The organism is Nocardia sp. CA-145437 (genome assembly GCF_050956485.1).
Taxonomy (GTDB): Bacteria; Actinomycetota; Actinomycetes; order Mycobacteriales; family Mycobacteriaceae; genus Nocardia.
The window spans coordinates 4,654,596-4,711,525 of the sequence record NZ_CP191204.1; the positions used below are offsets into that span (position 1 = coordinate 4,654,596).

The 56,930-nt window shown below is 66.7% G+C and carries 57 protein-coding genes and 1 tRNA gene (2 of these 58 cut by a window edge); 39 read left to right on the top strand and 19 right to left on the bottom strand.

Features of this window, described 5'->3' with window-relative positions; genetic code table 11:
* Positions 1–163, bottom strand: partial view of a lipase family protein gene (locus ACQPYY_RS21665; protein ID WP_433590772.1) — the beginning only. The gene continues 1,166 nt to the left of window position 1, outside the view; only the first 163 of its 1,329 coding nucleotides appear in the window; its start codon is at positions 161–163; its stop codon lies beyond the left edge, outside the window.
* Between the two features lie 71 nt (positions 164–234).
* On the opposite strand from ACQPYY_RS21665, the gene ACQPYY_RS21670 reads away from it, so the two are divergent.
* Positions 235–912, top strand: coding sequence for a TetR family transcriptional regulator (locus ACQPYY_RS21670; RefSeq protein WP_379104617.1), 678 nt, complete (start codon positions 235–237; stop codon positions 910–912).
* A gap of 123 nt (positions 913–1,035) precedes the next feature.
* Positions 1,036–1,109 (top strand) — tRNA-Pro (locus tag ACQPYY_RS21675).
* Positions 1,110–1,152: 43 nt separating this feature from the next.
* Here ACQPYY_RS21675 and ACQPYY_RS21680 read toward each other — a convergent pair.
* Entirely contained in the window at positions 1,153–1,548 is a 396-nt protein-coding gene (locus ACQPYY_RS21680) for a tyrosine-type recombinase/integrase (protein WP_433590773.1), read from the bottom strand.
* On the opposite strand from ACQPYY_RS21680, the gene ACQPYY_RS21685 reads away from it, so the two are divergent.
* Positions 1,466–1,636: a hypothetical protein gene (locus ACQPYY_RS21685; RefSeq protein ID WP_433594808.1), complete on the top strand. Its 171-nt coding sequence runs from the start codon at positions 1,466–1,468 to the stop codon at positions 1,634–1,636. The two genes, ACQPYY_RS21680 and ACQPYY_RS21685, sit on opposite strands and share 83 nt — an antisense overlap.
* Before the next feature lie 412 nt (positions 1,637–2,048).
* Here ACQPYY_RS21685 and ACQPYY_RS21690 read toward each other — a convergent pair whose 3' ends face one another.
* On the bottom strand, positions 2,049–2,432 hold the full coding sequence (locus ACQPYY_RS21690) for a hypothetical protein (protein ID WP_433590774.1): 384 nt from the start codon (positions 2,430–2,432) through the stop codon (positions 2,049–2,051).
* Positions 2,433–3,504: 1,072 nt separating this feature from the next.
* Here ACQPYY_RS21690 and ACQPYY_RS21695 point away from each other — a divergent pair.
* Positions 3,505–4,635, top strand: coding sequence for a Fic family protein (locus tag ACQPYY_RS21695; RefSeq protein ID WP_433590775.1), 1,131 nt, complete (start codon positions 3,505–3,507; stop codon positions 4,633–4,635).
* A gap of 615 nt (positions 4,636–5,250) precedes the next feature.
* Here ACQPYY_RS21695 and ACQPYY_RS21700 read toward each other — a convergent pair.
* Positions 5,251–5,973, bottom strand: a complete 723-nt coding sequence (locus ACQPYY_RS21700) for a restriction endonuclease (RefSeq protein ID WP_433590776.1) — start codon at positions 5,971–5,973, stop codon at positions 5,251–5,253.
* A 423-nt stretch (positions 5,974–6,396) separates the two neighbouring features.
* Between ACQPYY_RS21700 and ACQPYY_RS21705 the strand changes: the two genes are divergently transcribed.
* Positions 6,397–7,571 (top strand): IS3 family transposase gene (locus ACQPYY_RS21705; RefSeq protein ID WP_433590723.1). Its coding sequence is split into 2 segments (ribosomal slippage): positions 6,397–6,661 and positions 6,661–7,571, totalling 1,176 coding nucleotides; the frame shifts between segments, so codons are not numbered across the junction.
* 439 nt (positions 7,572–8,010) lie between these two features.
* On the opposite strand, the gene ACQPYY_RS21710 is transcribed toward ACQPYY_RS21705, so the two are convergent.
* Together ACQPYY_RS21710 and ACQPYY_RS21715 are read right to left on the bottom strand one after the other, a co-directional pair.
* Positions 8,011–8,154, bottom strand: a complete 144-nt coding sequence (locus ACQPYY_RS21710; protein ID WP_433590777.1) for a DUF4253 domain-containing protein — start codon at positions 8,152–8,154, stop codon at positions 8,011–8,013.
* Between the two features lie 57 nt (positions 8,155–8,211).
* On the bottom strand, positions 8,212–8,856 hold the full coding sequence (locus ACQPYY_RS21715) for an MspA family porin (RefSeq protein WP_433590778.1): 645 nt from the start codon (positions 8,854–8,856) through the stop codon (positions 8,212–8,214).
* Between the two features lie 898 nt (positions 8,857–9,754).
* On the opposite strand from ACQPYY_RS21715, the gene ACQPYY_RS21720 reads away from it, so the two are divergent.
* Complete coding sequence (locus ACQPYY_RS21720) at positions 9,755–9,925, top strand: hypothetical protein (protein ID WP_433590779.1); 171 nt, start codon at positions 9,755–9,757, stop codon at positions 9,923–9,925.
* A gap of 101 nt (positions 9,926–10,026) precedes the next feature.
* Here ACQPYY_RS21720 and ACQPYY_RS21725 read toward each other — a convergent pair whose 3' ends face one another.
* Positions 10,027–10,881, bottom strand: a complete 855-nt coding sequence (locus ACQPYY_RS21725; RefSeq protein ID WP_433590780.1) for a hypothetical protein — start codon at positions 10,879–10,881, stop codon at positions 10,027–10,029.
* A gap of 414 nt (positions 10,882–11,295) precedes the next feature.
* Between ACQPYY_RS21725 and ACQPYY_RS21730 the strand changes: the two genes are divergently transcribed.
* The 10 genes from ACQPYY_RS21730 (at position 11,296) to ACQPYY_RS21775 (ending at position 22,031) form a co-directional block, all read left to right on the top strand.
* Positions 11,296–12,453, top strand: a complete 1,158-nt coding sequence (locus ACQPYY_RS21730) for a serine hydrolase domain-containing protein (RefSeq protein WP_433590781.1) — start codon at positions 11,296–11,298, stop codon at positions 12,451–12,453.
* 469 nt (positions 12,454–12,922) lie between these two features.
* Positions 12,923–13,561, top strand: a complete 639-nt coding sequence (locus ACQPYY_RS21735; protein WP_433590782.1) for a hypothetical protein — start codon at positions 12,923–12,925, stop codon at positions 13,559–13,561.
* Positions 13,562–13,947: 386 nt separating this feature from the next.
* Positions 13,948–14,961, top strand: a complete 1,014-nt coding sequence (locus tag ACQPYY_RS21740; RefSeq protein WP_433590783.1) for a hypothetical protein — start codon at positions 13,948–13,950, stop codon at positions 14,959–14,961.
* Positions 14,954–16,414, top strand: coding sequence for a hypothetical protein (locus tag ACQPYY_RS21745; protein ID WP_433590784.1), 1,461 nt, complete (start codon positions 14,954–14,956; stop codon positions 16,412–16,414). The genes ACQPYY_RS21740 and ACQPYY_RS21745 overlap by 8 nt, the downstream gene beginning before the upstream one ends.
* 260 nt (positions 16,415–16,674) lie before the next feature.
* The gene (locus ACQPYY_RS21750) at positions 16,675–17,358 is read left to right on the top strand and encodes a hypothetical protein (RefSeq protein ID WP_433590785.1); all 684 of its coding nucleotides are present in this window, start codon (positions 16,675–16,677) and stop codon (positions 17,356–17,358) included.
* A 42-nt stretch (positions 17,359–17,400) separates the two neighbouring features.
* Entirely contained in the window at positions 17,401–17,928 is a 528-nt protein-coding gene (locus tag ACQPYY_RS21755; RefSeq protein ID WP_433590786.1) for an AAA family ATPase, read from the top strand.
* Between the two features lie 34 nt (positions 17,929–17,962).
* Positions 17,963–18,538, top strand: coding sequence for an NUDIX domain-containing protein (locus ACQPYY_RS21760; RefSeq protein WP_433590787.1), 576 nt, complete (start codon positions 17,963–17,965; stop codon positions 18,536–18,538).
* A gap of 354 nt (positions 18,539–18,892) precedes the next feature.
* Entirely contained in the window at positions 18,893–20,209 is a 1,317-nt protein-coding gene (locus ACQPYY_RS21765; RefSeq protein ID WP_433590788.1) for a GH25 family lysozyme, read from the top strand.
* Positions 20,210–20,275: 66 nt separating this feature from the next.
* A complete protein-coding gene (locus ACQPYY_RS21770; RefSeq protein ID WP_379104690.1) occupies positions 20,276–20,668 on the top strand; it encodes a nitroreductase/quinone reductase family protein in 393 nt (130 codons plus the stop codon).
* 103 nt (positions 20,669–20,771) lie between these two features.
* Positions 20,772–22,031 carry a lipase family protein gene (locus ACQPYY_RS21775; RefSeq protein WP_433590789.1) on the top strand — a complete coding sequence of 420 codons (1,260 nt, stop codon included), beginning with the start codon at positions 20,772–20,774 and terminating at the stop codon, positions 22,029–22,031.
* Between the two features lie 23 nt (positions 22,032–22,054).
* Here the strand turns inward: ACQPYY_RS21775 and ACQPYY_RS21780 are convergent, their stop codons facing one another.
* Positions 22,055–22,519, bottom strand: a complete 465-nt coding sequence (locus tag ACQPYY_RS21780) for a hypothetical protein (protein WP_433590790.1) — start codon at positions 22,517–22,519, stop codon at positions 22,055–22,057.
* A 139-nt stretch (positions 22,520–22,658) separates the two neighbouring features.
* On the opposite strand from ACQPYY_RS21780, the gene ACQPYY_RS21785 reads away from it, so the two are divergent.
* Complete coding sequence (locus ACQPYY_RS21785) at positions 22,659–23,819, top strand: hypothetical protein (RefSeq protein ID WP_433590791.1); 1,161 nt, start codon at positions 22,659–22,661, stop codon at positions 23,817–23,819.
* Between the two features lies 1 nt (position 23,820).
* Here the strand turns inward: ACQPYY_RS21785 and ACQPYY_RS21790 are convergent, their stop codons facing one another.
* The 3 genes from ACQPYY_RS21790 to ACQPYY_RS21800 form a co-directional block, all read right to left on the bottom strand.
* Positions 23,821–24,750, bottom strand: a complete 930-nt coding sequence (locus ACQPYY_RS21790) for a LysR family transcriptional regulator (protein WP_433590792.1) — start codon at positions 24,748–24,750, stop codon at positions 23,821–23,823.
* Positions 24,751–24,779: 29 nt separating this feature from the next.
* Positions 24,780–25,475 (bottom strand): TetR/AcrR family transcriptional regulator, encoded by a 696-nt coding sequence (locus ACQPYY_RS21795; RefSeq protein ID WP_433590793.1) that lies wholly within the window; start codon positions 25,473–25,475, stop codon positions 24,780–24,782.
* A 125-nt stretch (positions 25,476–25,600) separates the two neighbouring features.
* Positions 25,601–26,824 (bottom strand): oxygenase MpaB family protein, encoded by a 1,224-nt coding sequence (locus ACQPYY_RS21800; protein WP_433590794.1) that lies wholly within the window; start codon positions 26,822–26,824, stop codon positions 25,601–25,603.
* Between the two features lie 420 nt (positions 26,825–27,244).
* Here ACQPYY_RS21800 and ACQPYY_RS21805 point away from each other — a divergent pair, with 420 nt between their 5' ends.
* The 4 genes from ACQPYY_RS21805 to ACQPYY_RS21820 all read left to right on the top strand — a co-directional run bounded on the left by ACQPYY_RS21805 (position 27,245) and on the right by ACQPYY_RS21820 (position 29,484).
* On the top strand, positions 27,245–27,631 hold the full coding sequence (locus ACQPYY_RS21805) for a hypothetical protein (RefSeq protein ID WP_433590795.1): 387 nt from the start codon (positions 27,245–27,247) through the stop codon (positions 27,629–27,631).
* Between the two features lie 137 nt (positions 27,632–27,768).
* The gene (locus tag ACQPYY_RS21810; protein ID WP_433594698.1) at positions 27,769–28,359 is read left to right on the top strand and encodes an Rv1733c family protein; all 591 of its coding nucleotides are present in this window, start codon (positions 27,769–27,771) and stop codon (positions 28,357–28,359) included.
* Positions 28,360–28,655: 296 nt separating this feature from the next.
* Positions 28,656–28,910, top strand: a complete 255-nt coding sequence (locus tag ACQPYY_RS21815) for a three-helix bundle dimerization domain-containing protein (RefSeq protein WP_433590796.1) — start codon at positions 28,656–28,658, stop codon at positions 28,908–28,910.
* A gap of 61 nt (positions 28,911–28,971) precedes the next feature.
* Entirely contained in the window at positions 28,972–29,484 is a 513-nt protein-coding gene (locus ACQPYY_RS21820) for a hypothetical protein (RefSeq protein ID WP_357287231.1), read from the top strand.
* On the opposite strand, the gene ACQPYY_RS21825 is transcribed toward ACQPYY_RS21820, so the two are convergent.
* Entirely contained in the window at positions 29,465–30,769 is a 1,305-nt protein-coding gene (locus ACQPYY_RS21825; protein WP_433590797.1) for a family 1 glycosylhydrolase, read from the bottom strand. The two genes, ACQPYY_RS21820 and ACQPYY_RS21825, sit on opposite strands and share 20 nt — an antisense overlap.
* Before the next feature lie 114 nt (positions 30,770–30,883).
* On the opposite strand from ACQPYY_RS21825, the gene ACQPYY_RS21830 reads away from it, so the two are divergent.
* The 6 genes from ACQPYY_RS21830 to ACQPYY_RS21855 all read left to right on the top strand — a co-directional run bounded on the left by ACQPYY_RS21830 (position 30,884) and on the right by ACQPYY_RS21855 (position 37,368).
* The gene (locus tag ACQPYY_RS21830) at positions 30,884–31,249 is read left to right on the top strand and encodes a BlaI/MecI/CopY family transcriptional regulator (protein WP_433590798.1); all 366 of its coding nucleotides are present in this window, start codon (positions 30,884–30,886) and stop codon (positions 31,247–31,249) included.
* Entirely contained in the window at positions 31,246–32,184 is a 939-nt protein-coding gene (locus ACQPYY_RS21835; protein ID WP_433590799.1) for a M56 family metallopeptidase, read from the top strand. The genes ACQPYY_RS21830 and ACQPYY_RS21835 overlap by 4 nt, the downstream gene beginning before the upstream one ends.
* 43 nt (positions 32,185–32,227) lie before the next feature.
* On the top strand, positions 32,228–34,159 hold the full coding sequence (locus tag ACQPYY_RS21840; RefSeq protein ID WP_433590800.1) for a peptidase: 1,932 nt from the start codon (positions 32,228–32,230) through the stop codon (positions 34,157–34,159).
* Between the two features lie 130 nt (positions 34,160–34,289).
* Entirely contained in the window at positions 34,290–35,156 is an 867-nt protein-coding gene (locus ACQPYY_RS21845) for an alpha/beta fold hydrolase (RefSeq protein ID WP_433590801.1), read from the top strand.
* An 85-nt stretch (positions 35,157–35,241) separates the two neighbouring features.
* Positions 35,242–36,435, top strand: coding sequence for an AI-2E family transporter (locus tag ACQPYY_RS21850; RefSeq protein WP_433590802.1), 1,194 nt, complete (start codon positions 35,242–35,244; stop codon positions 36,433–36,435).
* A gap of 93 nt (positions 36,436–36,528) precedes the next feature.
* Positions 36,529–37,368, top strand: coding sequence for an IclR family transcriptional regulator (locus ACQPYY_RS21855; RefSeq protein ID WP_433590803.1), 840 nt, complete (start codon positions 36,529–36,531; stop codon positions 37,366–37,368).
* Positions 37,369–37,374: 6 nt separating this feature from the next.
* Here ACQPYY_RS21855 and ygiD read toward each other — a convergent pair whose 3' ends face one another.
* Positions 37,375–38,220, bottom strand: coding sequence for a 4,5-DOPA dioxygenase extradiol (gene ygiD / locus ACQPYY_RS21860; protein WP_433594699.1), 846 nt, complete (start codon positions 38,218–38,220; stop codon positions 37,375–37,377).
* A gap of 23 nt (positions 38,221–38,243) precedes the next feature.
* Complete coding sequence (locus ACQPYY_RS21865; protein ID WP_433590804.1) at positions 38,244–38,486, bottom strand: hypothetical protein; 243 nt, start codon at positions 38,484–38,486, stop codon at positions 38,244–38,246.
* A 554-nt stretch (positions 38,487–39,040) separates the two neighbouring features.
* Between ACQPYY_RS21865 and ACQPYY_RS21870 the strand changes: the two genes are divergently transcribed.
* Together ACQPYY_RS21870 and ACQPYY_RS21875 are read left to right on the top strand one after the other, a co-directional pair.
* The gene (locus ACQPYY_RS21870) at positions 39,041–40,213 is read left to right on the top strand and encodes a cytochrome P450 family protein (protein ID WP_433590805.1); all 1,173 of its coding nucleotides are present in this window, start codon (positions 39,041–39,043) and stop codon (positions 40,211–40,213) included.
* A 64-nt stretch (positions 40,214–40,277) separates the two neighbouring features.
* Positions 40,278–40,856: a TetR/AcrR family transcriptional regulator gene (locus tag ACQPYY_RS21875; RefSeq protein ID WP_379104732.1), complete on the top strand. Its 579-nt coding sequence runs from the start codon at positions 40,278–40,280 to the stop codon at positions 40,854–40,856.
* Positions 40,857–40,868: 12 nt separating this feature from the next.
* Here the strand turns inward: ACQPYY_RS21875 and ACQPYY_RS21880 are convergent, their stop codons facing one another.
* A complete protein-coding gene (locus tag ACQPYY_RS21880; protein ID WP_433590806.1) occupies positions 40,869–41,657 on the bottom strand; it encodes an SDR family NAD(P)-dependent oxidoreductase in 789 nt (262 codons plus the stop codon).
* Between the two features lie 161 nt (positions 41,658–41,818).
* Here ACQPYY_RS21880 and ACQPYY_RS21885 point away from each other — a divergent pair, with 161 nt between their 5' ends.
* The 5 genes from ACQPYY_RS21885 (at position 41,819) to ACQPYY_RS21905 (ending at position 48,473) form a co-directional block, all read left to right on the top strand.
* Complete coding sequence (locus ACQPYY_RS21885; RefSeq protein ID WP_433590807.1) at positions 41,819–43,021, top strand: cytochrome P450; 1,203 nt, start codon at positions 41,819–41,821, stop codon at positions 43,019–43,021.
* 329 nt (positions 43,022–43,350) lie between these two features.
* A complete protein-coding gene (gene menD / locus ACQPYY_RS21890) occupies positions 43,351–45,039 on the top strand; it encodes a 2-succinyl-5-enolpyruvyl-6-hydroxy-3-cyclohexene-1-carboxylic-acid synthase (RefSeq protein ID WP_433590808.1) in 1,689 nt (562 codons plus the stop codon).
* Entirely contained in the window at positions 45,039–46,211 is a 1,173-nt protein-coding gene (locus tag ACQPYY_RS21895; protein ID WP_433590809.1) for an AMP-binding protein, read from the top strand. Before menD ends, ACQPYY_RS21895 begins: the two co-directional genes overlap by 1 nt.
* Positions 46,204–47,301: a chorismate-binding protein gene (locus ACQPYY_RS21900; protein WP_433590810.1), complete on the top strand. Its 1,098-nt coding sequence runs from the start codon at positions 46,204–46,206 to the stop codon at positions 47,299–47,301. The genes ACQPYY_RS21895 and ACQPYY_RS21900 overlap by 8 nt, the downstream gene beginning before the upstream one ends.
* Positions 47,301–48,473 (top strand): thiolase family protein, encoded by a 1,173-nt coding sequence (locus ACQPYY_RS21905; protein ID WP_379104745.1) that lies wholly within the window; start codon positions 47,301–47,303, stop codon positions 48,471–48,473. Before ACQPYY_RS21900 ends, ACQPYY_RS21905 begins: the two co-directional genes overlap by 1 nt.
* A gap of 31 nt (positions 48,474–48,504) precedes the next feature.
* Here the strand turns inward: ACQPYY_RS21905 and ACQPYY_RS21910 are convergent, their stop codons facing one another.
* Complete coding sequence (locus ACQPYY_RS21910) at positions 48,505–48,954, bottom strand: MarR family winged helix-turn-helix transcriptional regulator (RefSeq protein WP_379104748.1); 450 nt, start codon at positions 48,952–48,954, stop codon at positions 48,505–48,507.
* A 140-nt stretch (positions 48,955–49,094) separates the two neighbouring features.
* Here ACQPYY_RS21910 and ACQPYY_RS21915 point away from each other — a divergent pair, with 140 nt between their 5' ends.
* Positions 49,095–49,430 carry a DMT family transporter gene (locus ACQPYY_RS21915; RefSeq protein ID WP_433590811.1) on the top strand — a complete coding sequence of 112 codons (336 nt, stop codon included), beginning with the start codon at positions 49,095–49,097 and terminating at the stop codon, positions 49,428–49,430.
* Between the two features lie 47 nt (positions 49,431–49,477).
* Positions 49,478–49,792 (top strand): DMT family transporter, encoded by a 315-nt coding sequence (locus tag ACQPYY_RS21920; RefSeq protein ID WP_379104754.1) that lies wholly within the window; start codon positions 49,478–49,480, stop codon positions 49,790–49,792.
* Position 49,793: 1 nt separating this feature from the next.
* Here ACQPYY_RS21920 and ACQPYY_RS21925 read toward each other — a convergent pair whose 3' ends face one another.
* The 3 genes from ACQPYY_RS21925 to ACQPYY_RS21935 form a co-directional block, all read right to left on the bottom strand.
* The gene (locus ACQPYY_RS21925) at positions 49,794–51,479 is read right to left on the bottom strand and encodes an enoyl-CoA hydratase-related protein (RefSeq protein WP_433590812.1); all 1,686 of its coding nucleotides are present in this window, start codon (positions 51,477–51,479) and stop codon (positions 49,794–49,796) included.
* Positions 51,480–51,671: 192 nt separating this feature from the next.
* Complete coding sequence (locus ACQPYY_RS21930; protein WP_433594700.1) at positions 51,672–52,835, bottom strand: lipase family protein; 1,164 nt, start codon at positions 52,833–52,835, stop codon at positions 51,672–51,674.
* 234 nt (positions 52,836–53,069) lie between these two features.
* Entirely contained in the window at positions 53,070–53,717 is a 648-nt protein-coding gene (locus tag ACQPYY_RS21935; RefSeq protein WP_433590813.1) for a TetR/AcrR family transcriptional regulator, read from the bottom strand.
* A gap of 240 nt (positions 53,718–53,957) precedes the next feature.
* On the opposite strand from ACQPYY_RS21935, the gene ACQPYY_RS21940 reads away from it, so the two are divergent.
* The 3 genes from ACQPYY_RS21940 to ACQPYY_RS21950 all read left to right on the top strand — a co-directional run.
* Entirely contained in the window at positions 53,958–55,142 is a 1,185-nt protein-coding gene (locus ACQPYY_RS21940) for an LLM class flavin-dependent oxidoreductase (RefSeq protein WP_433590814.1), read from the top strand.
* A gap of 4 nt (positions 55,143–55,146) precedes the next feature.
* Positions 55,147–56,214: an alcohol dehydrogenase catalytic domain-containing protein gene (locus tag ACQPYY_RS21945; protein WP_433590815.1), complete on the top strand. Its 1,068-nt coding sequence runs from the start codon at positions 55,147–55,149 to the stop codon at positions 56,212–56,214.
* A gap of 146 nt (positions 56,215–56,360) precedes the next feature.
* On the top strand, positions 56,361–56,930 hold the 5' portion of the coding sequence (locus ACQPYY_RS21950) for a ParA family protein (RefSeq protein ID WP_433590816.1). Its footprint extends 279 nt past the window's final position; the window shows 570 of its 849 coding nt (coding positions 1–570); its start codon is at positions 56,361–56,363; its stop codon lies off the right edge, out of view.

A 56,930-nucleotide genomic window follows, 5' to 3' on the forward strand; every position in this document is an offset into this window, starting at 1 on the left:
AATCGAATTGCTGTGGCGGGTAATAGAAGTCGCTCACTGGTTCGGCCGCGGCGGGCGTCACCGCGGCGCAACCGGCCACGACCGAGAGGGCCGCGACGGCGACTTTGACGTAGCTGATCGGCCGCCGGGCAGCCGGGACGGGCGAGTACTGCTGACGAGGCATAGTGCTCTTTCTCCACGGAAGTCACACCCCGAGTAACCGGGTTACTCGAGTAACGGCGTTACTGTAGCGGCATGGCCAAGGAGACGGAAGAGGTAATACGGGCACGAATCCTCCTCGAGGTACGCACCCTCCTGGAGTCCGAAGGCCACGACGCCGTCCAGCTCCGCGAGGTGGCCCGTCGCGCCCGCGTCTCCCTCACCACCATCTACAAGTTCTTCCCCACCCGCGATGACCTGCTGGTTTCCGCCATCGAAGCCTGGATGGAAGACAACACCTACCTCCCGATGGAACCCCCACCCCCCGGCGAACCCCTCCGCGACGGCCTGCTCCGGGTGATGCGCCACGTCTTCGACCCGTGGGAACGCCACCCCACCATGCTCACCGCCTACCACCGCGCCCGCACCGGCCCCGCCCGCCACCGCCTCGACAATCACGGCCTCGACGCCGTCTTCCCCATCGCCGCCGCCGTCCTCGCCGGCGCCACCCCCCGCTACCTCGAGGACATCGCCGTCATCCTCGCCAACCTCACCTCATCCCTCCTCGCCCAATGCGCCGACGGCACCCTCCAGGTCCCCGAAGTCCTCCCCATCCTCGAACGAGCCATCCACCGCCTCACCACCAACAACGAACCCGAAGCTGCCGAAGCCCTCACCCGCCGCGAAGCCACCACCCCCTACCCCCTCTCCCCCGACGTAGCCGCCCCCTTCGTCCGCACCCCCACGGATTCCCCTGCGCCAGAACAACCCTGAGCCCACCCCACCCCTCCCCCCGCAACCCCCAGCAACCCCACCCACACGCCGATAACCAGCCGATTTGGATGTTCAGGGGGGTAGTGAGGTAATCTCGTCGAGCACGAGCGAGAGCAAATGCAACGGGCTGTGGCGCAGCTTGGTAGCGCACCTGACTGGGGGTCAGGTGGTCGCAGGTTCAAATCCTGTCAGCCCGACGTAAGAAGATCCCCTCCGACCTCGGTCGGAGGGGATCTTCCGTTATTCAATCACCCGCAGATTTGGGGCCACTCGGTTCCGCACGCGGATAATCCGGTCCCATGAGGGCCAGTAGCTCGGATATCTGGGACCCCCGTGCGCCAGGTAGCGTGCCAACAGCTCGCTGTCGCCTTGCAGAGCCCTGATGTTCGGATGCAGATATCGCTGGGCTATCCGAGGATCGGTGTGCCCGGCGATTCGTTGAAGCCGATGCAGCGGCACTCCGGCATCCGCGAACCAGGTCAGCCCGGTGTGCCTCAGATCGTGCCGCCGGAGAGGCTCGAACCCCAACCGCGCCACCACATCATCCCAATGTGTGGCATCGCGCAGCCGCGGCGTCGACGCCTCCACCCTGCGGCGGTGGCGGCGCGGCCAGCCATTGGAGGGACCGGGTTTCATCCAGATCTCCGAACGCGTCGCGAAGTACCCCGAGCACGATCTCGAGGTGTATCTAGCCGCCCGCCATATCGTTCCGTCCACGGAGTAGCCGATCTCACCGTGAGGCTCGCATCCGCTGGCCTGATCCGCATACCCACGCACGGCTGTCGAAATCGGAAGTGTTCGAAACCGAAGCCCAAGCCCAAGCCCAGAATTGGATCGACAGGCTCAAACGGCTCGCCGCACGCGATATCGACCCAGTGCTCGCGTGCACGAGCCTGCAGCAGTACGGGACCGACAACATGGACCTCGCACTGGCCGGAATCGAAGGAAAAACCAAGGATCCCTACCTGTCCGGCTGGCGCAAACGCGTCGTACCGACATTGGGACACCTGCCGCCACCGATCATCACCAGCGGCATGATCGACCGCGCTGTCGTGCAATGGATCGTTCGGGCACGGTTCCCGCTGCCCGCACCCGTCGGGGAGCGGGAACCGATCAGAGTCCTAGCGCGCCGGGAGCTACGCGCTACCGGTACCCGCGCAGTTGCCCGGCTTCGCGGGTACGCTCGTCGTACCGTCCGCGAGCGGCACCACGTTGACGACAATGGTCTTTCGGCTGCCCTCGTAGGTGGCGGTGAGAGTGTGCTCACCGACAACACTCGGGGTCCAGTCCACGGACGCGAGACTCGAGTACGACGGCTTGGCCGAACCGACACAGACCCCGTTGTCCTCGAACACCACACCGCCGGGAACGAAAGGCAACATCGCCACCGATCCCATGGCGCCGCCGGTAGCCGTCGCGCTCAAAGCGTAGGTTCCGCCGACGAAGAGGGTTCCGTTGCTGAACCCGATTCCCAGGTCGATCACCTCGGCCGCCGAGGCCGGCGCGGCACTCAAAGCCACAGCCGCACCCGATGCCACCAAACACTGTGCGCCCCAGCCAATTCTACGGCCCAGCATGCTTCCTCCACTCACGTAGCCACTCCATCCTTCACCCGGAAACCCCGGTCAACGAACACTATCGTTCGCAAGTGACTCGGTGATACCGCCGCTGCGCCCTGAGTTAAGGGGGCACGCACACCGAACCGACAACCGCAAGATCAAAGGTCGACGTGTTCGTCAACGTCACCTCTACCAGCGCGCAGACCCCGCAGGGCACCACGACCACCATCACCGAACCCGGCGTCTCATCGGCCGCGACACCACCGGAAACCCAGCCCACCAGGACTGCGGCGCAAGCAAAGACAACGCGGCACCCAACTCCGACCCGACCTACCCGTTTGCTGCGCAAACGGTACGCCCCCTCGATTCGCTCGACATCACATCAAGGCAGACACGAACCAGAGCCTCCGATTCGCACCGGAAAATGCATTCGGGAATCACCCCACGCCGCAGATTCGATTGCATCGATTCCGCCCCGGTTCTGTGGACCAATCCTGGACCAGCGCCCCCGATTTCAACGATCCTATGCGGACCGAGTGCGGACCACCCGATCAACCCACACCACCCGCAGCCAGCGGGTATGTGCGATGCGCACGCCAGAACAACGAGTATTGCGTGCACCGAATGTCCTTATCGGGTACCAACATTTGACTGGGACTCAAGTGGTCGCAGGTTCAAATCCTGTCAGCCCGACAGATTGCAGGTCAGATCCGGTTTTCGAGCCGGATCTGACCTGTTTTTCAGCCAAAAACTTCTGTTGAATCGCCAATTCTGAACCGATTCAAATCGCCCCGACCCGGGCATTCTCCACTCGAAACGCCTTGACCCACTGTCAAGTGGTGCCAGGAATGAAACACCAAGTGCCGCTTGAGCTTCCAAGAACCGGCCCATGGATGTGAACGAATTATGGACCGTTTGTGGACCAATCCCGGTCCGCGATTGGTCCACAAACGACGTTGCAACCTCGCGAGAACCGTCGACGTACACCCCCAGTGCGCTTGACGCAATGAATACGTCACCATATTGTTGGTTCATGTTGTTTCCCACGCCCGCGCTAAGCGCCGCCGATGCCCGTGTCTTGGCTGACGTGGACCGGATGCGCGAGCAGTTGCGCCACGAGGTGCAGGCCAAGCCTGGTAAATGGGCAGGCGGGCTCCGTAAGTTCCTCACTGCGGACTCCGTTGCCGCGTCGAACTCCATCGAAGGGTTCAAAGTCTCGACTGTTGACGTTGAAGACCTGATCGCGGGCGAACGGGACGTCGAGGTTTCGGAGGAGAACAAGGCCGAGACACTCGCTTACGAGCGGATGATGACCTACATCCAGACCCTGAACGATGTCGATGACTTCGCATACAGCAAGGGCTTCCTCAATGCGCTGCATTGGATGCTCCAAGGGCACCGACACGCTGAACGTCGCCCGGCGGGGCAATGGCGACCAGGTCCCGTATACGTCACCGACGCCCGCGACCCAAGCATCGCTGCCTACACCGCCCCTGATGCCGATCAGGTACCAGCATTGACAGGAGAACTGGTCGATTGGCTCAATACCGACGACGGCATACATCCACTCGTGCGTGCGGCGATGGCGCACCTGCACTTGGTATCGATCCACCCCTGGGCCGATGGCAACGGCCGCATGTCTCGATCATTGCAGACCCTGATGATCGCCAGGGAAGGCGTACTCGCACCGGAGTTCTCGTCCATCGAGGCCTGGCTCGGTCGCCCCGGCAACACCTGGGAGTACTACCAGGTGCTCGGCCGCCGCGGCAGCACCTACCGACCGGATCAGGATGTGTCCGAATGGATCCGGTTCAACCTGACCGCCTACCACCAACAAGCCCAAACCGTGCACGCCCGTTGGGTGCGATCCGAAACAGTGTGGGCAACCCTCGAGGAATACGTCGCGGGAATACGCCTGGACGAACGCGTCATCAGCGCGCTGCATGACGTCGCGATGTCCGGCCGAGTCCGGCGAACCCGCTACGAACAGTCCGAAGGCCTGAGCCTGCAACAAGCACAACGCGATCTACGCGACCTCGTCGCACTCCAAGTACTCGAACCTGTCGGCAAGACCCGCGCCCGCTTCTACACCGCTGGGCCGGCATACCCCGCACAAGCATTGAAAATCGCAAGCACCCCAACCTCTCTCGAAAACCCCTACTAGCGGGCCTCACCGTCGTCGACTCAATATTCCGCAAGGCGAACAGGTCCAACCTGTTGAAACGGCTGAGACAGCCAGAACGCACTGAATCCGAGCAAACCAGAGTACGTCGCCCGCCGCTCTCCCTCCGCAGATCCCGCATAGATAACCGGATCCGGCGACGGTTCCGCAGAAGGAACCGGTTCGGGAGAGGAAATCAGGGATGGCTGCGGGCTGGGCACACGATCGCACCCATCTCGTGGGCTTCCGCCGCCAGGCGGCTCCTGATCGAGCCAGCCATGGGCGACAGTGCCCTTGGCCAGTTCGCGTTCGAGCACGCTGGACTGATCATCCGCTCCAGATTCCACCGCGTAGGCGGAATCTGGAGCGCCGCTACACCGCCTCCAGCTCAATCAAATTCGCCGCTTGCGCCCCGGTGTTGGTGATCTCCTGCGGCCGTACCGAACGTCCTCCGCCACGCACGTGGGGGTACGCCGAACACGACCCAGCCCCAGGCGGTATCGGAGGTCCGCCCGCACACACAGGGCTGCTCCGTCGTCACACCTCGTTGTCCCCTCGAATCGACGACCTTAGGTCTGCATAGTGGCAGCTCCCCCCGCCGTCCGCCGTGAATAGTCGTCACGGTTGGGCATCTGGACTGTCGATTAGTCCGAACTCGGCAGCGATCGTTGGCCACCGTTGCAGGAAGGCTTCGAGCTCAGACGATGACCACAACGCGATGCGCGGCCGAGCCCCCTTGGCGTTGTGGTCATCGGCCCACCGAACGGCGTTGAGCGTGAAAGACCCCGACGTTGCCACGATGAGGTGCCTGACAGGCTCTCCCTCCCATAAGGGCAGCTGCGCGTGAACGAGGTCTGTAATGACTGAGGTGCCGACGCTTCGGCCGGGAGAGTGCTTGGCCTGCACGACAACTCGCTCCTGCCATTCACTATCCACGTTGTCGGAGTAGCACAGGTATGCCTCGATGTCGCGGCCTCCGTCCGGCGCATTGACGTTCATCGATCGAGTGATCCGTGTGTAGCACCCCGAGATGCTGAGGCGACGAACCAGCAGCTGCTCGAACTGATCCGGGTTGATCTGCTTCCAATTGATCGGCAGTTTGACGAGATCCTCGGCTTCCAAGAGAATCTGCAGCATTTGTGTCGCAGCGTTCCTGTCGAACTGCAGGGACTGCGTGCTCTTGGGCCCACCGAGCCGGTCCTTGGATCCAAATGAGGACAGGTGAATCAGCTTGTCCCCGTTGATATCCGTAATGATCTGGTACTCGCAGTCCACGCCCTTGTCCGGATCGTGCGCGGCGACTCTGAATACGCCTGGAGTGATCTTGCGAATGCGTGCCATCGGATTCCGTCCCGTCGGGTCGAGAGAAGCGCGTGTCGGACAGTATGGCCACAGCCACCGACAAGATCCCCATCCGGTTGCTGACGTCGGTCGCACCGCCCGCTCATGACCTCCGATGAAGCGGGCAACCTACACGATCGGCGATGCACTACCCCGCGCCCCTGGGCTTGACCAAGCCTGCTTGAAGTCGCCCGGTTTGTCATGGACCAATTGTGGACCAAAGCCCGCCGCCGCCAAGGGTTCCACAGTCCGATCGTGGGCCACCCGATCTGCTCGCACCACTTATAAGCAGCCGGTATGATCATTATGCGCGCGAGCCCAACGAGCGCTCCGTGCACCAAATGTCCTTATCGGGTACTGAGGTGCCTGATGTTCTTCGGACAGTGTCCCAATCTAGGATTGGGTGACTGAACGGAGTGGCTTGTGGCGCAGAGGAAATCGCGGAAGTTCAGCCCGGAGTTCCGGGAGTCGGCTGCTCGGGAGGTGCTGGACAAGGGGCGGTCGTTCGGCGATGTGGCGCGTGATTGCGGGGTGACCGAGCAGACGATCCGGAATTGGGTTCACGCCTTCCGGGTCGAGAGCGGTGAGACCGGGTCGGATTTGTCGACCGATGAGCGGTCGCGGTTGCGGGTGTTGGAGGAGGAGAACCGGAAACTGCGGGAGGAGAACGAGTTTCTGGGAAAATCAGTGGCCTTCTTCGCGAAGAAGTACCTGTAGCGGCGAAATATGCGTTCGTCGCTTCCGAAGAAGGCCATCACGCGATCGCTGACATGTGCCGGTGGGCCGGGGTGTCGCGGTCGGGCTATTACGCCTGGCGTCACCGGGCGCCCTCGGCCACCGACCGCCACCGGGAGAGGTTGAAGGTCGAGGTCCGGTCGTGTTTCACCCATTCCGACGGCACCTACGGGTATCGACGTGTCCACGCCGCGCTGGCCCGCCGGAAGGTATCGGCAGACCCGGATACGATCCGGAAAATCATGCGTGAACTGGGGTTGGTTGCCTGTCAGCCGCGCCCGTTCCGGCCCCCACCACCGTTTGCCGCCGACCAGCTCGGCCACCCGGATCTGGTTCGCCGTGATTTCACCGCCACCGCGCCGGCCCGCAAACTGGTCGGCGACATCACCTACATCCGCACCCGCCAGGGCTGGCTTTATCTGGCCACCGTCCTGGATTGCTATTCCAGGAAAGTAGTCGGCTACGCCATGGCCGACCACATGCAGACCGAACTCGTTGTCGAAGCCCTGAACATGGCGGCACGAAATCTCCCGATCCGAGCCGGGGACACCATCTTCCACAGCGACCGCGGCACCCAATACCTGTCCACCGAATTCCGTCGAGCCGTTCGGAAACTCGGCCTCCGACATTCCGTGGGACGCACCGGAACCTGTTTCGACAATGCCTGGGCCGAGTCGTTCAACGCCACCCTGAAAAACGAACGCGTCCACCGCACCCACTATCGGACCCGCGAACACGCCCGCCGTGACATCACCGCCTATATCGAGTTACGGTACAACCAGATTCGACTCCACTCCGCGATTGACTACCGCACGCCGAACGAAGTAGAGTCCGCCTGGTTCGCACGGAACAAAACAGCCTGAGAAATCAAACCCTCACTGTCCGAGAACATTCCAGCCCTTCAGTACCTACTTTTGACTGGGGGTCAGGTGGTCGCAGGTTCAAATCCTGTCAGCCCGACAGAACAGTAGAGCCGGTCTTCGGACCGGCTCTACTCGTATCTGAGTAGCCGTTGCCAGCCATCATTGCTACGGCGACCGAGAACGAGGAATCTCGATGAGCCTGCACCGCCAGCTCGTGGATGTAGCGGCCGGCATGGACGTACCCGAAGGATTTCGCGCGGACGCGCAAGGCGACGTGATCGTGGTATCCACCCCAACGACCCGAACACCGGAACATCATCCAGGAGATCGCATTTCGGGTCCGGCTCGCGGACGCGACCCCTCGCCACCACATCGGACGTGAAGATCGCGGGCACCGCACTCTGGAGTTTGTTCTTCCCCAACGAATTTCATCGAGTGCTCAGTCCCAACAGAATTGCCAATTGTGTCGGTTGATCAGCGTATCTGCGCAAGTACCGAGGGTGTCGTCAGCGACGTTGTCCGGGCACAACGCTTGATGTTCGATGACAAGGCGTAGGGCATGCGCGCCACTGGGGCCCCACACGCCTTCAACGAGACACTGTGCGGCGCGAACGATTACAACTCCAACCGGGCCACCGATTCAGAAGGTGAACGGGTCGCCGTAGGCGGTGGTCTGCGCGAGTCCCACGCGGGTGCTCACCGTGGTGGTGACGAACGGGACGGCCGACACCGGCGAGGCACATTGGGCGACATTGAGCGCGGCATTATTGAACGCGATGCGAAGCGGGAACGTCGTGGTGGCACCCAGGCGGACCGTCTCGGTTCTCGCGATAGTGACCTGGCCGGGTCCCAAGTTCGCGAATACGCCTTCGGCCACACCCAGATTCCCGATGACACCGGGCGCGATGACCCCAACGGGAGTACTCGCGCCCAGCTGTTGATAGGCGCCGATATCGGCGTCGAAGCCGCCGTCCACACTGATCCCGCAGCCGAGGATGAATCCCGCGACCGCCTCACCGGAGGTGATCGGGCCGCCGTCCACGGTGACCGAGTAATCACCGGATATCTGCGCGGCATGCGAGAACGTCATGAGGACGTTCGGTGTCCGGTCACCAGGCGGGCTCGCCTCGATGCTGTCGACCGACGCCGTCACATGGACTCCCCCACCGGAGGCATCCGTGCCGGGCGGCTGAGCGCGACCGAGTCCGGCGCCAGCCCACAAGCCCACTCCGGCCAGATTCGCCGCGACCGTAGCGACCACGGCGCCGGTGAACGAACGTCGCATGCCTGGAGCCTTCCGGTTCGCGGCGATGGGCAACTCGGCAACGCATTGGGCATGCCCACACGGAGGGTTACCGCTTGGCAAGCCTAGACGGCGCCACCGTCCAGGCGGTGATACAGCAAGGCGTGTCCACCACGCCGCGTCGACACCGACGGGCATCGACACCGAAGCCGCCTCCCTTGTTGATTCACCGAGACGGAGAACCGCCCGGTGGCGGTGCAGGAATCCGATCGGCGGCCAGGTCCCGATTCGCAGCAAAAAAGGGGGAGCGCGCGCTGAGTGGTGTCGCCTGCACGCGAGGAATCTGGGATGGCGTAGGGGTCTCGATTGCCGAACGCTGGGATGTGCGTTGGGGACCGGCAGAGTCGAGACACCTACCCCCATCATCTCCGGGCGAACCCCCAGCACTCGGAGACGACGACCACTGTAGACGGGAAAGACGTCGCAACAGTGCTGAGAGGTATGACCTTTCGTGCCAGAAGCCCGGGCTAGGCAACCCCTTAGCGAATCTCTGCCTGGACTGCTCACGCCGGATGCCGGTCGGCGAAAAGCCCAGGCGGGTGAATTCTCATGCCGGTCTTTCACCGGTAATGGCGGGGCGGGGCCGGGTGGATCGGGAGTCTGAGCGATCCACCCGGCGGACGAGGCGAAACGGTCGCGGCGGAGTAACCGAACCCGAGCGCCGCCGCGTGTCCCCGATCATCCCGCCCTTCGTCGGACGGTACTGGCCGCCGAAGTCCGATCAGGTCGATTCCTCGCCTGCTGACACAAATCGAGAGTGCTATCGGCACAGAAAGTCATAGATAGCTGCGTAGAAGCTGCCCCGTGGGCGAGGACAGCGTGCAGAATGCCGGACAACGCCAGTCCAGACCAGCGGCAGCACTTCCGAGAGGGGACAGAAGTGAGCGACACGATCGAAGCGACAGCCGGTCACCGGCTACTCGAAGAGGTTCTCACTCGCTACGACAGCATCGACGCCTTCTGCACTCACCTGCACCTCGCGCTGGATGCACCCACCGATGTACTTCCCGCCATACCGATCTCGACGGCCGGGCGGCACCGGCTTCGATAGCCGGGACCGAACGGGCGTGCCCGGTAAACGATCGCTGACGACGTCCTCGGGCGTCGTCGTCCTCGATGATGCAGATGTCGAAGCAGCTGTTGTGGTGCGGGTCAGATCCGTCGGTGCTCGCGCAGGGTTCGGATGGCGGCCAGGGTGGTCAGACCGCGCCATTCCACGGTCTGGCCGGCGAAGTAGTGCAGGAAGTCGAAGTCCCAGCCGCCGTCGTCGAGTTGTTCCTGTTCGAGTCGCTGCAGTTCGGCGGTAATCGTGGAGTCGTCGAACAGGGCCCGGCTCGGTGCGTCGGGTCGGGGTGAAAGGTCGAGAGGTTTGATGTGCTCGTTCTCGATTCCACCCTCGACGGGCACCGTGCCGTCCTCGCGGATCGCCGGACGCAGCAGCTCGATGGCCGCGGCGGCGCGGGCGGGGTCGGGGACTGCGTCGAGAAACTGCAAGGCGAATTTGACGGTGTAGCCGACCGGTTCGTCGATCGCCTCGATCTGGTTCCAGCACCAGGTCGTCGCGGTGTCGAGCCACGAATGCTGAGCGCCGAGTCGCCACAGTCCGGCCGCGAGGGCGTAGGTGAGGAAGCCCGCATCCGGGCTCGGTGTCATCCAGGGTGTGCGGGGGTGGCCGTCTGCCGAGGGCAGCACGGTGGGGATACCGCCGTCGGGGTGGGCGATGGTGGCGATCCAGTCGGCGATCCCGGTAACCATGGGGGCGCGGGTGGCGTTGACGTCGGCGAGGATGTCGAGGGCCACCACTGCCGCGGCCGGTTGGCTGCCAGGGCACCGCACGTCGGGCTCCAGGGCATGGCCGAACCCACCGTCGTCGTTCTGATACGCCGCGAGCGCGGTCAGCACGGGCTCGACGGGCCCGTTGTCGAGAAGGACGGCGAGCTGGTGGCGTTCCAGGACACGGGCGCCGGATTCGATGAACTGTCGAGCAGCTTCCAGGTCGATACTCATGAACCGGAGGCTAGGCGGCGGTGAGCGTGGCGTCTTTGAAGAATCGGACAGGCGTGAGGCCGGGCACCGCACTTCCGGTGCACACCGAGGCGACGCGATGGCCACCTCAAATTTGTTCCGCCACGAAGTTCGCCGGACCAGCGCCTATGGTGACCGCGCGGATATCCGCCCGATTTTCGGCGGATGCTACGCCGCCCGGCGTGTCCATCGCTGAACGATGGAGATCGGCTCCGCTATATCCATGTGCCACAACAGAGTTCATCGCAGAACCGGCCCTTCAGGAACGAGTCACCAGCCGCAAAACGGCCGCGAGAGCTTCGCGCGACTTTTCGCGGATCTGGACCTCGCACCCCGAGTACAGAATTCCGGGTTTTGCCGGATGGGCGGGAAGAGGGTCGTCCTTAGAGTGGACGCATGGGTGCGAATGGGTTCCGGTGTGGCTTGGTGGTCGCGGCGGTGGTGGTGGCCGGGTGCGGGAGTGGGGCGGGTGAAACCGTGGGTCGGTCGCCAGCGGTCGAGCGGGTGTCCGATGCGGTGACAGCGGCGGTGCGTTCCGGGATGCCCGGGGCACAGGTGGTTCTCGAAGGCCCCGGCGGGCGGCAGGTCGTGACCGCGGGGGCGGGAGACGTGGCCACCGGAGCGCCCTACGCGGAGGGCGCACATTTCCGGATCGGCAGTGTCACAAAGACTTTCGTGGCCACGGTGGTGTTGCAGCTCGCCGCCGAGAACAAGGTCGACCTCGACGCGCCGATCTCACGCTATCTACCGGGCGTCGTGCAGGGCAACGGCAATGACGGCGACCGCATCAGCGTGCGGCAGCTGCTGCAGCACAGGAGCGGACTGGCGGACTTCGCGCCCGAGGATCCCTCGAGCAAGTTGCCGCAGCAGCTCGATCAGACCAGTGACGGCAAGGCGTATCGGGATCTGGCACCGGCGGATCTGGTGGGGATCGCGATGAGCATGCCACCACAGTTCGAGCCGGGGGCGCGGTTCGAGTACACGAACACCAATTACGTGCTGCTGGGCATGATGATCGAGAAGCTCACCGGGCGAACCCTCGCCGTCGAGATCGGCAGTCGCATCCTCGAACCCCTAGCGCTGCACGACACTTACTTCCCCGCGGCCGGCGACACCACCATCCGGGATCCGCACCCGCTGGGCTATCGCAAGGTCGACGTCAACTGGGTCGATGCCACCGACACCGAGGCGGCGTGGGCGGGCGCCGCCGGCGCCCTCATCTCCACCGGCGCCGATCTGAACCAGTTCTTCCTTGCCCTGATCACCGGAAAGCTGCTTCCCGCAGCACAACTCACGCAGATGGAGCAGACCGTCGCGATGGAGCAGTCCGGAGAGATGAACTACGGGCTCGGCCTGATCCGGCTGCGCCTGCCCTGTGGTCAGGATGGCAAGGACATGAAGGATGTCTGGGGGCATGCCGGCGGAATCCCCGGATTCAGCACCCTGGCCGTCGCCACACCGCACGGGACCGCCGCGACGCTGAGCGTCAACACCTCGCAAACCACCGATCAGTTCTCCGCAGCGGCCGCCGCCGTCGGCTGTGCGATCGCCTGATCGGGCCGGCCTGTGGATTCGACCAGCACCGTGAAAAGCCCCACGATCCCGGATAATCCGGGCAGCCGGATCACCTTGGTGCGGGCTACCGCAGCTCGATCACCAGCGGGATGCCGTTCGCGGATCTGGACCTCACGGGCATGCATGGAAAATGGTCGATTTACACCACCCGCGACACCTCGGCGCGGTGTGGTTCGGAAGCCGAGGCTGTGACTCACGCCGAGAGATAACGGTCTTTCGCGTTGTCAGGCGGCGCCGATGACGAGGGTGCTGCGGGCGGATTCGACGACGCCATGGGAACGATTTCTGGGCTACGCGCGTGCCCGATGCGCAGACGCGGGACGGCCGAACCCGGATGTTCACCGATGCGGGGAGGGTGACGGTATGGGTGACGGGTCGCGCCGGGAGGCACACGGAATCCGCACATTTCTCCCGCGGATTCTGCACACCGTCCGGATAGGTTTCCAGGATGCCGTCTGAAAAGCGCAGTTCGGTTCTGGGGCTGGGAGTGGCCGCCGCGTTGGTCATGGTTTCGATTTACGTGACACTGCACGCCGAGTTCTTCTTGCACTGGATCTGGGTGCTGTACCTGCCGTTGTTCGCCTTCGGTTATCTGATCCTGGCCATCGTGTTCGTGGTGTTGCTGCGGCGTATCACCCGCAGTGGTTCCAGGGGGCTGGCGGTGGCCACCGCGGCACTGGCGGTCGTCGGTGTCGGCGGGTCGCTGTTCCTGTTCGTCGATACCAAGGCCAGCGGGTGGGCGCGGTTCTGGCTCGAGTATCCCGCGTTCGCCGCGGCGGCCACGGTGGAGGTACCCGAGCACGGCGAAGGTGCTCTCTACGGTGTAGAGCTACCGAGTCATTTGTGCGTCGTGGCGCCGAACTGCCGGATCGCGAACCTCGGTTACAGCAATGGAGCACCGGTCCGGTACGCCGCCGACTACGTCGACGTCTTCGAGTACACCTACGGTTACGGGCACTTCGTCGGCACTCCGGAGCCGGGGCCGTACAACGGATTCGGAATTCCCTTGTGCCCCACCATGGAGTTGGCGGGCGGATGGTGGTGGCTCGAACGTTGCAACGGCCCGAAGTACGAGCGAGCCCGGTGAACTCGACGATCAGCCTGCTGGCCAGGAACTGAGGTCTGATCGGGGAGTTTCTGCCACATGCTATTCGGCACTACCGCCGACGTCATCGAAACCGCCCGCAGCACACTGGTTATCGGCGCCACCTGAAGACGCGAAACGCCGCCACTTATCGCTGCGAGTAACACCCAGGTCACTCGAACCGACCATGTGTCGAGAAAACGTGTCGAAGAATATTGGTGTCCAACAAGTCGTGTCAGCCCTTTCTCGCACAACTCGCGGGGCGTCAACAGGGCAGAGCAGGGGACATTTGGTGGCCACACGGTACTCGCTGTGGCGGACAACGCCTGGTCACGTGTGGTCGATATTCTCCGTTACGTAGTTGAGCCGCAATGGTCTTGGAGGGTGCGATGGAAGAACAGGTCGACGTAGACAACGCCAAGCTCAGCGTAGGGAACGCCAAGGAGGGCATCGGGAGGACCGTCGACGGTATCGGCAAGGCCGCGCGAACCGCTTCAACGCAGTTCGTCGGGCAGGTCGGCAACGTCAAGGACGCTGCCAAAGGCAGGGTCGAGAAGCTGACTGTGAAGAAGCCGGACCCCTACGAGATGGCCGTAGCCGAATACAACGGCGTCTTCACCGCGATGGCTGACCGGGGCTTGTCTCTGTTGCGTCAGCGCGAGCGTTCGACGGACCTGATCGAGCTGGTCGAGCAGTTGGTGAACAGCATCGCCAACACCCCGAAGTCATTCGATACCGACTTCCACGAGATCGAGGTGCACAGAAAGCGTTTCGTGCACGCGGAGGAATTCGCTCAGAAAGAGCTGGAAGCGGCGCGGGTGTCGGTTGCCGGCGCCGGCGCCGGGTTCGCGGCGGGCACCGCGGTAGCGGGCCTGGCACCGTCGGCGGCGATGTGGGTCGCCACCACCTTCGGGACGGCGTCGACCGGGACCGCGATCTCGACCCTTTCCGGGGCTGCAGCCAGCCAGGCAGCACTGGCGTGGCTAGGTGGAGGCGCGCTGGCCGCAGGCGGCGGCGGCACTGCGGCAGGCACCACATTGCTCGCGCTGGCCGGCCCGATCGGCTGGACTATCGCGGGCGCAACCCTACTCGCGTCGATCGCCCTGTTCACGAAGAAGAAGTTCGAGAATCGAGAGGCGAAGCACGAAGCGCTGACTGCGATAAAGCGCAACACCACCCTCGTCAAAGGCATGGATGCTCAGATCGACGACCTCCTCCAGCGGACGACCTCGCTCCGCGAAGGGCTGGTAAAGAGTTACGGCGAAGCATTGATGCACTACCGCGCCGATTTCCACGCGCTCGCCCCTGCCGAGCGGTCGACTCTCGCCGCGTTGGTGAACAACACGAAATCGTGCGCGACAATGCTGAGCCTGCGCATCGAACAGGGCGCCAACAGTGAGTGATCCTGCTGAGTTCGCCACGAACACACAGGAGCAGGCAGTCGCATCCTGGGTGAGCTATCTCAACCAGCTCCGCATCGACAACCTTCTAGGCGCGCTCAGCCAACAGGACGAGCACCTTCGGGACGCGCTCACCAGCGTCGATGAAGCCGTCAGGAAGATCGACCTCGAGGTGGTCGCCGCCAACCGCGGCGGACAGCATGGCATGCACGGCTTCATCGCCGAGATCGCCGAGGTCGGAATCGGCAACGCCCGACAGCTGATCATCGGCCAGGAGGCCGACTACCAGTGGGTGAACGACAACGGACCGGTCGACCTGATGCGCGGAAGTATCGAGATCCAGCAGAAGTTCGTCGCGGCGGGCGGGCGCTTCTCACTGGGGGCGATCGCCGAGCACCTCCAGAAGTATCCCGAATACGTGAACAACGGTGGGAAGTACCAGATCCCCAGTGATCACTTCGAGGTGATCCAGCGGCTGCACGCCTTGTCGCCCGAGGATGCGAGCAAGCTGCTGTCACGCAGCGGCGACGGACCTTCCCTCAGGGACTGGCAGCGAGTCCAGGCGTTCTTCCAAGCCGAATCAGTCAGCATCGAATCGCTCGAACCCTCGACGCTCAGGTACGACGAAGTTCAACGCGATGTCTACGCCTCGACCATGGCGGCGGAAAAGGACTCGCTCCGCGCCACGGACCGGTCTCTGCGCGACGCTGCCCACCAGCAGAGCCGGCCGACGCTGCGTGAAGGGGGCACGGTCGCACTCACAGCTGCCGTGACAGCGGGCGGGACAGCTTTCGTACTGGCCGTGTTCACCAAGCGTCGGGAAGGTAAGAGGCTCAATGAGTTCACCGGGCAGGACTGGCTCGACATCGCAGGCGAGACCGGGCTGGGTTTCGGCGAGGGCGGCGTCCGAGGATTGAGCATCTACGCGCTCACGAACTTCACCGCTACCTCCGCAGCCGTCGCCAGCTCGATCGTCACCGCGTCCTTCAGCATCGCCGAGCAAGCGAACAAGCTCCGCCGCAACGAGATCGACGAACTGGAGTTCATCGAAACCTCCGAGCTCGTCGCCTTGGAGGCCGCCGTCCGCGCGCTGTCCGCTTCTGTCGGCCAGGCAACCATCCCCATTCCAATCCTCGGTGCCGTCATCGGCAACACGGTCGGCATTGTGATGTACAAGGCCGTCGCATCGTCGTTGACGAAGCGGGAGGCGGCGCTGATCGAGCGCTACCTCGACGAACAGCGCGCGCTCGACGAGCAACTCGCCACCGAGTACCAGGGGATTCTGGAAAAGTTGGACCAGAGCATGTCGGACTATCTCGGACTGCTCGAACGGGCATTCTCGCCTGACGTGCAGGTCGCTCTCGTCGGATCGGTTGAGCTAGCAGCGGCACTCGGCGTGGCTTCGGATGAGGTTCTGGATACCGCGGAGAAGGTCGACGCCTACTTCCTCGACTAGCGAGAAATCTGATCGCCGACCCGGCCCGGGAAACCTGGACTCTCCACACCACCCCGTCCGACGGCGAATACCAGGCAATACAAATACCTCCGACCGCCCCGTTTGCCATTCGCCGAGTTAACGAAATAGGTTCCAGCCCAGTGACTTTCGGCCCCATCGCAAGAGCAATGACCCCGCTACCCTCAGCAGAGCGACCATAGTCGCGGTCCGGGGAGTCGGTGGCCCTGGATATTCGGGAGTATCGAGAACGGGGCTTATCGATGACAGGTCCGACACGACGCGCTCTGCGTGCCGCATTGGCGACGTTCGTCTTGGTGTTCACGGCGCTGGGACTCACCGGCGTGCCCGCGCACGCGGCACCTACGAAAGCCGCCTACCTGCACAGCAGTTGCGTGGTGAAGTCGATGGTCCCCAAGGGCGGCCCCAAGGGCGGCCCCAAGGGCGATGGGTGCGATGTCTGGGGGATTCCGCAATGGATCGGCCCGGGGCAGGAACCCCAGCCGTTCCCGCAGCCGGTCGTCGATCTCATCGTCGGCTGTTCCGTGCACGGGAGCTTGGAGCTGGTCAAGGAGGCCGAACTCGTCGAGGCGGTCCCGCCGGGTTGGATGAAGTACGGTGCCGGCGCGGTCATCTTCGCGGCCGGATGTGTCGAGAACACAGTCGAGGCGCTGATCGACCTCGGCCTGAACTCGAAGTCGCCGAGCAACGATGCGAGCCTGGGCGGTTTGAACCTCAACGACTACTGCGCCCGCAAATTCAACGGCGCCACAGCACATGTGCGCGACGAGCACAACGCTTTCACCTGGGAATGCGTCCACGGCAAAACCAGTGCCGGGGGCATCGACATCGACGACCAGTGCCGCCACCAGTACGGCTCGAACGCCGTGTCGGGACTGCGTGAAACCGGCAATGCCTACACCTGGTACTGCCGGAAGAAGCGGTGACGATCCAGCCCCACACCGCGCCGCCCGAATACGCTGGGCCCCATGATCATCTGGCTGAACGGAGCATTCGGTGCCGGAAAGACCACGGCCGCGAAGGAATTGATCGCGCTCCTGCCCGGCTCGCGTGTTTTCGATACCGAGGAAGTCGGAATCATGCTCCGGCATGTCCTGTCCAGCGAGAAGGTTCGGGACTTCCAGGACTGGCAGCCCTGGCGCGGGCTCGTCGTCGCGGCTGCGGCGCAGATTCTCGATTACGTCGGCGGAACTCTGGTCATCCCCCAATCGGTTCTTGTACAGCAATATTGGCAGGAGATCCGCGCGGGGTTCGACAGCGCCGGGATCCCGCTACTGCATGTCGTCCTGCACGCCGAACGGGATGAGCTGCTGCGCCGCATCGAATCCGACCCGATCATGCCGAACTCCGCGTGGCGCCTCGGGCACCTCGGGGACTACGACGCGGCGCGGTCCTGGCACCGCCGAGAGGCCCACGTTATCGACACTACCGATCTGCAACCACGACAAGTCGCCGCGCGCATCGCAGCTGATGCTGCTCGGACACCACGGGCATGAGGCCTGTCGGGCCGTCCGTGTATGGTCCTCCGACATGCAGCCCGCGACCGCCGTGGTCTCGAACATCGTAGGGAACCTGTCGCCGTTCGATGATCTCGAACGGCGGCATATCGCAACGACTTTGAACTGGCTGGGTTCGACGGACGACATCTTCCGGCGCGCCAAACCTGCGACGCCGTCGCCTCATTTGGTCGCCTATGTCGTCCTTGTCGATCCAGGCAAGCGTGGGGTCTACCTCGGACTGCACCGCATGGCGGGACTGCATCTGCCGATGGGCGGACATGTTGAACCGCAGGAACATCCGCTGGATGCCGCGCGCCGTGAGGCGGGCGAGGAGCTCGGGATCGAGCCCGTGTTCGACGTGGTTGGTGAGCACCCGCTGTTTCTGACTCGGACCACCACGGTCGGCCTGACGGCCGGGCATGTCGATGTATCGCTCTGGTTCGTGATCCGCGGTGATCGCGCCCGCACCTACGCACTCGATCCCGGTGAGTTCGAGGGGGCTCGATGGTGGGACCTGGATCCTGATCGGCTACCCGCGACGGATCCACATCTTCCACGATTCATCCGCAAGCTTGGCAGTGTTCTGCCGTCGCAGGCCCTGTCGTGACGGAGCGGTACCGCAGGTGGCAGCCTCTCCCCTTCGCTGATGAAGTCCGGATCGATGCCGCGTGGGGGCTGGACGCGATCGTGGGCAGGATCGAACAGGACATTAGGTGCAGGTAGCGGACTACTTGCTCTGACGTCAGCGTGTCTTAGGTCGCGGTTTGATGCGGCGGGGGCTTGCTGGCCGGTCGCCCGGGGTTTCGGGCCGGATCGGGCGGAAGGCACGTAGTAGAACACTCGTTACAGTGCTGAATCCCGGTGCAATTCTTTGATTCTCACAGCACATCGGTCGCCGTGAGCGGCGGAAATCGCCCTGATTTCCGCGGTCTTTCACACCATCCGTACCGAGGAGAGAGTCATGGCCATACAACAGTTTCCGGGCGTTGTGCTCGGCCCTCTGGGTAAGAGGATGGTGAAGTTTCTCGAGACCTATCCGAGAGCGGACGAGCTGCGGATCACCAGTGGCATGGACGGCGATCACGGCCTGCAATCGCACCACTACGGGTTGTCCTACGACGGCTCGCCGACGGCGGCCATCGATATCGGCTGCGATCGCGATGACGTCAAGATGCGGGACTTCGCCAAGTGGATGTACGACAGGTATTGGAACTACACCGTCGAGCTCATCCATTCGACGCCGTTCGCCGACGATGACGGGTTCTACGTCAAGAATCAGCAGAAGTTCCCCGGCGGCGGACCCTACGGCCCACCCTCGTCGATCGGCCACTTCGACCACATCCACTGGGCGACCTCGGCCGACCTGATGACGCAGCTGGAACAGCTCGCCGGCGGGTCCGCGCCCGACCGGGTCCATCCCGAGATCACCGGGACGCCCGACACCTCCGTCACCACTACCGTCGCCAATACCGCACCGGTCTGGGGCTGGGACGCCTCCGACTACGACTTCGCCCGCGGTCCCATGAACATGGTCGCCGCACACACCGACGGGATCTCGTTCTTCATCTACAAGACCAGCGAAGGCAGCGACTGGAGGTCCCAGCACTACCAGGAGGTGCTCGAAAGGGCGCGCGACGCCGGGATCCCGGTGCTCGGCAGCTACCACTTCCTGTGGCCGGGAGACATCGCGGAGCAGGTCGAGTTCTGGGTGAGCTGTGTCGATGAGCAGACGCCGTGGTGGAAGGAAAAGCCGTGGATCTGGCAGGTCGACGCGGAACAGTCGACGAATGCCCCGCGCCCGCCCAGCGCCGACGAGGTGCTGCAGGCGGTGGAACTCACCAAGCAGCGGCTCGCCGACCGGGGAGCTCCCGGGTACGTCATCGGGTACACCCCGTTCTGGATGTACGGCGATTCGCTCACCGGGGATTACGACATCTGGGCAAGCAATTACAACGGCTCCGGCGCGCCCCGCCCGTTCAAGGAGCAATACCAGGGCGTCGGTGACCATGCGGCGGGCTGGAACGTGATGTCCGGTCGCAAGCCCACCATTCTGCAATTCGCCTCCGACGGGGTGGTCGGCAATCAGCACACCTGCTGCGTCGACAAATTCGACGGTGACCTCTACGACCTCATCCGCAAGTGCGGTCGCGAACCGCAGCCGGCGGCTGCCGCCCGGGCGGTATCGGTCGCGCGCTCCCGGCCGACCGGACGGCGTCAACCGGCTACCTCGCCGATCATGGTGCCGGATGCCGACGGGGCGCACCTGCCCGTCCGGTAGCTCGGATCGCCGACACCAGCCTGCGGCCACCGCCGCAGGCTGCACCGGCGGTGCTAACGTCGGGGCATGGCCGACCGGCGCGAGATCCAGCATGCTGTGGTGACGGGATTCCAACGGAGAGTGGGAAATCCGATCCTGGGGCGATTGCCGATCCAGACGCTGCTGGAGACGACCGGGCGGGTGAGCGGGCAGCCGCGGATCACGCCGATCGGCGGACGGCGCAGCGGCGGCGTGTTCTGGTTCGTGTCGGAGTTCGGGCGGCGGTCGCAGTACATCCGGAACATCGAAGCCGACAATCGGGTTCGGCTGCGGATTCGCGGGCGGTGGTTCACCGGCACCGCGCACCTGATGCCGGAGGACGATCCGGTGGCGCGGCTGCGGTCGTTGCCGAGGGCGAACAGCACGGCGGTGCGGGTGGTCGGGACTGATCTGATGACCGTTCGCATTGATTTGGACTGATACCGGCGGCTGACCGGGCGGCTCTCCCACGCCGGACAATCCCGGCGCGACACACCGCTTCCGCACCGCTTGACCAGCCAAGACAGCGGATACTGTGCTTGCGATGCGGAAGACCATGAGGCGCCGCACGTCATGCGGCATTGTGCAGAAGACCGCCCGGCACGCCCTGTTCCTCGGCGCGCTCGTTCTCGCGTTCACTACCGCAATCTCCTCCGCGGTGGCCGCACCCGCGCCCGTGCCCGAACCCGATCCCTTCTACAGCACACCCGCCGACCTCGGCGCCCACCAGAGTGGGGACCCGCTGGCCTGGCGCAGCGTGAAGCTGTTCGGGTTGTCGACGCCGCTGCCCATGACGGTGTGGCAAATCCAATACCTGACGACGGATTCCGAGAACAAGCCCATCACCACGATCGCCACCGTCATCGAACCGACCGCGCCCTGGCGGGGCCCCGGTTCCCGGCCGCTGGTGGCCTTCGCCAGCGCCGAAGACGCTCTCACCACCGCCTGCGCTCCCTCCGCCACTCTGCGCGCCCCCATCAACATCGGCAGCCAAACCACCTTGGACCTGCCGTTTCTCGTGGGTCCGTTGCTTCTCGGCTATGCGCTGGTGATCCCCGATTACGAGGGCCCGCAGTCCAGATTCCTCGACGGCGTGATGTCCGGCCACGCCCTGCTCGACGGGATCCGCGCCGCGCGCCGCTTCCCGTCCACCGGACTCGCCGACAGCCCGACCGGGATCTGGGGCTATTCCGGCGGCGCCTACGCGGCGCTGTGGGCGGGGCAACTCCGCGCCACCTACGCTCCGGAACTGCCGCTGACCGGCATCGCCGCGGGCGGCATCCCCGCCGACATCCCCGCCATCGCCCGCGCGGCCGACGGCGGCCCGAAAGCGGCCCTCGCCCTCCTGATCGCGGCGGCCCTGATCCGCAACGAGCCGAAGGCGAAGATCGAGGTCCTGCTCAACAAACGCAGCACCGGCATGCTCGCCGACGTCGGCAAACGCTGCGGAACCGGTCTGCTACAGACCTATTCGGGAACACATGTCCGCGACTACTCCCTCGCAGCCGACCTCTTCGCGCACCCGACGGTCGTGGCAGCCGCCCAACGCCAGGAGCTGGGCGCGATCACCCCGGACGTCCCGCTGTACCTGTACCACAGCAACGCCGACGAAATGATCCCCACCCCCGGCGTCCACGCCCTCATCAACCGCTATTGCTCCATGGGATCGACTCTCACACAACACTTCTCGAATATCCCCGGCCACAGCGGCGCCGCCATGGTCGAAGCCGTCGGCGCTCTCCGCTACCTCGGCGACCGCTTCGCCTCCGGCCCACCCGCCCGAGGCTGCGCCGCCGCCTCCTGATCGTGTGGCCGTTAGTGGCGCGCTCAGCGGACCAGGTCGGCCAAGGGTCCTCGGGCGCTCCACAGCACGATGACTACGAGCATGAAGACCGCGCTGGAAAGGTGGTCGCGCAGAATCGATCGGGCCAAGCGTGATTGTTCGGCGAGCGAGTCCGTGCGGGCACCGAGGCGCACCGCGTTGGGGACCGTCCGAACAACGGCCGGGGCGATGGCGGCGGCGGCTGACACGGTTGCCAGTGGGGCCAGCCAGATCGGGTCGTGCCAGCGGATGGTTTCGATGACGAGGCCGCCGAGCAGGATTGCCATCACGGCGGCGATCAGGTGGGGCATCGGGCGGGAGGTCGTGGTGGCTCGGCGGTAGTAGGCGGCGATGGAATCCAGTACGTGCTCGGGTAGTTCGGGCTCGTGGCGGTGACGGAACAGCTGGGTGTCGAAAATCAGGTCCATCCAGAGAATGGCCAGGAGAAATCCCCCGCAGGCGGCGAGCATGGGCGCATCGTACCGGGGGGTCGAACCGACACCGGGGCGTCTGGGTTCACGGTTCCACAGAGATCCCTCACGAGTCGGAGGGTTCAAGGGTCGGTCTCCGCCCCGTAGTGTGCACGCGGGATGAAGGGAGACCCGGGATATGGCCGGTGTGCGGAATGGGTTTCTACTGTTCGGAGGAGTGGCGGCGGTGGCGGCCGGGGCATTGCATCTGTTCGCGGCGGGGTTGCATACCGAGCATGCGACGTTGGCGCGGTTGATGGTCGTGCTGGCGGCGGCGCAATGCGCGGTGGGGCTCGTGGCGATGGTGAGTGCCCGGAAAGCTGTGCCGATCATGGTGATCGGGGTCAACGTCGTCGCCGTGGCGGTCTGGGCGTATACGCGGCTGGCGGGGTTGCCGTGGCCCGATGGGCTCGACGTGGCCGAGGCGCCGCAGTTCCTGGACAGCACCTGTGCCGCGCTGGGGGCGGTCGCGATTGCCGGGGCCGCGGTCGCGGTGGTGCGGCCCGAGGCGAAACTGGGCGTGCCGCAAGCGGTGACAGCTGCCGGGCTGTCGGGAGTTCTCGCTGTCGCGGCGATGCTCGGCGGCGCCGGGCACGTGCACAGCCACGGCACCGGGGATCACTCCCATGCGGACGGCGATCACACCGCTCACGACCATGGGACCGGGAATGCTTGGCCGCGGCCGTGGGATCCGGCGAAGCCGATCGATGTGTCCGGGGTGCCGGGTGTGACCGCCGCGCAGGAGCAGCGGGCGACCGCGTTGATTCGCAGCACGCTGGACGACCTGCCCGCGTTCGCCGACGTCCATGCCATCGGAGCGCTGGGCTACCGGTCCATCGGCGATTCGGTCACCGGGTACGAGCACTTCATCAATACGGCCTACCTTCGCGATGACCTGTTCCTCGATGCCGAACATCCGGAGTCGCTGGTCTATCGGGTCGACGGCGACAATCGGACCCTGGTGTCGGCGATGTACATCGCGAAGGGCAAGAAGATCGACGACCCGGATCTGGTGAACTACGGCGGGGCGCTGATGCAGTGGCATGTTCACGACAACCTCTGCTGGAAGGCCGGCGACGGTGGCCCGCAGGTCGCCGGAGTCACCGATGCGCAGGGCAATTGCCCGCCCGCCTCGATCAACCCCGGTGCCGGTAATCCGATGGTTCATGTGTGGATCACCGCGAACCAGTGCGGGCCGTTCGCGGCGCTCGAGGGTCATGGTGCGGGCCAGGCGGCCACCAGCCCCGACGGCCGGCGCACCGACACCTGCTCGCACGACCACTCGGGCGGGCATCGCTGAGTCAGCGCTCTGCCGCTCGGTCCTTCACGAAGTCGGTGGCGATGGCGGCGAGGCTGCGGGTGAGGTCGGATTCCGCGCCTCGTCGCCAGACCAGGGCCCAGCGCGCGGGTGGGGCGTCGGGCATGGGGATGTAGGTGACGTCGGGGCGCGCGTAGTGGCGACTGGCGTGGGCGTGAACCGGTGTGATGGCCTTACCCGCGGCCAGCTGGAGGATCATGTCCTGGAAGTTGTCGACGTACGCGACGCGGGAGATGGTGCGGCCGGAGGGGGTGGTGAAGGGGGTGATGGCGCTTTGCCAGTAGTCGGGAGGCTGATTGGCGGCGTCGGTGCCCGCGCCGAAGACGCCGTAGTCGGCGAGATCTTCGTACGTGGCCGAATCCCGTTCTGCCAGGGGATGATTCGCGCCGACGAGGAGCATGAACGGTTCCTCGTAGAGAATCGGGCCGACAATCAGATCGGGTTCCTCGATGGGGAGCCAGCTGATCAGGATGTCGATCTCGTCGGCTCGCAGCGCGCCGAAGGGGTTGCCGAAATGGACGTGTTCGATGTGCACGCTCGTATTCGGGTGCCGAGCCTGGAAGGTGTCCAGCAGCGGGCGGACTTCCTCGAGGCTGCTGCTGGTCACGCCGATCCGGAGCAGCCCGTCGTCGCCGTAGCGCGCCGACCGCTCGGCGCGACCCAGGCTGGCGCACAGGTCGCGGTAGTTGACCTGCAAGTCCTCGAACAGGCGGCGGCCGATCGGGGTCAGCGAGACGGTGCGGCTGGAGCGGTCGAACAGCCTTCCGCCGATACGGCTTTCGAGTTTCCGGATCACCTGGCTGACGCGGGCCTGCGAGAGGTACAGCCGCTCGGCGGTGCGGCCGAAATGCAGTTCCTGGGACAGCGTCAAGAAGATCTCGATGTCGCGCAGTTCGATATCGCGCGGGTCCATACGGGTCGTCCCTATCGATCGGTACGGGGCTACCGACCCGGCGGGTCGAGCATGGGGAGGAGGAATTGGCGGGCGATCGCCGCGAGTTGCTCGTCGTCGTCGATGTCGACGACCTGACTCGGAATCGCCAAGAAGGAAGCGCAGATTCGGACCATCAGTTCGGCGACGACCTCGACCCGCAGATCCGGGGAGATGGTGCCCGCCCGTTGCTCCTGCCGGAGCTGACGGGCCACGAATTCCCGCACCATGGCCACCGCCCGGCCGCCGTCGCCGACCAGGGAACTCACGAAATAGTCGGGTTCGGCGGTGATCAGGGCACCGATCAGCGGATTGCCGCGCAGCGCGCGCAGCGAGCTCACGAACCCGACGACCACCCGCTCCCCGACATCGGCGGCCGCCGCGATATCGACCAGGAAGGTGTCGAAGTACCGGCGGAATTCGCGCAGGATGACGCGCTCCACCAGTTCTTCCTTGGTGCTGAAGCGCCGGTAGACGGTGATTCGCGAAACCCCCGCGGTCCGCGCGACATCCTCCATCGTCGACCGCTGCACACCCCAGCGCCGGAACTGCTCGTCGGCCGCGTCGAGGATGCGGGTGCGCATACTGTCGGTGTCGTCGACCTGTTCGACCGCTTGCAGGTAGGCGCGTTCGATCAAGGACTGGCCGAGCGGGAGTCCCTTCGCGCGCGGCGCGGGTTCCACGGCGTCCTCCTGATCGCGTTTCACGTCTCCACATCGTTGCCGATACAGCGATACGTTAGCTGTTTCCTTGAATCCGGACGCTCGCAGGCGACGGCGAGCCGCGGCTCGCCGTCCCCGTCAGTGCGCGCTGCCCCGGACCGGCAGGTGAATCACCGGTTGGTCAGCGGGATTTCGATACTCAACGGCATCCGCAACTCGGCCATGTACCAGAGCACGAACTGCCGCAGGAACTCGTCGAACATCCAGTAGGGCGCGTCGACCACCGGAGCCACCGACAGCACGCCCTCGCGGACCGCGACATACGGACCCCACGCGACCTCCAGCAGCGGGCTCCACACCGGCTCCCGCGGAATGGCGAGCCAGTCGGCGACCTTGTCCCCCATGATGAATCGGGTGAACGCGCCCAGAATGCCGTGACTGAGCAGCGTCAGGTCGAGATCCGCGCCCAGATTGAGCAGCTGATGCGCCAGATCGGTGCCTTCGGCGGTCGGGGCGAGGATCGGGTCGAGCTGCTGAGCGGCCTGCGCGTCGGCCTGGTTCCAGGTCGCCGGGATGTACTCGTCGCGGATACCGAGCAGGTGCGCCGCCAACTGCCAGCTGTGCAGGTAGCCAGCCGATTCCGCGGCCGGGATGGGCAGCTTCCACGCGGTCAGGGTGCGCATGATGGTGGTGGCGAGACTGTGCCAGGTGACCATCATGTCCTCCTGGCTGATCGGCGTGACATCCGACGGCCAGTGTGGCGACTGCGGCAGCAGATGCCGCACCGACGCGTGGATGATCCGGGTCTTCACGCAGGTGACGACCATTTCACCGCCCTCGCCATAGGCATTCACCGTGCCGATGTCGTACCCGAACTTCGCGGTCTTGGCGATGCGCTCCTTGAGATGCGACCCGCCGCGCGAGTAGTACACCGCCCGCGCCTCGTGCGGAATGACCGTCGACATCATGCCGCTGGCGAACGCGTACAGCACGCCCAGGTAGGTCCCCCGCTTCTTGGTGAATTCGAACGAGCTGGCCAGCTTGCCCTGGTCGGTCCAGGACGGTAACTGCCGCGCGTCCTCGATGAAGTCCGCCAGAGACTTCGGCAGTCCGGCGGGCAGGGGTTGATCGTTGTAGATCCAGGTCGCCAGCAGCCGGTTGATCTGCGGTACGTCGGCGTGGTCGATGATGTCGGCCAGCACGGAGTCGGCGTCGGGGTCGTAGACGGTCATCGGGTCCGCGCCGCCGCCCACGCCGACCACCGAATCGGCGGGCGACCACTTCCAGGGCTCCGCGCGCACGGTACGAGGCGTCAGCGCCATGGCGCCGACGACTCCCAGTAGACCGCTTCCTGTCCTCAATGCGTCGCGCCTGCTCAGACGGTGTGCATCCATAGCCGTGAATCCTCTTCGATCGGGCCTGATACACAGACACAGTTCGCGTATCTGTGTATCTTGATGAGACCACACCGTGACGGCAGTCACAACCACCTGCCGCGGATCTCCGGAAGAAGGATCAGCCGATGAACCCGTACGTCGTCATCCAGAACCTGCTCAACCACCTCGATCTGGGGTCGGCGGGCCGCAGCGGACCGGTCGCCTTGCCGCTCAGCGGTTTTCGGCGACGATAGGGCGGCGGGCCGATCCGGCCGCGATTATCGAATAAATCGGTCGTCCGAATAAATGCCGGACGACCGCTGTTCGAAATACTCTCGCGTGCAGCCCATTCGAATTCACTAGAGACTCTCGAACTCGATCACGGTAGATTTGATCAATACGCCTGAACATGTCATCTCTCCGACTGAGGAGGACCACATGATGGACAGTTCCGATTCAGGCTCCTACCCGTTCCGGGAACAGAAAACTCGCCGACGCCGCACCAGGCGGTTCATCGTGCTCTGCGCGGGCGCGGTCGCCGCCACCTACCTCTTCTACGCCTGGCTGTTCGGCAGCATTCTGTGGGTGTTCACCGGACCCGACTCCATTTGGGTCCCCGGCAGCTACGGCGGCCTCGGGCAGCGCTTCGAGACACAGAAGCTCGCCGACGATTACGCCTACCAATGCGGAGAATCCTCGTCCCTCCCCTTCCCCGGCGTCTCCTATTGCCGGCAGGAGCCCGAGGAGACTTCCTCGATCATCGTCACCTGGTACAACGGCGACAAATACATCTTCGACAACCAGGACCCCTTGGGCAGCTTCTGAGTTCACCGGCGACGATCCCGGACCCGCATGTTTCTTGCGGGGAATGGTCGCTCCACGAGGCGTCGCGCCCAGGATTGACCCCGCCACGACCGTTTCGGGCGGCCGCCACGGGGTAACGCGCCAACGTGCGGAAGCTCGTGCGGCGAATCTGCCGGACGGCTCCCTGGAGCCGGAACCGGCTGATGCGACGGTCCGATCGATTCCAGGCGACGTGGCGCATGCTCGCCGCGCTGCTGGTCGCGGCGTGCGTTCCGGTCGCGATCACCGCCGGGATCAGGACCGCCGATGGCGCCGCCGCCCGCATCCACGCCGCCAACGCGACCAAGACCTCGGTCACGGCCACCGTCGTCTCCGATCCGATCCGGCTCCCCCGCGCGGCGGGCCAGAGTGTGGCGCCCGGTCCGCCGCAGGCCATGGTGCAGTGGAATGCCCACGGCCAGACCAATATCGCGCTCGTCGACGTGCCGGGGACCGCCGAGCGGGGTGACAAGGTCGTGCACTGGGTCGACGCCACCGGGCAGGCCACCACCCCGCCCCGGTCCGACTCCGACGCCGTGGCCCAGGGCGTCAGCACGGGGGTCCTCATCGTCCTCGCGGCCGCCTGTGGCGCGGCACTGCTCGCCTGGTGCGCCGACCGGTTCCTGGCACGGCGGCACAGCGCCGACTGGGCCGAGGAATGGCGGAAGATCTCGCCCACCATCGGGCCCAACCACCCCGGGCGGGCCTAGGAACCAGCCGTTAACCAGCCTTTTTCTGGCATTGCGGAGGAAATTCCACATTCCGCGCGAAGTGTGCGTGAAAGTCACTGTTGCAGATGTACTTACATTTGCTCCTTTCACTGTGCCTAGTCGCTGACAACCAGTGCCAAATAGTGATTTGCGGAGGAAATGCTCGTTTGGGTGCCGTAACAATCGAGGGGCACGGTCCGGAGCTGCAGGGCTCCGGGCCGTTGTCCACTTCGCCGGTCACCCGCAGGGCGGTACGGGTGCCGGCTCGAACACCGCGATGCAGGAGGGCTGGAGGCATGACGCATTCCGACGAAGAGCAGCAGATCAGTGAACTCGTCGCGCGGTTGGCCGCTCGGTTTCCCGATTTGACGGTGCGGTTCATCGGGGAGGTCGTGCACGGGGTCCATCGCGATTTCGAGGGCCACCGTGTCCGCGAGTTCATTCCCCTGCTGGTGGAACGGATCTCCGAACGCCATCTGCACCGGCGCATGGACTATGCCACGGCCGCAATGGATCTCGACGCTCTGCTCCGTACCCCCACCAGGGCCTAGACTCCTTCGGAGAGGGCGCCGGGCCGAGATCCGGCGCGATTCCAGGCGACCGGGGGCAGTTGTGGCATTGGAATGGCTGGCGGTCGTCGGGACGCTGGGAGGGGCGGTCGTCGGGGCCGCCACCACGCTCGCGATCGATACGACGCGGGCGCGCCGGGAGAAGTCCCAGCGGTTCGGTGACACCAAGCGTGAGATCTACGTGAAGTACCTGACCACACTCGTGCAGACCGATACCGCCATGCAGGCGTTGGGATTGCACGAGCCGACACCATTGGACCGGGAGGCCGTGACCGCGGCCTTCCGGTCCTTCGCCTTGGTGGCGGTGGGGTACGAGCTGGATCTGGTGGCGGCCCGGGCAGTCCGGGAGGACGCCGCGGAGGCGTATCGGAAGCTGCGCGATATCCGGGAGGCCCTGATCGAGACCAGCATGACCGTCGGGCGCCGGCCCGCTGGTTCACCGGAGTGGCACGCGGTCCACGAGCCGTTCCTTCGGGCTCTGGATCGGCTCCGGCAGACGATGCGGCACGAGTTGAACGCCCACGACGGGGACTGGGTCAGCGACCCGGCGCGGTGACGGGGTTGACGCAGCTGGAGGGCAGGTCCTGGATGGAGCACAGGGCCGGGGCCCGGGTGGGTACATAGCCCGCGGGGACACCGCCCGACAGGGCGATATCCCGGAACGCCGGAACCGCGGGCGTGGGGCGGCGGGACAGACCGGGGTCGCTGGTCACGTCCACGGTGTACAGGCCGAAACGCGGTGCGTAACTGCCCCACTCGTAGTTGTCGGTGATGCTCCAGTAGTTGTAGCCGATGACGTTCATGCCGTCGGCCTTGGCGCGTTGCACCCAGTAGACGGTGTCGCGCAGATTGTCGGCGCGGGTCATGCCGTCGGTGGTGGCCGATCCGCCGTAGGTGGGCATGCCGTTCTCGACGATGTAGAGGGGGCGGCCCGGGAAGCGGTGGGCGTAGCGGCGCAGCGCGTAGTAGATGCCGTCGGGCTCCAGGATGAGAGGCGAGGGCTGATTGGTGAGCTGCGCGAGCACATTCGGCGGGTTGCTCAGCGATCCGCCGTAGTAGTAGTCGACGCCGACATAGTCGATCTTGTCCGCGATCCGGTCGATGAAGGAGGCGTCGGCCTGGTCCGCGCCGACCGAGGTGAAGGCGATATTGCTGGTGACCATCGCGCCGCCCTGCCGGGCGTGGATGTGGTCGTAGATCGCGCGGTGCGCCGCGACCATCCGATCGATCATGGGCACCACGTCGCCCGCGCCGATATCGCCGATCTCCTGCTCTTTGCCGACATAGGCAAGCGGCTCGTTGAAGGTGACCCACAGCGGGTCGGCGCTCGCGTAACGGTCCACCACCGCACGGGCATTGGTGAGCCAATCCTCGATCATCCCCGGATTGCGCCAGCCTCCGCGATCGACCGCCCAGCCCGGGAACACCCAGTGGTCGAGGGTGATCATCGGCCGCATTCCGGCGCCGCGAATTCGCGCAATCATGCTGTCGTAGAAGGAGAAATCCCATTCGCCCGGACTGGGTTGCACGCGCGCCCATTCCACGCTCACGCGATAGACGCCGACACCCAAGTCGGCCGCATTCTGAATATCCTCGCCGTATCGATGCAGGAAGTCGACGGAGTTCCCGTATCCCTCGGCGCGACCGGATCCGGCGTACCGGCTCCAATTGCTGTCCGGCGCAAAGCCTTCGCTCTGGAATCCGGAACTGGACACGCCCCAGAGGAAATTCCCGCCCACCGGCGGTAACCACGAATCGGCGGTGGCCTTACCGGGCGTGGCGACCACACCCCAGGTCGCCAGAACGATACAGACGAGCGAGAACAGCACACGTTGTCCCACCGCATCGAGAGTACCTGTCGGAGAGCCGTTTCCGTGGCATTCCGATAGAGGATGGGTATCACCCCTCGGGAAACTATGGCGAATAGTAGATTGGCGGGCGAACCGAGGAGGGTGATGAAAGGACTGGGCGCGCTCGAGAGCCGGGTGATGGCCGTGCTGTGGGACAGTTCCGAGGCGCTGTCGGTTCACGACGTCGTCGACCGGCTCAGCGACGACCAGCGAGTTCCCGCGTACACCACGGTATTGACGGTATTGACCCACCTGTGGGAAAAGCAGTGGCTGCTGCGCGAGAAGGTCGGGCGCTCCTACCGCTATCGCCCCAGCCGCACGCGCGCCGAGGCGACCACCGATCTGCTGCGCGAAATTCTCGACGCCAGCCCCGACGCGCCCGCGGTACTCCTGCATCTGGCCCGCACCGCCAGCGCCCGCGAGGTCGAGGCGCTGCGGCGGGGCCTGTCCGACGACGAGCACCGCCGGTGATCCTGATCGCGGCCCTGCTGGTGGCGGCCGTCGCGGTCGCGGTGGCCGCCCCGGCGGCGCTGTCCCGCATCGATTTCAGCGCCGCACCTGTCCTCGGGATGGCGGCCTGGCTCGGCGCGTTCGCCGCCGCGCTCGGGTACCTGGCGCTGGCGTTGATCGCGTTGGCGTGGCCCGGCTATCCACCGGGTGAGACCTTCGTCGGCAGTGCGCTGACATGTCTGGGCGCGCTCGAACCGATCGTCGTCACCTGGACGGCGGGGCTGATCGCGCCGGTGACCGCGATCGGCTTCACCGCTCCGACCGGTCAGCTGGCCCGGATCGCCCTCGGGCATCGGGAACGCGGAGCGGCCCTGCGCCGCAAGCACAATGAACTGGTCGAGGTGCTGGGCCGCGCCGATGCCGTCCGCGCGGACCTGGTGTGGCTCGAGCATCCGGCGCCGCTGGCCTACAGCGTCGCGGGCCGCGGCGGGTACGTCGTGGTCACCGACGGTCTCGCGCAGTGCCTGACCGAGGCGCAGTGGCGGGCGGTGCTCGCCCACGAGCACGCGCATCTGCGCGGATTCCATCACCGGATCCTCGGCGTCTGCCAGGTTTTCGCCCGCGCGTTCCCGTGGATCCCGTTGTTCGCCGCCGCACCGGCGGCCATGACCACCCTGATCGAATTCGCCGCCGACCGCGCGGCCGCGGCCGAGGCCGGCCCACACGCCCTCGCGGCCGCGTTGCGGACGGTCGCCGCCCGCACGACGACCGCGCTGGACCTGGTCGACACGTCGCTGGACTCGCGACTGCAATGCCTCTCGGCCCCACCGGAATCCCGCTCCGCCGCGCGCCGCCGCGCGCTGCTCCTGGTCGTCGGGACGATGCTGCTGGCTCCGGCGGCGTCGGTCGTCGCCATCGGATTGATCACCGCGGTCGCCGCCGTGATCACGATCTGAGATTCACCCGCGAAAAACTATGCTGCATAGTATTTTCGTCCGCGTGAAGTACCTACCAGCCCTCGCCACGGTTCTGCTGGCCGCGGGAACCCTCGGCCCCGGCACCGGTTTCGCGACCGCTGACCCCACCCCCGATCCGTCGCAGACCCGCTACTCCCTGGTCAACGGCTGCTACCGCATCGACACACCGAGCGGACCGCTGGCGCCGGCCGCGGGACCGTTCCGGATGCACGCGACCACGCTCGGCGAGTACCTGCTGTACGGACGGACCAAGGAGGTCGTCGACGCCTCGGCGGGCTCGATCCACCCCGCGAAGAATCCGTCGGTCACCGCGGTCTGGAAGGTGGACGGTTCCGGCGCAACCGGATTCACGCTCTCGAACGCCGCGACCAAGACCAGCACCCCGGCCACGTTCGTCCCCGACACCGGCTGCGCGGACTTCCCCGAAGCCCAGGACAGCGCCACCGGCACGCCCGGCCCGAGCGTCGGCGCGGACGGCTCGATCATCGGCACCATCGACGCGCACGTGCACGTCTCCGCCTACGAATTCCTGGGCGGCGACTTCCATTGCGGCCGCCCGTGGCATCCCTACGGCGTGACCTACGCGCTGCCCGACTGCGCGTCCGACCGCACCGGATCCAACGGCCTGGTCGCCGATTTCCTCGATTACGGCGGGCCCCGCACATCCGACACCGCCGGGTGGCCCACCTTCCGGGACTGGCCCAAACCCTCCAAGCTCAGCACCGAGGGCACCTACTGGACCAGCATCCAGCGCAGCTGGAAGGCGGGCTTGCGGGTGATGACCGTGGACCTGGTCGACAACGAATCGCTGTGCACGATCATGACCGACCGCCGGAACCCGTGCGACGACATGACTTCCGTGCGCACCCAGGCCGCGGACATGCGCGCGCTCCAGGACTACATCGACGCGCAGGCCGGCGGCCCCGGTCAGGGCTTCTTCCGCATCGTCACCGATCCCGCGCAAGCGCGTCAGGTGGCGGCGTCGGGCAAGCTCGCGGTGATCCTCGGCATGGAACTGTCCGACCCGATGGGCTGCGGCGTCTTCCTCGGCCAACCCAAGTGCGGCACCGCCGATGTCGACCGCTGGCTGGGCGAATTGCGCGCGCTCGGCGTCAGCAGCTTCTTCCCGGTCCACAAGTTCGACAACGCCTTCGGCGGCACCAAGATGGACAGCAATACCACCGGCCTGCTGGTCAACGCCGGAAACTTCCTGCAGACCGGCACCTTCTGGAATGTGCAGCCCTGCACCGGCCCCGGCCACGACAGTCCGCAACCGTCGGTGCCGATCGCCGGTGATATCAATCAGCTCTTGGCCAAGCTCACCGGTCCCCTGCTCGGCGGCGCTCCCCTCCCCCTGTACCCGTCCGGAACGCACTGCAACGCACGCGGACTGACCGAGCTGGGCCGATACCTGATCAACACGATGATCGACCAGGGCTTCCTGATCGAGATCGATCACCTGAGCGAGGCCACCGCGGACGAGGTCATGTCGATCATCGAGGCGCGGCGCTATCCGGGCGTGTTGTCCTCGCACGGCTGGGATTCCGAGCGCACCACCCAACGCGTCTACGCCGTAGGCGGATTCGCCACCCCGTACGCGGGCGGGCCCGCGGGATTCGTCAAGGCCTGGAGGGAGGCCCGGGCGATGCGGCGTCCCACCGGCGATTTCGGATTCGGGTTCGGCTCGGACATGAACGGACTCGGCGGCCAGGGCGCGCCGCTGGGCGCGGGCGTGATCCAGTACCCCTTCACCTCCCACGACGGCGCGGTGACCTTCGACCGGGAACGCTGGGGCGAGCGGACTTTCGACATCAACACCGACGGCACCGCGACCTACGGCACCTACGCTGACTGGCTCGAGGCGGTCCGGGTGCTCGGCGGACCGGAGGTCATGACCGACGTCTTCCACGGCGCGGAGGTCTATCTGCGGTTGTGGTCGCAGGTCAGGAGGTAAATCGCCGGAGCGTGACGGCGATCACGCGGCGAATTCGGCGCGCGGCGGAACATACCCGATACTTCTAACCTTCTATCAATCGATAACCGGTTAGAAAGACTGATCGGTACGAAATTGGAAGGCCGAGAACATGACCGCCGTGCGCCACCACACCATCGAGATCCAGGGCCTGCCCGTCTTCTACCGCGAGGCGGGCGACCCGTCCAAGCCCACTCTCGTGCTGCTGCACGGATTCCCCAGCAGCTCGGCCATGTTCCGCACCCTGCTGCGCGACCTGGGCGACGACTTCCACCTGATCGCGCCCGACCACATCGGCTTCGGCCGCTCGGCCATGCCGCAGGTGCACGAATTCGACTACAGCTTCGACAAACTCGCCGAGATCACCGAGGGCCTGCTCGACGCGCTCGGCCTCGACCGATTCGCCCTCTACATCCACGACTACGGCGCGCCGATCGGGCTGCGCATCGCCTCCGCCCATCCCGAGCGCGTCACCGCGATCATCACCCAGAGCGGCAACGCCTACCTCGAGGGCTTCACCCCGTTCTGGGACATCCTCTTCGCGCACGCCAAGGACCGCGCCGCCCACGAGCCGGGCGTCCGGAAGCTGCTCGAGGCCGATGCGACGCGGTGGCAGTACCTGCACGGGGTCCCGGCCGATCGGCAGAACCTGGTCAGCCCGGACAGCTGGACCATCGATCAGGCCTATCTGGATCGCCCGGGCAACAAGGAGATTCAGCTCCAGCTGTTCTGGGACTACCAGTTCAACCTGGACGGCTACCCGGCGTTCCAGAAGTACTTCGCCGAACACCGCCCGCCGGTGCTGATCACCTGGGGCGAACACGACGAGATCTTCGGGGCCGACGGCGCCCGCGCCTATCTGCGCGACCTGCCCGACGCCGAGCTGCACCTGCTCGACGCGGGCCACTTCGCCCTGGAGACCCACGGCCCCGAGATCGCCGCACTGATCCGGGAATTCCTCACCCGCACGGTGTCCTGACCGCCGTGGCCGCGCCGCCGTATTTACCGGCAACACGCGACGGCGCGGCCGGACCCGCGAGGCGGGTCGACGCTAGGTTGGCGGTGTGGCCGCTGAGAAATCCCCCGCCGGAGACGGCGAGACCAACGCCCAGGACACCGGCGCGAAATCCGAGGACACCGACGCGAAGGTCCAGGACGCCGACGACGCGGGCGTCCGTCCCGACGCCCTGGTGGCCTCGGTGATTCCCGCCTGGCTGCCGCGCGCGTATCTGCTGGCGGCGGCCACGGTCGCGGGCATCGTGGTGACCTTCTGGGCGCTGACCCGGCTGCAAGGGCTGCTGACCGTGCTGGTGGTGTCGCTGTTCCTGGCCTTCGCCATCGAGCCCGCGGTGAACTGGCTGGCCGCGCGCGGCTGGAAGCGCGGGGCGGCGACCGGCGCGGTGTTCGCGATCGTGACCGCGGTGCTGGTCGGATTCGTCTGGACCATGGGCGAATTGGTGGTCGGGCAGGTGTCGTCCCTGATCAAGAATCTGCCGCACGATACCCAGAGCGTGGTCACCTGGATCAACGACACCTTCCACACCGACCTCTCGGTCGCCGACATCACCGACCGCACCTCGGAGCTCAGCGCCAAACTCCAGACCTGGGCGCTGGACCTCGCCGACGATGTGTGGGGCATCGGCACCACCGCGCTCGGCGTACTGTTCCAAGGCCTGGGCGTCCTGCTGTTCACCTTCTACTTCGCCGCCGATGGCCCGCGCTTCCGCAACGCCGTCTGCTCCCTGCTGCCGCCGCAGCGCCAGCGGCACGTGTTGCGCGCCTGGGACATCGCGGTCGACAAGACCGGCGGCTACCTGTACTCCCGCGCCCTGCTCGCGGCCTGCTCGGCGCTGGCCCATTACGCCGCCATGCGAGTCCTCGGCATCCCGTCCGCCTTCGCCCTGGCGCTGTGGGTCGGCGTCGTCTCCCAGTTCATTCCGACCGTCGGCACCTACCTCGCGGGCGCGCTCCCGGTCCTGGTCGCCCTCGCCCACGAGCCGCGCACGGCCCTGTGGATCCTCGGATTCATCGTCGTCTACCAGCAATTCGAGAACTACGTCCTGCAGCCCCGGATCACCGCCACCACCCTCGACATGCACCCCGCCGTCGCCTTCGGCGCGGTCCTGGCGGGCGCGGCCCTGTTCGGCGCGACCGGCGCCCTGCTGGCGATCCCGGTCACGGCCACGGCGCAGGCCTTCCTGTCCGCCTACGTCCGCCGCTACGACGTGGAGAAGCCGGCGCCGACCGCGCACGACTGAACGCTCGCCCCGACCAATCGGTCGGCTCGTATTCCGCCCGGCTCGCCCGCGTCGTACGCTGCGGTGGAGCGAAGCTTGGTGAGAGGACTGTGCATGACGGTGACGGACCAGCCGCCCGTCGGCGGCGACACCGCCATTCGGGAATCGCGCTCCGGGGTCATCGAGCGGATGTCGGCCATTCTGGACGCGTTCGACAGTGGGCGGGAATGCCTGCGGCTCGAGGACATCACCGATCGGACCGGGCTGCCGCGATCCACCACCTTCCGGCTCGCGTGCCAGTTGACCGAACTGGAGTGGCTCGTGCACGACGAGCAGGGGTACCGCCTGGGAGCCCGAACGCGGCGGCTCGCGCGGATCACCGACTTCGAGGACATTCGAGCCGCAGCGTCGGCGGCCTTGTCGGATCTGCACGTGGCGACGGGAGCGGTCGCGCATCTGGCGGTGCTCGAGGGCAATGCCGTCCACTATCTGGACAAGGTGGGCGGACCGTACGCGGCATCGATTCCGTCGCGGGTCGGGGCGCGGCTGGACGCGACGCAGACGGTGTGCGGGCTGGCGCTGCTGGCCTCGATGGATCCCGAGGACGCGGACCGGGTGTTGCGACTTCCGTTGCGCAGCTCCGCCATTCGGCCGATCGCGCGCCGGCGGGCGATCCAGGCCGATCTGTATCGGGTGCGGCAGCGCAATGGGCTGGCGATCTCGCTCGGGACCACGTGCGAGATGGGGATCAGCGCCGTCGCCGTGCCGGTGCTGGGTCCGGACGGGCCGGTCGCCGCGATCTCGCTGGCCACCCGGGGTGAGCTCGAACTGCGGCGGATCGCGCCGCTGGTGTTCACCGCCGCCCGCCGCACCGCCGCGGAGATGTTCGCCGACGGGTCGATGGGGGCCGAGCCGCTCGAACCCCCGTTGCGGACGCGCGCCCGGCTGGCCTGAGGCCGTTCAGCTGTTGGTGCCGTCGGCCGGAATGCCGTCGGGCAGTTCGGCGGCCGCGCCAGAGCCGGAATCGGCTCCCGGGCAGGAGATTCCGAGCGAATAGGCCGTCATCGACAGCGAGCCGTAGCTGTAGCCGTCGACCAGTGTCTCGGTGTCCTCGGACCCCGCGGCGGCCAATCCCGCGAGATACAGCAGCGGGATGAAGTGGTCGGGGGTCGGCACCGCGAGGGAGTAGTCCCGCTGGTCGGTCAGCGCGAGAATGTCCGCGGGCTGGTTCAGCATGAGGTTCTGGGCGGCCTCGTCGAAGCGGCGGGCCCAGTCGAAGCCGGTGTCGGGGCGGCTGGGGTCGATGCCGCGCAGATTGTGCACCACATTGCCGCTGCCGACGATGAGAATTCCGCTCTCGCGCAACGCGTGCAGCCGGATGCCGAGCTCGAGATGGTATTCGAGGGGCTTGTCGGCATTGATGCTCAGCTGCACGACCGGGATGTCGGCGTCGGGGAAGGCGTGCCGCAGCACCGACCAGGAACCATGGTCGATGCCCCAGCTGTCGGTGTCCGCGCCGACCCAGTTCGGTTTGACCGCCTCGCTGACCTCCTCGAACAATGCGGGCAGCCCGGGCGCGGGGTACTGGACGGCGAACAGTTCGGGCGGGAAACCGTAGAAATCGTGGATGGTGCGCGGGTACGGCATCACCGTCACCGCGGTCGCGTTGATGTACCAGTGCGCGGACACGATGAGGATGGCGCGCGGGCGGGGCACGCTGCGGCCGAACGCCTCCCACGCCTGGGTGTACCGGTTGCTCTCCAGCGCGTTCATCGGGCTGCCGTGGCCGAGGAACGCGGCGGGCATCCGGGCGGCCGGATCGGCGGCGGTCATCGCGGGTCACCGACCTCGGGCACCGGGGTGGGCCGCGCGGGTTGCGGTCCGCGGGTGCGGGTCCGGCCGTGGGCGTCGACAGCGGCGTCGAGCGAGAGGTTGATGTCCATCAGCTGGTCGATGGTGTCGCCGTGCAGCCGGACGAACTCCTCGCGGGCCCTGCCGCGACGGAAGGAGATGAACGACCGGTCGGATTCGAGCTGCCAGGTGTACCAGAACAGGTACGGCACGGTGAGCACTGATTGCGCAGGATGTCCCAGAACCGCCCCACCCGCTGCTCGGCGACCGCGACGCGCATCAACCCGACGATGGTCAGCGGTATCAGCACCGACAGGATCTTGGCCCAGGAGAACCAGTTCACCAGCCCGATATCGTGCCCCGGGCCCCAGATCCACAGCGGGAACGTCAGCAGCGACAGCCCCCACACCCAGGTCGCCGGACGCGGGTGCACCCGCATGTAATCGACGATCACCCAGAGGATCGCACAGAACACGAGCATGGACACCGCGGTCACCCAGGTGAATGGGGCCGGGTTCCCCGAAACCGCCTCCGAGGCCGCACTGATCACAGCGATCCCGCCTTCCCACGAACAGACTGGCAACAACTCAGCAATCACCGATTCTCGTCATCGTGCCCCATGCGCCTCCGATTCCCGCCGCAACGCGCCACAACCGCCGACGGGACGGCCGACCAGCGCCTATCCTGTGTCACAGGTCCGTCCCTGTCGCGGACCGGTTCTCCGCTGCGGACGCATTCACCTCCGGGGGTTGTCTTGATCGACGAGCGGCCGATCGTGTTGACCGATGAGTTCTTCCAGGACCCGCACGCGACCTACGAGCGGCTACGCGAGCTCGGTCCGGTCCATCACGTGCGGTTCCCGCACGGCGTGATCGGTTGGCTCGTCACGGATTACGCCACCGCGCGGCAGGTGCTGAGCGACCCGACGGTCAGTAAGAACCTGCACGCGGTGGCCGACGACAATCGGTTGGTGGCGGGTGCGACCGTCGCGGATCCGGGCAACAGCCGGCACATGCTCAATGCCGATCCGCCGCACCACACCCGGATGCGCAAGCTGGTCGATCGGGCGTTCACCCCTGCCGCCGTCGCCGCCCTGGCGCCACGGATCCCCGCGATCGCCGACGAGCTGCTCGATGCCATCACGCCCGGCACGACAGTGGATCTGCTGCGGGAGTTCGCCTTCCCGCTGCCGATCACCGTCATCTGCGAACTGCTCGGCGTGCCCGCCGCCGACCGCTCCGACTTCCAGCGCTGGTCGAGCGAACTGGTCAGTGCGCGGAGTCACGAGTCGAAGGCCGATGCCAACGCCCAATTGGCGAAATACCTCGACGATCTGATCGCCGGGCACCGGGCCGATGGCGGGACCGATGTGCTGTCGGCATTGATCCGCGCCACCGCGGAAGGCGACCGGCTCACCTCCGACGAGCTTCGGTCCAATGCCCTGCTGCTGCTCATCGCCGGACACGAGACGACGGTGAACCTCATCGGCGGCTGTGTTCTCGAACTGCCCGACGATCCCGGAGCCCGGACCCGGATCGCCACGGATCCGGTGGCCGCCAAGACTTTCCGGGAGGAGGTCCTGCGATTCCACAGCCCGGTCAATATCGCCACCTTCCGCTACACGACGGCGCCGCTCACCCTCGGTGAGGTCCGCATCGAGCCCGGGGAGTTGCTCATGGTGTCCCTCGGCGCGGGCAATCGCGACCACACCCGCTTCGACGAGCCGCACACCTTTCAGGCCGACCGAATCGACAATCACCACATCGCCTTCGGCTACGGAGCCCACTTCTGCCTGGGCGCCCCGCTGGCGCGGCTCGAGGCCGATATCGCCGTGGCCCGGCTGCTCGCGCGGTTCCCCGCACTCACCGTCACCGAGCGCGAGCGGTTGCGGTGGCGGCCGAGTCTGGTCATCCACGGTCTCAGCGAACTGCCGGTCACCTGCCGCTGACCGATCGGGTGGATGGGACACTGTCGGGACCATTCACCCGATCCGGCGAGGAGGACCCGGCGCTGTGCCGAAGATCCGGGCGGCGACCGTCGCCGAACACCACGCGGCCCAGCGGCGCGCGCTGCTCGACGCGGCGCGCGATGTGCTGACGGCCGGGCAGGTGCCCACGCTGACCGAGGTCGCGACACGGACCGGGCTCGCGCGGCCCAGCGTCTACCAGTACTTCAAGTCGCGCGACGACCTGCTGATCGCGGTGCTGGAGGACGCGTTCCCGCGCTGGAGTGCGCGCATCGCCGAGCAGATGGGCCGGGCCGCGAACCCGGCGGCGCGGGTGCTCGAATACATCACCGCCAATATCGATCTCGTGGTGGAGGGCGAGCACGCCGTGGCGCGGGCGCTCGCGTCCGCCCTGCCGAACAACGATATGGCCGGGCGCGCACGGCAGTTGCACGACGGGCTCACCACACCGCTCACGGCCGCGCTGGAGGAGTTGGGCGCGGCCGATCCAGAGCTGACGGCCGAGCTGGTGAACGCGATCGTGCACGCCGCGACCCGGATGGTCGAGGCGGGCACCGAACCGACGGTGGTCGACGCGCGGGCGCGGGAGCTGGTGGCCCCGTACCTCGCGGCGCTGTCGGGCTAGCGGGCGCGCGGTCTACGGGAGGATCGAGTCGACATAGCCGCCGTCGACCCGCAGTGCGCCACCCGTGGTGGCCGAGGCGAACGGGGAGCTGAGATAGACCACCATGTTCGCGATCTCCTCGGGCTCGATGAGTCGCTGGATCAGTGATTGCGGCCGGTGGGCGCGCATGAACTCCCGCTGCGCTTGATCCCACGGCAGCGCGGGGTCCACCAGCTGGTAGACGAAGTCCTCCACCCCGGCGGTGTGCGTCGGCCCGGCGATGACCGAGTTGACCGTAACCCCGGTTCCGGCAGCGTCTTTCGCGAACCCGCGAGACAGCGCCAGAAGCGCCGTCTTGGACACGCCGTAGTGGATCATCTCCTCGGGAATCACGATGGCCGAGTCGCTGGCGATCTGCAGCGCGCGACCCCAGCCCCGGTCGATCATGCCCGGCAGATAGGTGCGGATCAGCCGGGCCGCGGCCAGCACATTGACCTCGAAGTAGGTGCGCCACTGCGCATCGGTGATCTCCCGCGCGGGCACGGCCCCGAAGATCCCGAGGTTGTTCACCAGGATGTCGACGGCGGGCAATTCGTTCAGCAGTCGATCCACGCCCTCGGCGGTGACGACGTCGGCGGTGACGCCGTGCGCGTCGGCCCCGGTGAGCCGCAGTTCGGCGACCGCGGATTCGACCCGGTCGGCGGTGCGGCCGTTGACGGCGACGCGCGCTCCGCTACGGGCCAGTCCGGCGGCGATGGCCAGCCCGATGCCCTGGGTGGAGCCGGTGACGAGTGCGGTTCTGCCGGTCAGATCGATGTTCACGAGCGACACTCCTTCGCAGGGGGACGACCGCGCGGGCGTGGCTCGCGCCGTGGCCGAGTCTATGGGTGCGGCCGAAGCCGAACGCACAGCGAGACGTCGTTCGGCGAGGCGCGAGGGTGCGCGGACAACTAAGGTCACGTCCCAAAAACAGGGAGTACCGCGTGACCACACACACCGAAGCCCGCCCCTACCCGTTCGGGGAGCCGATCCGGCTCGATCCGCCGCCGCTCGCGGCGAAACTCCAACGCGAGGAACCGATTTCGCGCATCCTGCTGCCGTATGGCGGCGAGGCCTGGCTCGTCACCCGCTACGCGGATGTGCGCTCGGTGCTCAGCGACCCCCGCTTCAGCCGCGCCGCCACGGTGGGCCGGATGGATGTGCCACGGGTGCGGGAAACGCCTGCGCTGCCGAACATTCCGACCAGCATGGACCCACCGGAGCTGACCCGGCTCCGCAAACTCACCATGACCGCGTTCACCTCGCGCCGGGTCCAGCAGCTGCGCCCGCGCGCCGAACGCATCGTCGACGAGCTGCTCTCCGCCATGGAGGCCGCGGGCTCGCCCGCCGATCTCGTCGAGGCGCTGGCGTTGCCGCTGCCGGTCACCGTCATCTGCGAAATGCTCGGCGTCCCACCGCAAGACCAGCATCGCTTCCGCGATTTCTCCGACGCGATCATGTCCACCACCGCGGTCACCGACATGGAGCGCGCGATGGCGTACGCCGCCGTCGCGGGGTATCTGACCGAGCAGATCGCCGTACGCCGCGAACGACCGGCCGACGACTTGCTCGGCGCGCTGGTGGCGGCTCGGGACAACGAGGATCGGCTCAGCGAGGAGGAGCTGATCACCCTCGGCATCACCCTGCTGGTCGCCGGGCACGAGACCACGGCGAACCAGATCGCCAACTTCACCTACGTGCTGCTCACCGAACCGGGCGAATGGGACCGGCTGCACGCCGATCCCGGGCTGGTCCCGACCGCCATCGAGGAGCTGCTGCGCTACATCCAGGTCGGCAACGGCGGCGCGTTCCCCCGCATCGCCACCGAGGACATCGAACTCTCGGGCACGGTGATCCGCGCGGGGGAATCGGTCTTCGTCGATCTGCAGGCCGCCAACCGCGACGAGACGGTGTTTCCCGATCCCGGCACCCTGGATCTGACCCGGCATCACAACTCACACTTGACTTTCGGCCACGGATTCCATCACTGCGTCGGCGCGCAGCTGGCCCGCCTCGAACTGGATGTCACGCTCACCGCGATGCTACACCGATATCCGCAATTGCGCCTGGCGGTCCCGGCGGACGCCGTCGAATGGAAGAAGGGCATGCTGCTGCGTGGCCCGAAGGCGCTTCCGGTGGCCTGGTAGCCACCTGAATACACGCTGCCCAATACGATAAATCCGACTTATCGCAGCGCGACAACGGCATTGACAGACCAGTCTGTCCCCCCGCCCAGATCACACCGCCGCACCGGGACTGAATCGCTCTGAGCTGCAAGGCTGTTGAGAGTGACGGCTCACATTGACAGCATCAGCCAGGTCCCGATAGCGTGTTGCCATGACGTTGCGGGTCAGATGACCAACAGCGAACAATTGTCGGGGACGCGCTGTCGGGATTGATTTGTGACTATTTTTCAATGGGTTTCGCATTTGCGCGGAATGACATCATTTCAGTTTGGAAATACACTATGCCATCGGTGATCTCGGCCGTAGTCATCGATGAACTCATTCGCAATGGCGTGCAATGGTTCGTGTATTGCCCCGGGTCTCGGAACGGTCCGATCGGCTTCGAATTGGCGCGGCGCGCCCGGGCCGGGGAGATCGAATTCCAGGTCCGGCTGGACGAACGCTCGGCAGCCTTTGTGGCACTGGGCATCACGAAGGCGACCGGCCGTCCGGCGGTCGTGGTGACCACCTCCGGCACCGCGGTGTCGAACCTGCTACCCGCGGTCACCGAGGCCAACTACTCGGACCTACCACTGGTGCTGGTGACCGCGAATCGCCCGCCCGACGTGCTGGGCACCGGCGCGTCGCAGACGGTGGACCAGCCCGCGCTGCTCGCCTCGCAGACGCGTCACGTGCAGCAGACCTGGTCCGGCGGCCCGGTCGACGCGACCGCGAATGGCGTACTGCGGTCACAGGTTTGCCGCACCCTGGGTATCGGAACCGGCAAACTGATCGGCCGCCCCGGCCCGGTTCAGATCGACGTACCGCTGTCGTCCGGCCTGCCACCGCAGCCCGAAACCTCTTCTCCCGCAGGACGTCCCGGCGGCGTCCCGTGGATCGCCATGCCCGAGATCCCGGGTGCGGCGCACCCGGATGCGGTCGAGCTCGACCTGCGCCGGCCCACCCTGGTCATCGCCGGGGACGGCGCGGACCCGGCCGCGCTGCCGCCGCTGCCGGTGATGGCCGAGCCGACCGTGGCGGTCGGCGACCGGAAACGCCTGCACCCCTGGGTTCTCGACCAGGTGCGGCCCGAGCAGGTCGTGGTCTACGGCCGCCCGACCCTGCATCGCAATGTCGGCCGCCTGCTGGCCCGGCCGGGCGTGCGCACCGTACTCGTCGCCGGGGGCGGCGACTGGCTCTACGCCGCACCGGATATTGAGCTGCTGTCCCGGAATCCGCGCTGCACCGGCGATCCGGCGCCGGACTGGATCGAGGAACTCGAACACGCCGACGAGACCGTGCGCGACGCCTGGTCGCGGACGATGACCGAGCCCGCCAACCGCCGCACCGGCGTCGGTGTGGCGCACGCGGTGCTCGGGGCCCTGCGCCCCGGCGACCTGCTGTGGCTCGGCGCGTCCAACCCGATCCGCGACGTCTCGCTGACCGGCCTGATCCCGCCGGGCGTGGACGTGCTGTCCAATCGCGGCGTCGCGGGCATCGACGGAAACGTCAGTGCCGCGACCGGAGCCGCACTGGCCCACCCCGACCGGCAGGTCGTCGCACTGCTGGGCGACCTGACCTTCGCCTACGACGCGTCCGGATTGCAGACCGGGCGGCTGGAACGCATGCCCGCGAACCTGACCATCGTGGTGTCCAACGACGCCGGCGGCGGCATCTTCGAACTGCTGGAGCAGGGCGACGCCCGCTACAAGCGCGAGCCCTACGGCGACACCTTCGAACGGATCTACGGGACACCGCAGAACATCGACATCGCCCACCTGTGCCGCGCCTACGACGTCGCGCACACCACGGTCGAGATCGACGACCTGGCCGCGTCACTGGGCCGCGCCCGCCGGTCCGGCCGCCTGTCGGTGCTCGAAATCCCGGTCGCCCGAACCGATCTGCGTGATGTGCACGCCCGCACCCGCCAGGCGGTGGAGGCCGCGTTCGACGCGACCGCCGTCTCGGCGCTGAATCTCGAGCTGGAGCTGCACTCCTGATGCCACACCCGTCCGACGCCATACCACTGACTCCCCTGCTCGTCCCCGACGATCCCGACGCCGCGGTCGACACCATCCGCCGCGCCATCGAGCTCGCGTACCGCGGTGGCGAGGCCATCGCCCCGATCACCGATCCCGTGCAGGCGCAGGGGCTTCCGCCGACCGTGCCCGCTACCACCGCGGTGGTGCTGTCCACCTCCGGTTCCAGCGGTGTCCCGAAGCGAACCCTGTTGTCCCGCACCGCCTTGTCCGCCTCGGCGCAGGCGAGTTCGGAGCGGCTCGGCGGCACGGGCGACTGGCTGCTGTGCCTGCCGGCGGGATTCGTCGCCGGCTTCCAGGTGATCTCGCGGGCCACACTCGGCGGCACGCGGGTGACGACGCTGCCCGGCGGCCACTTCGATCCCGCCGCGTTCGCGGCCGCGGCCCTGCGTCTGCCCGCCGGTCGCCGCTACACCTCACTGGTCCCCACCCAGGTCACCCGGCTGCTCGCCGACGCCGAATCCCGAACCGCCCTGGCGGTTTTCGACAAGATCCTGATCGGCGGCGCGCGCCTCGACGACGAGACCGGCCGTGTCCTGCGCGAGCTGACCGACGCCGTGGTCACCTACGGCATGACCGAGACATGCGGCGGCTGCGTCTACGACGGCACGCCGTTGCGGGGTGTGCGGGTCGAGATCATCGACGGCATAATCCATCTCGGCGGCAGCGTGGTCGCCGACGGCTATCTCGATGTCACCGGCGAGCAGCCCTTCTACCGCGAGGGCGGCACCCGCTGGTACCGCACCTCGGACCGCGGGCACTGGTCGCAGGAGCTGCTGGTGCCCACCGGCCGTGTCGACGACCTGATCAATACCGGCGGCGTGAAGGTTTCCGCGGTCGCGATCGAACAGGCCCTGACCGGCGTGCCGTGGATCGAGTCCGCGGTGGTCATGGGCGTGCCCGACCGCGAGTGGGGCGAGCTCGTGGGCGCGTATCTGGTGACGCGCCACTCGATTCCGGACCGCGACCTGGAGCCGCTGCGCGAGCGCGTGCGGCAGCGGCTGGGCCGGGCCGCGGTGCCCAAGCGCTTCGTTCTCGGCGCCGAGCTGCCGTTGCTGGCGAACCAGAAGATCGACCGCCGCGCCGTGCGCGACCGACTGACCACCACCGAATCGGAGCACTCCCATGCATGATCCCGTGCGATTCCGCCTGGCCGGCGCGAACGGCCCGGTAGGCCTGGACGGGCCCCTGATCTGCTATCACAATCTCGCCGAGGCGGAGGCCGCGGTGCGGGCGGGCGCCTACGGCAATGTGGTGGCCGGCGCGATCCCGTTCGACACCGAGCTCGCCGAGTCCTCGCTGTACCTGGGCTGGCGGACCACCACACCGGACCGGAGCCCCCGGCGTCCCGGGCCGCGTCCGGAGTTCCGCGCCGACGTCGAGTTCAACGACGCCGCGATCGCGGACTATCTGCGCCACATCGACGACGCGCTGGCCCTGTTGCGCGCCACCGAGCCCGAGCTGGAGAAGATCGTCATCTCGCGCTGCGAGCGCTATTTCTACGACGGCGTGGTCGATCCGCTCGCCCTGTTCGATCGGATCACCGAGCTGTACCCGAACGCGCGCAGCTACTTCGTCGAGCACCTCGACCACCCGGGCGTGTACACGATGGGCGCGAGCCCGGAGCTGTTCCTCGCGAAGTCCGGGGCCACCCTCACCATGACGCCGCTGGCCGGAACGGTGCTGCGCGACACCCGGCTGCCCGAATCCGCGGACCGCGAACGCGCCCGCGCCCTGCTGTTCGACGACAAGTACCTGGCCGAGCACCGGCACCTGGTCGACTTCATGGTGAAGGGCCTGTCCGCGTTCTGCCCCGACCTCGACTATCCCGACGATCCCGAACTGGTGACCGCTCCGGGCCTGTGGCACTTGGGAACTCCCATCACCGCCCGCCTGCTCGACGCCGACGTCCCGGTGACCGACCTGGTCGCCGCACTGCACCCCTCCCCCGCGGTGTGCGGCGTGCCGCAGGCCGCATCGCGGCGGATGATCGCCGGCTACGAACCGGCCCGCGCCTACTACGGCGGCCTGGTCGGCTGGATCGACAGCGCCGGCGACTGCGAGTTCCACATGGCGCTGCGCGGACTCGAATTGGATTCGCACCGCAGCGATCTCACGCTGCGCACCGGCGGCGGCGTGGTGTCGCGCAGCCGGATCGACACCGAGTTCGCCGAGACCTCGGCCAAGCTGGCGACCATGCGCCGGGTGCTGGGGATCCCGTGATGCGTGACGCGGTCATCGTCGCGGCGGTACGCACGCCGATCGGACGGGGAAAACAAGGCGGCGCGCTCGACGGCGTGCACCCGGTGGACCTGATGGCGCACAGCCTGCGCGCCGTGGTCGAACAGGCCGGCATCGATCCGGCGCTGATCGACGAGGTCATCGGCGGCGTGGTCAGCCAGGTCGGCGAACAGGCCACCAATGTCACCCGCCGCGCCTCGCTGGCGGCCGGATTCCCGGAATCGGTGCCCGCCAGCACCATCGACCGGCAGTGCAGCGCCAGCCAGCAGGCGCTGCGCTTCGCCGCGCACGCGGTCATCGCCGGGGACTGCGACCTGGTGGTGGCCACCGGCGTGGAGTCGGTGAGCCGGATTCCGATGGGCACCAGCCTGCTCGACGTGGACAATCTCACCGGATCGGCGTTCCTGGAGCGCTATCCGCAGGGCGTGCCGTGGCAGGGCATCAGCGCCGAACTCATCACCGCGCGTTGGGGATTCGGACGCGGTCAGCTCGACGACTACGCGCTCGAGAGCCATCGCCGCGCCGCCGAGGCCACGAAGCGGGGCGGATTCGACGCCGAACTGACCCCGCCGATCAACGGCCTGGCCCGCGACGAGACCATCCGATTCGACGCCTCCGCGGCCGGGCTGGGCGCGCTGTCGCCGTCGTTCTACAACGAGGCCATCGCCCAGCGGTTCCCGGAGATCGCCTGGCACATCACCGCGGGCAATGCCAGCCAGCTCGGCGACGGCAGCGCGGCGGTGCTGGTCACCACCAGCGAACACGCCAAGCGACTCGGGCTCACCCCGCTGGCCCGGATCCGCAGCCACATCGCGGTCGGCGACGATCCGTTCCTCATGCTGACCGCCGTGGTGCCTGCGACCGAAAAGGTGCTCAAGCAAACGGGACTGACGCTGGACGACATCGATCTCATCGAGATCAACGAGGCGTACGCCAGCGTCGTACTCGCGTGGGCGCGCGAAACGGGTGCCGACCTCGACCGGGTCAACGTCCACGGCGGCGCGATCTCGCTCGGGCATCCGCTCGGGGCCAGCGGAGTGCGGCTCACCGCCACCCTGGTGCACGCACTGCACGAACGCGGCGGCCGCTACGGCCTGCAGACCATGTGCGAATCCGGCGGTCAGGCCAATGCCATGATCCTGGAAGCACTCTGACGCGGCCCGCACATCGCGCGCCGTGCCCCGCTCAGTGCGCGGCGCGGGCGGCGGCCAGGATCGCGGCGATCGCCGGGTCGCCCGCCGCGACCTCGGCGAACGCCGTGGCGAGGGTGTCCTCGTAGGTGGTGCGGGCTTCCCGGTAGCGGTCGCGTCCGGCGTCGGCGAGCACGGTGTACACCCCGCGCTTGTCGTCGGGACACAGGTCGCGGTAGGTGAAGTCGGCCGCGTTCAGGCGACCGACCAACCGGGTCACCGAACTCTGGTTGAGCCCGAGCTTGTCGGCGAGTTCCTGCATGCGCAGCTCGCTGTCAGGGGCCTGATCGAGGAAGCTCAGCGCCCGGTACTCCGACAATCCGAGCCCGTGACGACGCTGCAGGGCCGTCGCGAGGCGGCTCTCCACCTGCGCGTGCAGGATCAGCATGCGGTTCCAGAGTTGGGCGTCCGCACCGGTTTTCACGCTCTTCGCCTGCGACGGCATCGACTCACTCCCTCGATCTGGCGGTGTCCGGACGAGACGTCGGCCACCGGGGCTTGACACAAGTTTACATGTACATGCATGCTCTTCTTCGCGAGCATTTACTTGCACGTACATACAATCACATGAAGGGTGCAGCTCCCATGGCTTGGGTCTATCTGCTGATCGCGTCCGTGTTCGAGATCGTCTTCGCACTGGCGACCAACGCCACCCACGGGTTCACCGTCCTGGGCCCGTCCCTGCTCACCGCGGCGGCCGCCGCGGGCGGGATCTTCTTCCTCAGCCTGGCCCTGAAATCCCTCGACGTCGGCGTCGGCTACACGGTGTGGACCGGCATCGGGTCGGTCGGCACCGTGCTGTTCGGGGCGGCGGTGTTCGGCGAGGAGTTCACCCCGGCCAAGGTCGTGGCCTTCGTGCTCATCATCGGCGGCGTCGTGGGGTTGAAGATCGCCGACAAGCTCACCGGCGCTCCCGCCTGATTCGACGACTCACCTTCCCGTTCCACCCTTTTCGAGGAGAAACCGTCATGTCCTGGGTATACCTGCTCATCGCCGCCGTCTTCGAGGTCGCCTTCGCACTCGGCACCAATGCCACCAAGGGGTTCACCCGCCTGTGGCCGTCGGTATTCACCCTGGCCGCCGCGGCGGCGGGAATCTACACGCTCAGTCTCGCCCTGCGCACACTCGATGTCGGGGTGGGGTACACGATCTGGACGGGCCTCGGCTCGATCGGCACCGTCGTCCTGGGCGCGCTCATCTACAAGGAGAAGATCAACGCGCCCAAGGTGATCGCCTTCGGGTCGATCATCGCCGGGGCGCTGGTGCTGCGACTGGCCGCCTGACCTACCCGAGCAGGTAGGCCGGGGTGCTCGGCGGGCCGGACTTGGTCACGAACTCGTGGCGCAGGCGGTGGAACGGCGAGGCGGGATCGAACACCTCCTCGGTGAGGTGTTGGAGCTCCTCGGAGCGGTACGCCGCCAACGGTTTCACCGCCTCGTCGGCCGCGCGTCGGCGCTGCTTCTCCCGGATGCGGACGGGCAGCTCGGGGTCGGCGGCCAGGGCGGCGGCCGCGTGCCGGACCCAGGTGCGGAACTCCGCGGGATCGCCGGGCACCGCGTGATCCACCAGGCCCAGCGCGGCGGCGGCGCGGGCGCCGATCGGGAGCGCCTCTCCAGTCAGGCGATCCGCGCACGCCGCGCCCACCCGGCGGGGCAGGGTGTAGGTCCAGTATTTCGAACCGCGCAGGCCCGACACGCGGTAATGCGGGTTCAGCACCACCGATTCACGGCACCAGACCTCATCGGCGGCCAGGGCCAGCATCACGCCGCCGGCGGCGGCATTACCGGGCAGCGCGGAGATCACGAGCTTGTCGGTGGTGGTCAGGACGGCCTCGACGAGGTCGTTGAAAGCGTTGATATTGCGCCAGGATTCGGCGGCGGGGTCGGGGGCCGCCTCGATCACATTGAGCTGGATGCCATTACAGAAGAAGTCTCGGGCCGGGCCGAGGACCAGCACCTTCACCGCGCGGGTGCACGCCTGACGGTAGGCCGCCAGCAGGCGTTCACACTGGCGGGTGCTCAGAGCGCCACCGGCATAGGTGAATCCGAGGTAGCCGACCTCGTCGTATTCGTAGTAGCGCAGTTCCGACCAGGTGACGCGCACGGCGGCTTCGCAAGGACTCACCGGCACGTCGGGAATATCGGCGAGCAACTCGGGGCCGAGCACGTCGGTGGCGGGCAGTTTGAACGTCGGCGGGCCGTCGGGATGCGGGTGGGCCCGCAGCTGCGGGATCCACACCGCGCCGTCGACGGTGGCACGGCAGATCGCGCCATCGCGCGTGGCGATCACCGTGCCCGGAACGCCACGCAGCCGGTCCTCCAGATGACCTCCGTAGAGGAAGTACTCGCCGCCGTACAGCTCGTCGAGCACGCCCGGATTCGAGTCGGCGGCACGGAGTTTGCGTAGCACCGTCGTGGTGCTGTCGTGAGCCCAGTCGATGCGTCGGAAGTACTGGGCGTAGCGCGGGTGCGGCGGCGCGGTCACCTCGGTGCGCGGGTCGATCGGTGCGGCGCCGTGCTGTTCGAACCGGTCCAGCGCGCGCAGCAGGGCGGCCACCGCGGCGTCGGCGACCTCGGTGCGGTACAGCTCGCTCTTGGAGCACATGCGCATCGGGAACGATTCCGATGCCCAGACCGGACCCAGGCCGGACGCGTCACCGGCGCGCTGCACGGTGACGCTCCACGACGCGGCATTGGTGCCGATCGCCCAATCCAGTGACGACGGACCGTGATCGCCTTCCGGCCCCGGCCGCACGACCAGCACCACGTGCCGGGCGCGCAGGTCCGCCGGGACCGGTTCGGCGAGCATGAGCCCGACGATGAGGTCGGGCCCGAAAGCCGCCGCCCCGGCCCTGATCGCGTCGTCACCGAGCGCCAGTTCCACCCCGATGAGATGACCCCGCTCGGCCAGCTCGATCCGGATGCGCTGCGTCAGGCTGTCGAAAGCGTCGGCCACGAGCAGGATTCGCATCGGACTTCTCCCCTTGAAACACGGCTCAGCGTTGAGCCAGCTAACTATTTCCATCTAGAAATAACTGATGAAACAGCGCTTGACAAGTTTCGGGATCAAGCTGTTACCAACGGAAATTCAGAAAGGAAGCACTCCGCCTCTTCCGTTGGATCAACGCAATCAGGGTGGTTCAGCACACAATTGGTTAATACATCAACAGCTGGTCGGAACCGGATCCCCGCGGAAACGCGACTCCACGTAGTTCCAGGCATCCGGGAAACCCGCCACCGCCGTGGTCATGTGCTCGGCGATCTCGAAGGGCCGGAACATCACCGGCGCGCCCGCCTTGCAGTAGCGGTCGGCCACCTCGGCCACCGGATCGAACGACGTCAGCTCGTCGAACCGGCCCTGCCAGAAGTAGGTCGGGGCGCCAGGGACAGCGGTGTCGTAGCGCAGGCTGTTCTCACGCAGTACCTCGTGCGCCACCGGGCTGTCCATCAGGCTCTTGGAGGCGGCCATCTGCTCGGCATTGCGGAAGATGCCGTGGAACAGCAGGAAGCGACGGCAGGCGTCGTGGGTGAACTCGCGGAACCACAGGCCGTTCTCATTGAGTTGATCCGAGATCGGCAGGCGGTCCGGGTATTCGCGCTCCAGGCCCATGGCCGCGGCGAAGGCCAGGCCGAAGCCCGGATGCGGGGCGAAGCCCAGCGACAGCGCCATCTGCTCCAGGTCGGCCGGGATGCCGCCCGCCACCACGGCGTCCAGCTTCAGGTCGGGGGCGTACTCGGGCTGCATGGCCCCGGCCCACGCGGTCGCCATGCCGCCGCCGGAGTACCCCGCCAGCGCCACCGGCGAATTGCCCAGACCCAGCTCGGCGACCTTGCGGACCGCCTTCACGCTGTCCAGGGTGACCATGCCGCTCAGCTTCGCCGCGCCGTAGGCCACGTTCGGGCCCAGGTAGTCCGGCATGGAGATGGCCCAGCCGCGGCCGATCGGCAGCATGGCGCCGGCGCCGTCCTGCAGTTCGCCGTTGAACAGCGAGCGCGACGGGTTGCACTGCGAGCCCAGGGAATTGATCAGGGCCTGGTAAGAGACCAGCGGCGGGTTCTTGACGCCCTTGGGCATCAGCACCGTGGTCATGCCCAGGATCGGCCGACCCTGGGAATTGGTGGAACGGAAGGCGACCTGCCAGCCGTCGGTGCCCACGTACAGGCCCGGGTCGATGCGCCGGGTGCGGACCACGTCACCGGGCGAGAAACCGCCCAGGTCGGCGGGCGGGCTGTAGAAAGGATCGGGATCCTGTGTGGGATAAAGGGGTTGAGCCGATACGGGGGCGCACACCGACCCCGCGGTCAGGATGCTCAAAGCCAGGACCACCGCCCTGGCGGATCTTGCGAACAACGACGTTCCCTCACACTTCAGCCGTTCGAGTCTCGCGCCCCGACTGCACGGCGAACGAACGGTCGACCAACAAGCAACGGATTGGCATGCGGCACAGCCGCGCCCATGAACCGGAAGAGGACAGACAGCAAGCCTCTCGCGAATCGTCCAGTGACGCTACAGCTAACCTGGTCTAACGTCCAGAGTTACGGACAAACCAGGCACGAACTGTCAGCGGGCAGTCCCACTCAGTAGACGATCGAGTCCACCGATGAGGAAAACTACCTGATCCTCGTATAAGTCCGATAATTCCTGCGCGGGTGGAGGAGTCGTGGCCGGGTGCCAGTCGTCGGCACGACTGAGCGCCTGCAGGAAGCCCATGAGCGCAATGGCCCAGCGGGCTTCCAGGCGATCGGGATCCGAGGCCGGGAAGGCGCGGCGCAGCTGGACGTGCAACTGATCGGGCAGGTCCTGCTCGGCGGTCGTCAGCGCCGGATGCGAGACCAGCGAGAGCTGGGTGACGATCTTGATCCACCGCATGCCGCGAGTCCGATGCGCCAGCAGCAGGTCTCGATACGGCTCGGTGACCGCGCGCACCAGCGTCTCCGCGGTCGGCGGCTCCGGGCGCGCCGCCAGCGCGTCGGCATTGGCGCGAATGCGGTCACGCACCGCGGCGCCCAGATCCAGCAGCACCGCGGCGATCAGATCGTCCTTGGTGCCGAAGTGGTAGTTGACCGACGACGGACCCAGACCGGCCGCGGCATTGACCGCGCGCACCGACACCGCGTCCACACCCTGGGCGGCGAACAGGCGCTCGGCGGTCTTCACCAGCCGGGTGCGGGTCGCATTGCCCTGGCGGTTCTGCATCGGGACGGTCACGCCACGAGCTTCGCACATCGGCGCGGCGGGCCCGTCAGCACGGGGTGCACAACTGGATCGACAGACCGATTTCCGGACACCGAAACCGCCCATTATCGGGGCGCGATCAGTGCTTCCACCTGAGTTTTCGAATCATGCCCACTCACCGGGACGACCACATTTCTGGATCACTTGATCCAGGTTTACTCGGGGAACCGCTCCGGGCGACGAAGCCCGGCGCACTGGGTAAGGAGATCCCGCATGTGGACCGCTGAATCGATGAAGTTCGGGGCGTTCCTGGCCCCGTACCACCCCCTCGACGCCGACCCGGCCCTCCAGCTGCGGCGCGACATCGATCTCATGGAACACCTCGACCACCTCGGCTTCGACGAGGCCTGGATGGGCGAGCACCACTCCACCGGCGCCGAGATCGTGCCCGCGCCCGACGTTTTCATCGCCGCCGCCGCCGAACGCACCGAACGCCTGCGCTTCGGCACCGGCGTCATGTCGCTGCCCTACCACCACCCGCTGGTCACCGTGGACCGCATCACCCAGCTCGACCTGCAGACCCGCGGACGGCTCATCTTCGGCACCGGGCCCGGCAAGATCCCGCTCGACGCGCACATGATGGGCATCAACCCCTCCGACCAGCGCCGCCGCCAGGGCGAGGCCCTGGACGCGATCCTGGCGCTGCTGCGCGGCGAGGTCGTCAATATGACCACCGACTGGTTCACCCTGCGTGACGCACGCGCCCAGCTGCCCACCTACGATCCGGCCGGGATCGAGGTCGCCACCGCCTCCACCATCTCCCCCAACGGGTCGGTCCTGGCCGGCACCCACGGGCTGTCGCTGCTGTCGCTGGCCGCCAGCTCCCCCATGGGATTCGAAGTGCTGGACCGCAATTGGGGCGTCTACGAGAAGGCGTGCGCCGAACACGGGCACATCGCCGACCGCTCGCGGTGGCGGCTGGTCAACCCGATCTTCCTGGCCGAGACCCGCGAGGAGGCCGAGCGCGCGGTGAGCCGGCGCATCGGATCCATGGCCGCCTACGTGAACCGGCAGACCGGCGAGAACCCCGCCTGGGCCGACACGCCCAAGGGCATCATCGACCAGTGGCGCAATGACAACCTCGGCGAATTCGGGCAGGCCATCATCGGCACGCCCGACGAGGCCATCGAGCGCATCGAGAAGCTGATCGAGAAGACCGGCGGCTTCGGCACCATGCTCGTGCTGCACGTGGACATGGCGAGCTGGGAGGACACCAAGCGCAGCTACGAGCTGTTCGCCTCGGAGGTGATCCCGCACTTCAAGAATCGCAACCGCCGCCGCGAGGACAGCCTGCAGTACGCCGCCGACAACCGGGAACTGCTGATCGGGCAGCTGGTCACCGCGATCACCAAGGCCCACACCGACTACTACGGCGAAGCCGCCGCGACGGGAGCCTGACACCATGCGCGCCACACAGTTTCTGAACGGCGAGTTCACCGCTACCGAGGTGGCCGAGCCGCCCGCCCTCGGACCCGGCCAGCTGCGCATCGCGGTCGCCGCGTGCGGCATCTGCGGCAGCGACCTGTCGATGTCCAAGGACCCCTGCCGATTCGTGCAGGTAGCCACCGACAGCGGGTATCCGCTGGCGACCTTCGACACCGAGCGGCCGGTGGTGCTCGGGCACGAGTACGCGGGCACTGTCAGCGAGATCGGTTCCGGTGTCACCGATTTCGCGGTCGGGGACCGGGTCGCCGGGATCGGGCTGGCCACCGAGACCGCCACCGGGATTCCGACGATCATCGGCTACTCCAACGACTATCACGGGGCGTTCGGCGAGAGCATCGTGGTGGACTCGTGGTGGGTGCGGCACGTGCCCGACGAGTTGTCGCTCGAGCACGCCACCTTGGCCGAGCCGCTGCACGTGGGCGAGATGCATGTGCAGCAGTCGGGGCTGACGCCCGAGGACTCGGCGCTGGTGATCGGCTGCGGGACAATCGGGCTCGGGGCCATCATCGCGGCGAAGGCGCGCGGGGCGCGGCTGGTGGTCGCCTCCGAACCCTCGCCCAAGCGCCGCGAGCTGGCGCGGGCGGTCGGCGCGGACATCGTGGTCGATCCGAACGAGCAAGATCCGATCACGGCCTGGATGACGGCGGTGGCACAGCAGGATTCGGTCGTCGGCCAGTCCGGCACCGGCATTCTCATCGCCTTCGAATGCAGCGGGCGCGCCGGAATCCTCGGCACCCTCATGCGGACCATGCCGTTCAATTCACGCATCCAGGTGGTGGCCGCGCCGTTCGCGGACGAGCCGATCATTCCGGTGGTGGGCCAGTTCCGGCGGATCGCCATCAATTTCGGGCACGGTCCGTACGAGAACGCCTACGAGATCACGTTGGAGCGACTGGCGGCCGGGCAGATCGACGCCGAGGCGATCATCACCGGCCGCGTCGGGCTCGACGGGGTAGCCGAGGCGTTCACCGCGCTGCGGGACCCGGAGGAGCACGTGAAGATCCTGGTGCTGCCGGGTCGCTGAACTGCCGGTCCCGTCCGATCCGGGGGTGGAGGGCGACATGGGTTGGGGCCCTCCACACCGGGATTGGCTAATGCCCAGCGATTTTGCGACAAAGCGCCCCGGAGCGGGTCCGCCAGTTCCGACACGTGACAGGTTATTCTGGCGAAATGTCGGCAAACAATGCTGTTGGGGAGGACGTGGCGAGTACGGGCGAGGCCCAGGTGATTGCCCTGTGCAATCAGAAGGGCGGCGTCGGAAAGACCACCTCGACGGTCAATTTAGGTGCCGCGCTTGCCGAGTGCGGGCTGCGGGTCCTGTTGGTCGATCTCGACCCGCAGGGCGCGCTGTCGGCGGCGCTCGGCGTGGCCCACCACAACCTGGAATTGACCGTCTACGACCTACTGAGCCCCAACGCTCCGCCCATCGACGATGTCGTGATCAAGACCGCCGTCACCAATCTGCATCTGCTGCCCAGCAATATCGACCTCTCCGCCGCGGAGATCCAGCTGGTCAACGAAGTCGGCCGCGAACACTCCGTGAGCCGCGTGCTGGACCCCGTCCGCGACCGCTACGACTACATCCTCATCGACTGCCAGCCGTCGCTGAGCCTGCTCACCGTGAACGCCCTGGCCTGCGCCGACGGCGTCATCATCCCCATGGAGTGCGAGTTCTTCTCGCTGCGCGGCCTGGCCCTGCTCAACGACACCATGGAAAAGGTGCGCGAACGCCTCAACCCG

Bases quoted from the DNA above. Each gene is read 5' to 3' on its own strand.
- ACQPYY_RS21670 (WP_379104617.1), top strand. From the start codon at position 235: ATGGCCAAGGAGACGGAAGAGGTAATACGGGCACGAATCCTCCTCGAG.
- ACQPYY_RS21680 (WP_433590773.1), bottom strand. From the start codon at position 1,548: ATGAAACCCGGTCCCTCCAATGGCTGGCCGCGCCGCCACCGCCGCAGG.
- ACQPYY_RS21695 (WP_433590775.1), top strand. From the start codon at position 3,505: ATGTTGTTTCCCACGCCCGCGCTAAGCGCCGCCGATGCCCGTGTCTTG.
- ACQPYY_RS21700 (WP_433590776.1), bottom strand. From the start codon at position 5,973: ATGGCACGCATTCGCAAGATCACTCCAGGCGTATTCAGAGTCGCCGCG.
- ACQPYY_RS21715 (WP_433590778.1), bottom strand. From the start codon at position 8,856: ATGCGACGTTCGTTCACCGGCGCCGTGGTCGCTACGGTCGCGGCGAAT.
- ACQPYY_RS21725 (WP_433590780.1), bottom strand. From the start codon at position 10,881: ATGAGTATCGACCTGGAAGCTGCTCGACAGTTCATCGAATCCGGCGCC.
- ACQPYY_RS21730 (WP_433590781.1), top strand. From the start codon at position 11,296: ATGGGTGCGAATGGGTTCCGGTGTGGCTTGGTGGTCGCGGCGGTGGTG.
- ACQPYY_RS21735 (WP_433590782.1), top strand. From the start codon at position 12,923: ATGCCGTCTGAAAAGCGCAGTTCGGTTCTGGGGCTGGGAGTGGCCGCC.
- ACQPYY_RS21740 (WP_433590783.1), top strand. From the start codon at position 13,948: ATGGAAGAACAGGTCGACGTAGACAACGCCAAGCTCAGCGTAGGGAAC.
- ACQPYY_RS21750 (WP_433590785.1), top strand. From the start codon at position 16,675: ATGACAGGTCCGACACGACGCGCTCTGCGTGCCGCATTGGCGACGTTC.
- ACQPYY_RS21755 (WP_433590786.1), top strand. From the start codon at position 17,401: ATGATCATCTGGCTGAACGGAGCATTCGGTGCCGGAAAGACCACGGCC.
- ACQPYY_RS21760 (WP_433590787.1), top strand. From the start codon at position 17,963: ATGCAGCCCGCGACCGCCGTGGTCTCGAACATCGTAGGGAACCTGTCG.
- ACQPYY_RS21765 (WP_433590788.1), top strand. From the start codon at position 18,893: ATGGCCATACAACAGTTTCCGGGCGTTGTGCTCGGCCCTCTGGGTAAG.
- ACQPYY_RS21770 (WP_379104690.1), top strand. From the start codon at position 20,276: ATGGCCGACCGGCGCGAGATCCAGCATGCTGTGGTGACGGGATTCCAA.
- ACQPYY_RS21775 (WP_433590789.1), top strand. From the start codon at position 20,772: ATGCGGAAGACCATGAGGCGCCGCACGTCATGCGGCATTGTGCAGAAG.
- ACQPYY_RS21780 (WP_433590790.1), bottom strand. From the start codon at position 22,519: ATGCTCGCCGCCTGCGGGGGATTTCTCCTGGCCATTCTCTGGATGGAC.
- ACQPYY_RS21785 (WP_433590791.1), top strand. From the start codon at position 22,659: ATGGCCGGTGTGCGGAATGGGTTTCTACTGTTCGGAGGAGTGGCGGCG.
- ACQPYY_RS21790 (WP_433590792.1), bottom strand. From the start codon at position 24,750: ATGGACCCGCGCGATATCGAACTGCGCGACATCGAGATCTTCTTGACG.
- ACQPYY_RS21800 (WP_433590794.1), bottom strand. From the start codon at position 26,824: ATGGATGCACACCGTCTGAGCAGGCGCGACGCATTGAGGACAGGAAGC.
- ACQPYY_RS21805 (WP_433590795.1), top strand. From the start codon at position 27,245: ATGATGGACAGTTCCGATTCAGGCTCCTACCCGTTCCGGGAACAGAAA.
- ACQPYY_RS21815 (WP_433590796.1), top strand. From the start codon at position 28,656: ATGACGCATTCCGACGAAGAGCAGCAGATCAGTGAACTCGTCGCGCGG.
- ACQPYY_RS21830 (WP_433590798.1), top strand. From the start codon at position 30,884: ATGAAAGGACTGGGCGCGCTCGAGAGCCGGGTGATGGCCGTGCTGTGG.
- ACQPYY_RS21845 (WP_433590801.1), top strand. From the start codon at position 34,290: ATGACCGCCGTGCGCCACCACACCATCGAGATCCAGGGCCTGCCCGTC.
- ACQPYY_RS21855 (WP_433590803.1), top strand. From the start codon at position 36,529: ATGACGGTGACGGACCAGCCGCCCGTCGGCGGCGACACCGCCATTCGG.
- ygiD (WP_433594699.1), bottom strand. From the start codon at position 38,220: ATGCCCGCCGCGTTCCTCGGCCACGGCAGCCCGATGAACGCGCTGGAG.
- ACQPYY_RS21895 (WP_433590809.1), top strand. From the start codon at position 45,039: ATGCCACACCCGTCCGACGCCATACCACTGACTCCCCTGCTCGTCCCC.
- ACQPYY_RS21900 (WP_433590810.1), top strand. From the start codon at position 46,204: ATGCATGATCCCGTGCGATTCCGCCTGGCCGGCGCGAACGGCCCGGTA.
- ACQPYY_RS21905 (WP_379104745.1), top strand. From the start codon at position 47,301: ATGCGTGACGCGGTCATCGTCGCGGCGGTACGCACGCCGATCGGACGG.
- ACQPYY_RS21910 (WP_379104748.1), bottom strand. From the start codon at position 48,954: ATGCCGTCGCAGGCGAAGAGCGTGAAAACCGGTGCGGACGCCCAACTC.
- ACQPYY_RS21915 (WP_433590811.1), top strand. From the start codon at position 49,095: ATGGCTTGGGTCTATCTGCTGATCGCGTCCGTGTTCGAGATCGTCTTC.
- ACQPYY_RS21920 (WP_379104754.1), top strand. From the start codon at position 49,478: ATGTCCTGGGTATACCTGCTCATCGCCGCCGTCTTCGAGGTCGCCTTC.
- ACQPYY_RS21925 (WP_433590812.1), bottom strand. From the start codon at position 51,479: ATGCGAATCCTGCTCGTGGCCGACGCTTTCGACAGCCTGACGCAGCGC.
- ACQPYY_RS21940 (WP_433590814.1), top strand. From the start codon at position 53,958: ATGTGGACCGCTGAATCGATGAAGTTCGGGGCGTTCCTGGCCCCGTAC.
- ACQPYY_RS21945 (WP_433590815.1), top strand. From the start codon at position 55,147: ATGCGCGCCACACAGTTTCTGAACGGCGAGTTCACCGCTACCGAGGTG.